Source organism: Clostridium sp. 19966 (genome assembly GCF_032335695.1).
In the GTDB taxonomy this organism is placed as follows: Bacteria; Bacillota; Clostridia; order Clostridiales; family Clostridiaceae; genus JACTOJ01.
On record NZ_JACTOJ010000032.1, the window covers coordinates 1 to 49,161 of the forward strand.

Sequence of the window (49,161 nt, forward strand, 5' to 3'; positions counted from 1 at the left end):
AGTAGCAGTTAATTTCAAAGGAGAAGTCAGCCCCGCTTTAATAGTAAATTTAATAGGAGTTGAATCTAAAACATAACCATCAGGAGCTTTAGTTTCAACAAAGCTATAATCGCCTAGAGCTAAGCCAGACACAGAAATTTTACCATTCTCGTCAGTAGTGTAGGTTGAGATTACTTTATTTTGACTATCCAGCAGGTTAAATTCAGCGCCTTTCAGTACAGCCCCAGAATCCCTGTCTGTTTTTGTTAGCTCCACAGCGCCGGTTTGTTTTATATCGGCAGCAGTTAACTTCACGGTAGAAGTTTGCTCAGCTTTAATAGTAAATTTAATAGGAGTAGTATCCAATACATAACCATCAGGAGCCTTAGTTTCAACAAAGCTATAATCACCTAAAGTTAAGCCATACACAGAAATCTTACCATTCTCGTCAGTAGTGTAGGTTCCGATTACTTTATTTTGACTATCCAGCAGATTAAATTCAGCGCCTTTGAGTACAGCCCCAGAATCTTTGTCTGTCTTTGTTAGCTCCACAGCACCAGTGGGTGAATCGCTATTTGGCAAATGACCATAGAATTTATAATCGTGTGCTTCTATATTGGCTCCATTATTGCAATTGAGATTCTTAACAATGATTGTTCCATTTATATGACAACTTCCTTTTACATCCCAGGAAGCATTAGGAGCTAATAGGGAACCGGCTATACTGTTTCCATTAAAAGCACTAGTCGCATCGGGAAAATTCCATAGAATTTTATTAAGAACTGAGTTCCCATCATTTTTGTCATTGCCATCTATAGATCTACCTTTATAATTGTTTCCAAAACCTTGCCCAAAGCCTATGTTATTACCAGTTACATTGATCAAAACAGTTGAGTCTTCTGGTGTATCAATATTGATTGTATTAAGCTTATCTAAAGACACTCCACTGCTTTGAATGTTTGCACCATCAACTTCGAATACATTAAGCTGGGGATCCGTGCCTTTTAGAGAAAGCATATTATATTGAAGTGAAACTTGTCCATTAGAAGAAAGCTTGCTTAGACTTTGAGATAAATCATTTAAATAGTTAGATGCAGCATTAAAATTAATTACATCTTCAACAATGGGATTTTTTACACCATTATTATTGGTCATAGTATAATTAACTACTTTACCTGAGGTGCCAATAGTGGTGTTTCCAGAAAAGTTAGTAGCTCCAATAATATCAATTTGTTGGCCTACTATTAAATCAGCTCTAGTAGTAGAACTAGTCGTTTTGGAGCCAACAGAAAAGTTCCTATATGTGGCAGCTCCTCCTACGGCGACTCTTCCCTCGCTATCGCTATTGCTTTCAGTATGGTTGCCTAGTACAAATATATTAAAGTCATTTGCGATGCCAAGATTATTAGTGTAATCGTTACTTCCTAGGAAATTATTATCTGCTTTAACCTCAGAACCATTAAACACATTAAAAATAGATGACACTAGGAAAAAAATAGTTAAAAGCCATACAAACTTTTTCCGAAGTATTTGTTTTTTCATTAAAACCCTCCTTACTAATGTTATTTATGAAATAAATACATAAATATACTATGAAGTAAAATGAAGGAAAATTCGTAAAATGAAAAACAAGTACCAATATTAAATTGTAAGCTTAGCTTATCTATTAGGTTCTCTTCTAAAGTAGTGTTGATTTTTGCATTAATTTAAAACATATCCATTTATTAAAATTAAGATATTAATGCCATATTTACAAAAAATTAAAGATAATAGAATAAATTACGATATTATTAATGTAATAATATAAACAGGGGTGAGGTGCTAGTGAGAATAACATCACTTATGCAGGCTAGATTTTATAGAGATAGAGCTAGACTTTCAATTTCTAGCAAAATAAATTCTAGTAAAGTAAATAAAGTAGGGAATAAATCGACAAATAATCTTACAATTAGCAATTTAAACAAAAAACTATATCAGATTAGCAGTAATAGTCTAATGTCCTCAAACAGGATAATTGATGGAAAAGTTAGTATACAAAATTATATTAACAAGGCTAAATCTGCAAACGAAAGATTAATTAAAAATCCAGGAGAGAAAATAACTTCAGAAAATTCATATGTAAGTGAATCCGATGTGGCTTATCAGGCATTGCAGGACAAATATAGCAAACTTCTTAAAGAGGCGGAATCACATACGAATCCTAAATCATATATTTATGATAAATATTGTAATAAACTATCCGCTTATTATGTTTCGGATTTAACTGACGAGGAAAGAAGAATTGCATATAGTAATGAAATCTCAATGATGAATTATGGGCATACAAATGATGTTAATATGAAAGATTCATTATTTAGAGGAATAACAATTAACAAGGAAAATGAGGCTGAGAATAAGAAAATATTTAATGTTCAGGTGATTAATTCACAAATAAACAATTTATTAAAAGAAAATAGTATTGATGTGCCTAAAAGTACTAAATTGACCTTTTCTATATCGTCGAAGGATTATAAATTAACTGTTGATGGAACTGAGGATGACAAGTTGAAAGAAAAGTTAGAAGATGTTCTTAATTCTAATAATAATTCAAAGGAATTATATAAGCACATTCTTTCTATTTCATCACAATCTGGTAAAAGTCTTTCAGATGAGGCAGTATCAATTAATTATTCGGATAATAAATTGGAAGACAGTTTTGAAAATAGTAAAGATAAAAACTCTAAAGCTGGTAAAAATACCTTTAATACATTACCATAGTTTATTAATATCCTTAATTTGTTTATTTTCAATGTAATCAAATGACGTTGACATTTATATTTGTTAAGTTATAAGATAATAGCATATATTTCTTATAATGGAGGGTGATAAAAATGAAATACTTTATTATAGAAGGTATAATAAAAAATCCAGCTGCAATGAATGAAAATATACTTAAGGAACATATAGCTTATTCTCAAAAGGCAATGGATGCAGGACAGATTCTGATTTCTGGACTTAAGTCTGATGAGACTGGAGGAGTATTCATTATTAAGGCAGAATCCTTTGATAAAGTTCAAGATTATTTATTCTCTGACCCACTTAAAATTCATGGCATACAAGAATATCATATAATAGAGTTTATGCCACATTACTTAAATCAAAAACCTGATGAATGGTTTAAAGGATAATTGGTAAAAGCATCTGTTTTACGCAGGTGCTTTTATTATATAAATATGACAATATGCCGTCATATTAAAATGATATAATAAACATATAAATAAAATGTGTGGAGGAATGGGTATGAGTGAATGTTTATGGCCTGGAAAAAATCAAATAATGAAGCGGTATCATGACAAGGAGTGGTGCGTGCCAAGTCATGATGATTTATATATTTTTGAGATGCTCATATTAGAAGGAGCTCAAGCGGGATTATCTTGGAGTACTATACTTGCTAAGCGAGAAGAATATAAAAAAGCTTTTCACAATTTTGATATTGATTATTGCTCAAAGCTTACAGATGAAGACTTAGACAATATTAGAGAAAAATACAATGTTATAAAAAATCTTTCCAAGATTAAAGCGGTGAGAAGCAACGCTATAGCGGTAATTGAGCTGCAAAAGGAATTTGGAAGTCTTTCGAACTTTTTGTGGAAGTATGTGGAGGATAGGCCTATAATAAATTCTTTTGAAACTGAGGGACAAATGCCTGCTCAGACGGAGCTATCGGAGAAAATTAGTAAAGATTTAAAGAAAAGGGGCTTTAAATTCGTTGGACCTGTAATAATCTATTCTTTCATGCAGGCAATCGGCTTGGTGGATGATCATATAATAACTTGTCCTTATCATTCCTTGAATAGATGAATATACTTATGTGATTAGGAAAAACTAGTATAGTTAAATAATATAAGACTAGGAGGCTAATCATGGAAAATGCTATGTTTTGTTATCAATGTGAACAAACAGCTGGAGGAAAGGGATGTACAAAGAGCGGAGTTTGCGGAAAAACACCAGAAATAGCAAATTTACAAGATTTATTAATATATCAGCTAAAGGGGATTTCCTGCTATGCCAAAGCTTTAATTGATCAGAGCAAAATTATTGATAAGGAAATAGTAAAGTTTGTGGAGAATGGGCTATTCACCACATTAACTAATGTAAATTTTGACGCGGAAGTTCATGTTAAACTGCTAAAGGAGTCTCAAAGGATTAAAGAAAATTTAAGAAGCCAGTCACCGCTTGGACAATATCCAGATGCTGCTACATATAATTTAAGTGGTACAAAAGAAGACATGTTAAAGGATTCAGTGAAGGCAGGTATAATGTATGACCAGAGCCTTGATGCAGATATTCGTTCTTTAAGATCTACGGTGCTATATGGATTAAAGGGTATAAGTGCCTATGGGCATCAAGCAAGGTTTATAGGATATAACAATGACCAGGTAGATCAGTTTTATTTTCTAGGCTTAGAATCTACAACAAATGATAATTTAAGCCTAGAAGACATGATACGTGTGGTTATGAGAACTGGAGATATGAGCGTACAAGTAATGCAATTATTAGATGAAGCTAATACTAGCAGATATAAAAATCCTTCTCCACATAAAGTGAATGTTAAAATTAAGAAAGGACCTTTTATTATAGTATCTGGACATGATTTAAGGGATTTGGAAATGCTTCTTCAGCAGACAGAAGGTAAAGGAATTAATATATATACTCATGGAGAAATGCTACCGGCTCACGGATATCCAGAACTAAAAAAATATAAGCATTTAGTAGGAAACTTTGGCTCTGCTTGGCAGAATCAACAAAGCGAATTTGATGGAATTCCAGGATGCATTCTAATGACTACAAATTGCTTGATGAGGCCAAGGGAAACTTATAAAGACAGGATATTTACCACAAGTGTGGTTGGATGGGATGGAGTAAAGTATATTAAAACTCTGGAAGATGGAACCAAGGATTTCAGTGAAATAATAAATAAAGCCTTGCAATTAGGTGGCTTTGATCAAGAAGAAGAAGCCAAAGAAATACTAGTGGGGTTTGGACATCATGCCACATTGTCCAATGCTGAAGCTATAGTAAATGCGGTTAAGGGTGGAAAGATAAGGCACTTCTTTTTGATAGGAGGCTGCGACGGCGCCAAGCCAGGAAGAAATTACTATACTGATTTTGCAAAAATGGTTCCAGAGGATTGTGTGATTCTTACCTTGGCCTGCGGTAAATACAGATTCAATAAATTAGACTTTGGAACTGTAGCAGGATTGCCAAGGTTATTGGATGTTGGCCAATGCAATGATGCTTATTCAGCTGTGAGAATAGCTACAGCTCTGGCAGATGCATTTGACACAGATGTAAATTCGCTGCCACTGACTATTGTACTTTCATGGTATGAGCAAAAGGCTGTGGCGGATTTATTAGCATTGTTGTCTCTTGGAATAAAAGGAATGTACTTAGGACCAAGTTTACCGGCTTTTATTTCTCCTAATGTATTGCAATATTTGGTGGATACTTTTGATATAAAAGCAATCAGCAGCCCAGAGGATGATTTAAAAAATTCACTTAAGCAGATGAATTAGTACTGCAAAAATTTTTAAAAGTATGATTTAATCGGCTCCATTTCCAATCGCCTATAGGTTGGAGATGGAGATGATTTATTACTTTAGGCTAGATGCTTATCTTTACGTGCAAGAATTATTAATTGCAAATGATTATTGACTACAGGCTATAAGTGTGTTTTAATCTTATTGAGTTTTTATTTAATTGGCTATGTTTTAAATAAGTTTAAAAATCAACACTGATTTAAAACAGAACCATCTAATTATGTTAGGAGAAAAGGAATGTTGGAATATATTATAGCTGTTGATAAGGATGACAGAGAAATAGGAGCTATCGAAAAGCTAGAGGCTCATAAGAGGTCCATGCTTCACAGGGCTTTTTCTATATTTGTATTTAATTCGAAAAAAGAGCTGCTGCTGCAGAAAAGGCACAGCGGAAAATATCATTCTGCTGGACTTTGGTCGAATACCTGCTGCAGCCATCCGAGATATGGGGAAGCTTTGCAGGAGGCTGCATATAGAAGGCTTAGAGAAGAGATGGGATTTACCTGCGAAATTAAGGATATATTTAGCTTTACCTACACTGCGAAGCTAGAAAATAATCTTGTTGAAAATGAATTTGATCATGTTTTTATTGGATATTACGATGGAGAGGTTTCACCAGATGAAAATGAAGTTGAGGGCTATAAGTGGTCAGCTATTGATAGCATTAAATCAGATATTTTAGAAAATCCGGATGCATATACATTTTGGTTTAAGCTTATATTTGATAGAGTCGCAGAGGCTGTGGAACAGGGATAGAAAATGATGAGAGTAGAATTGGTTATGAAATTTTAGCAAAGTTTAGTATAATAGGGTAAGGGATGAAATTTAAAAAATTTAGGTGATTATTTTGAAATTAAATATCTTTTTAAATCATTTTCTTTTAATATTTACATTAGCATCTATTTATGTAGCCTGTTATGCAAGCAAAAGAAATAAATCATATCTTTCTTTGGCATTGATTCCTGTATCTATTTATGCCTTTGGATATGCCTTTGAGATACTTAGTACAACAATTAAACAGGCAGAGGTTTGGATTAGAATAGAATATTTAGGAATACCTTTTTTGGGAGTGTTTTGGATGATTATGGCGCTTGATTTCACAGGCAATATAAAGAAAGTGAAGAAGAGCACTTTAATACTATTATGCATTATTCCTTTGATTACATTAATTTTAAATTATACTAATGATTTTCATCACTTGTTCTATAAGAAAATATACATGGATTATCATGGAGTTTTCCCAATAGTTGAAATAGTTAGAGGTCCTGGGTACTGGTTAAATATTATATATACATATGCCTTAATGATAGCAGGATTAATAATTTTTATAGCTTCCTATCCAAAGGCATCTTTGATTATAAAAAAGCAAACGGTGATGTTAATGGTAGCCTGGGTAATACCTTGGGTGGCAGATATTGTGCATCTATTAGGTTTGCTTTCATTTAATATAGATTTATGCCCCATTGCACTTTCTTTTTCAAGTATAATATATAGTTTTGCTATACTTAAATTTAAATTGCTAAAGCTTGAATTAATAGGTATTGAAAAAGTTTTTTTTAGCATGGTAGATGGGGTAATAATATTTGATACTGAAAATAATATAGTTAGTCTCAATGAAGCAGCAAAAAAAATTATGCCTGAGTTGAAGAATATAAATAAAGGATACGGAAAGGCTGATGATCTGCTTAAGGACTATGATGTGCTGCTAAAAGCTTTGAACAATTGCTCTAATAATGAGACTTCCATAAGTATAAAAAATGAGGACAGTCTTAAGTATTATAAGGTAAACGTAAATAATATATATGAAAACAGGATTAAAGCAAATAAAAAAACAATCGGAAAAATTCTAATTTTAAATGATTTAACTGAAATTAAGCTGCAGCAGGAGCAGTTGTCTTATAGTTTACAGTTTCTTGAAACATTGATGAATGCTATTCCTAATCCTATATATTCTAAGGATGAAGAGAGAAGATATATTCAGTGCAATAGCGCTTTCTTAGATTTTTTAGGTAAAAAGCAGGAAGAGATTATAGGCAAAACTGTATATGATGTGTTTGAAAAAAGCTTCGCTAATGATTATGACACAAAAGATAAAAATTTAATTAATGAAAAAACCACAAGAGTTCATGAATCAAAACTAATGAATAAAGACGGTACATATCATGATGTGATTTTTAACAATTCAGTTTTTTTAAATGAAGAAGATAAAGTTAAAGGGTTAGTTGGCGTAATTGTGGATGTTAGTGAACAAAAAAAGGATAAGGAAAAGATAGACAAGCTGTTAAAGCTAAAGGAATCCATGCTTAAAATAGGGTACTCTATTAACGAAATATTTAATATAAATGAACTACTACAATTAATTTTAGATGAGGTTATTAGTTGTATTGATGCGAGAAGCAGCGGTTCTATATTGCTTTTGGATAATGATAATAATTTAAAAATAGCTGTATATAAAGGATATCATGATGAAGAGGTTAAACATTTCTTCGTAAAACTACAAGAACATTTTGCAAGATTTAATAATGGAAAAGATATAAATAAAACAGTTATTTTTAGCAATATAAATGAGAATAAAAAAATAAAAATGTTAGCTACATCGGAAGGTTTAAAGATAAGATCTTCTATAAGTTCACCCATAATTATAAATGGTGAATTATACGGATTTTTAAATATCGATAGCGTTTATAACAACATTTTTAATGAAGACCACATAGAATTAATGGAATATATGAGAGATCAGGTTTCTATTGCTATTACTAAGCAAAAACTTCATGAAGAAACGTTATATTTGGCTAGGTATGATAAATTAACAAAAGTATATAATAGAAGTCATTTGGAACAGCTAGTGTATGATTATATAGATGATAATAGACATGATAAAAAAGAGTTTTTTACAGTAGTTTTTGATTTAAATGGGCTTAAAACTGTAAATGATAAATATGGACATTTAGCTGGAGATGAATTAATAAAAGCATTTTCAGAGGGATTACGTAATATAAGCAAAGATTCTGATATTATCGGAAGATTTGGAGGGGATGAATTTATAGGAATCTTTTTTGATTGGGACTTGCAAGGCTTGATTGATGAATTTGAACAACTGCTAGAATACTTTAAAATTAAGCCTATAATTTTTGAAACTAATCAAGTCGTTTGTAAATATAGTTATGGAATTGTTAAATTTCCTAGCGAAGGAACTGAATTTAAACAGCTTATAAAGATTGCAGATGAGCGTATGTACAAATATAAAAGTTTAGCTAAAAATAAAAAATATGATGAAACATCAAAGAACCCTCATAATATTTTATAAAGAATTAAGAGGGTTCTTTGTATTAATAATAAATATTATTTGAAAGAAGTTCAAAATAAATTTTTTAGTATCGCCACAAAGTACCAGCGGCAAAAAAGCCTGTACCCACGGACCAAATAATTATGTAATCTCCTCTTTTAATTTTATTTGTATCTATGGCATGATTTAAGGCAATAAAGGGGCTGCTTGTCCCAGTATATCCAAAGGTATCTCCAATATAGGTGAATTTATCTGAGTCTTCCTCCATAGCGGCTGCTAGGTCGATTATATTCTGCTTGCATATTTGAGAAATAAAATATCCTGAAATATCCTTATTGGAAATATGATTTCTTTCAAATAAAGCATCTATTTGAGATTTTACTATAGCAAAGCCATTTCCGCCGCTGCCTCCATACCAGTAAATTCTTTTTCCTTGTTCTGAAATATTTGGATTATATATATTAGACATGCCGCATTCAGGGAAAAGCATATCATGTGTTCGTTCTGAATTTGTATAAAATACAGCGTCTATGAAGCCTGATTCAGTGTCTTCTACTTTTTCAAGAATAACTGCACATGAAGCATCTCCAAAGCTGCTGCTTGTAATTTCATCAGTCTCTTGGGAGAATTTATTCATTTGTTCTGCTCCTACTACGAGAGCTTTTTTCATTTCTGGATTTGACAACATATATCTGCTCGCTTGCTCAACCGCTACTATCATGCCAACGCAATTTGCATTCATATCATAAACGATAGCTGTAGATTTTCCGCCTATAGCGTTGTGAACTTTAAGACTGTTAGTTGGGGCTAAATATTCTGGAGTTCCTGAAGAAAATATCAATAAATCAATTTCTTCTGCACTGATTTTGGATTTTTCAAGAGCTGATTTAGAGGCTTCAATTGCCATAGTTACTGTATTTTCCTTAGGATCATCAGATATATATCTGGTATTTCGTCCGAAGAAATTTAATAAATCGGTTATATCCTTATCCAATTTTTTAAAGTGTTCTATGAACACTTCATTACCAACTGATCTTTTTGGATGGTATACTCCTATACTTTTAATAACTATGCTTGCATTTTTCAATTTTATTTCCCCTTTCCATAATAAAAATAAAGCTCTGTTTTAAAACAGAGAAAAAAAGAAACTATTATAAAACATAATAGTTCTCTTTTTAATCAATTATGAGCAGATTTTTTCAGCTTCTGCTTTTGTGCTTACAAATTCACCTGCAAAACCAGGAATATTTTTAGCTACTCTCTTTAATTGCATAGAAGCTGTAACTTGTTTTGGATTTACAAATACAATGTGCTTGAAGCCCTTTTGCTGATATAGCTTGAACAATCCTTCAAGTGCAGGAACTGATTCTTGTCTGAATACTCCAAGTTCAGAGCAATCAAGAACTAAAGAGTATTCCTTTGGATCAATGCTGCCTAATATTTTATCAAAGCTACCTAACACTTCTCCTGCTCCTCCAGTCTCTGGAAAACCAAACACCTCAGCACCAAAAATTTTCTTTTCTTTGTCGATATTAGTCTTAAAAGCCATAAAAATATATCCCCTTTCATTTCTTATGTATTTTAATACCAATAATATGGTATTTTATTCATGAGTTTTAGTTGTTTCATGCTATAAATGTAATTTATTATCTGATTTATAATATATTTTACCCCTACACAATAATATTGTCAATAATTTGATTAATTATTACTTTTTTGCCGAAAGAGTTTGTTATTAACAAATTAGATGGTTACTTTGAAGAGCTCTATACTTGGGAGAAAAATAATTTTGGTTTTTGACTGCAGAAATTATGATATAATAATGAAAGATATTAAATGAAATTATTATATCATTAATTAAAATCCAAAAATATTTGACTATCTAGCTGCCAAAGATGGCATGCTACTGAAGAATTGGTTGGGAGGTGAAGGGTTACAACATGAAGATATTGATTATTGGAAATGAAGATCGATATAAAAAATATATGCCAGATTTAGATATTGTAAAAAATATTGATAGAGTGTTTTGTCCTCGTGGTGCAGAAGATGAAGAACTTTTTAATGCCGCACATGATGCAGATGCTATTGCTATAGATCCTATGGCAAAGCTTTCAGGAAATGTTATAAGAAATATGCCTAATTTGAAAATAATTCAGTCTGAAGGTGTAGGATTTAATGGCATTGATTGTGATGCTGCCAAAGAAAGAGGAATATATGTATGCAATTGCAAGGGCGCAAATGCAGGAGCTGTGGCAGAGCAGACAGTGCTGTTAATGCTGGCACTTCTTCGTAATATCATAGTTTGTGATGGCGCAGAACGCGAAGGCAATCAGATATATATGAAGGAAAAAATGATGGTTGAGGGCATTACAGAGCTAGGAGATTGTAAAATAGGACTTATAGGCTTTGGAGATATTGCAAAGGCTACAGCTAAAAGGCTTAATCCTTTTGAATGCGAGATATATTATTATACTAAGTTTAAAAAGTCTGCTGATACAGAAAAGGAATACCATGTATCTTATATGGATTTAGATGAAATGGTGCATAATTGTGATATTATTAGTATTCACTGTCCAGTAACCACTGAAACTGCGGGTATGATTAATGAGGATTTCCTAAGCAAAATGAAGCCAAATTCCTATATAGTTAATACAGCTCGCGGGGAAATTATAGATAATGAAGCACTTTATAATGCCATTATATCGGAAAAAATAAAGGGTGCAGCATTGGATACTGTAGCTCCAGAACCTACAACTCTAGATAACATACTTTTGAATTTACCTAAAGAATATGCAGACAGAATTATTTTTTCACCGCACATAGGTGGGATTACTACCAGTTATTTTTATCGTGCGCACAAGAAAAATTGGGCAAATATAGACGCCGCACTGAGAGGTGAACGTCCTAATCATATCGTAAATGGATTATAAATTAAGGGGGATAAAAAATGATTGCAAAGAAGTATAAGAAAATGTTAGAAGGAAAATCAGTTATAAGGCAGCTATCTGAATTTGCAACAGAACGAGGCCGCGAAATAGGATACGAAAATGTATTTGACTATAGCTTGGGAAATCCGTCTGTTCCGGTACCAGAAAAGTTTACTAAGGTTATGCTTGAAATGCTAGCTACCAAAAGTCCAGTGGAGCTTCATGGATATAGCCCAAGTTTAGGAATAACATCTGTTAGAGCTAAAATAGCTGAATCTTTGAACAAAAGATTTGATATGAATTATACGGAAAAGCATATATTTATGACTTCAGGTGCAGCAGGAGCTTTAGCACACGCTGTAAGATCTGTGACAGAGCCAGGAGATGAAGTGATTACTTTTGCACCATTTTTTCCTGAATACCATCCATACATTGATTTAACAGGCGCTGAACTTAAGGTAGTTCCTCCAAATACAGATGATTTTCAGATTAATTTTGATCTGTTTGAAGCAATGCTTACTCATAAGGTTGCAGGGATTTTGATTAATACTCCAAACAATCCATCTGGAGTAGTTTATTCTACAGAAACAATAAAGAAGCTTGCGGAGTTATTATATAAAAAGCAAGAAGAATATGGTCATGAAATTTTTATTATTTCTGATGAACCATATAGAGAAATCTTATTCCAAGGAGTAGATGCACCCTATGTATCAAAGTACTATGACAACACCTTATCCTGCTATTCTTATTCTAAATCTCTTTCACTACCTGGAGAACGTATAGGATATGTAGCGGTAAATCCTGCTTGTGTGGATTCTGACTACATAGTCAGCATGTGTGGACAGATTTCAAGAGGCATTGGACATAACTGCCCTCCATCTATCATACAGCTTGCTGTGGCAGAAGTGGTGGATATGACTTCGGATATGTCAGTTTATGAAAGAAATATGAATCTTATATATAATAAATTAATTGAGCTAGGATTTACCTGCACAAAGCCAGGAGGAACTTTTTATATTTTCCCAAAAGCTTTAGAGGAAGATGCTAAAATATTCTGCCAAAAGGCTTTAAAATATGATTTAATCCTAGTTCCGGGGGATAGCTTCGGATGTGCTGGATATTTCAGAATGGCTTATTGTATCGATACTGAAAAGGTTGAACGTTCCTTAGTTGCATTAGAAAAATTCGTAAAAGCTGAGTATAGTAAATAGAAAAATATAAAGTATGAAAAATGATAAAAGCTGCTGTTTATAGTACTTAAGCTAAACAGCGAGTTTATTTGGAGGTAGCTATGCGAGTTGTTAGTGTCTCTAGTCTAAAGGGAGACGAAATCCTTGGCAGACAGGTTTATGATGAATTAGGCAGGGTTTTGCTAGCGGCTGGAGTAAAATTGAAACCTTATTATATTCAAAGAATTAAAGAGCTTGGAATTAATTTAGTTTATGTTGATGATGACATATCAAGAAATGTTAATATAGAGGAAAGCATTTCAGAAAAAACAAGGCAGATGAGTAAAAAAGCAGTAAAGCAAATGATAGAAGGATACTGCCGCGAAGGAAAAACCTATGATGATAGTGTTATGAATTCAGTGAATTCAATACTTGAGGATGTATTGGCAAATAAAGATGTGCTGATAAATGTGGCAGAAATAAGTACCAGCGATAATAACATATATTCACATTCTGTAAATGTAAGTGTATTGGCTACAATAATAGGAACCCATATGGGATATAATATGCTGAAGCTTAAGGATTTGGCTACAGGCGCATTACTGCATGATATAGGGAAGATAAAAATTATGAATGACAAAAAGCTTTTAAAAGAGCTAAATAGTCAAGAGGAAATAAACAAGTATATTGAGTTAATGCATCCAAAGGTAGGTTATGATTTTTTAGGAGAGCAGCATGTATGGAATGCTTATGTTAAGGTAGCAGCCTTAATGCATCATGAGAGAAGTGACGGAAGCGGATATCCTTTAAAGCTAAAGGGCGATGAAATAAATGAAATGGCAAAGATAATTTCCATATGTGATGTATTTGATAATATGATATCAGGCAGAAATGAAGATAAACATAAAACTGTATCCGAAGTCATTGAATATTTGATGGCTGTTAGTAACACTTATTTTGATGTAGAAATGGTAAGGAAGTTTACAATGAATATAGCTGCTTTTCCAACAGGAAGTGCAGTTATATTAAGCACAAATGAAAAAGGATTAGTAATAAGACAAAATAATTCAATGCCTATGAGACCTGTAGTGAAAATTATATATGATAGAGCTGGGAATCTGCTTGCTGAACCATATGAAGTTGACTTACTTAAGGAATTGACTCTTTTTATTACAGAAAGCTGTGATTTTTAAGTTTTTGGAGGTAGTCTATGTGTGATGACAATTATAAAAACATTGCTTATTCTAATGAATGTCTTAAATTAAACAATAAAATTTTTCAAAAATTTATAGGTATAGATACCGTAAATTATAATATTGAATTAAGAAATGCATTAGAAGAAATAGGTGCGTTTTTTCAGCTGGATAGGGTATATATATATCATTTTTCAAAGGATCTTACATTTATGAGAATAGAATGTCAGTGGAATAAGAAAAATGTAAAAGCTAAGAGGGACAAGCAGGAAGAAGAAGCTGTGTACACTCTGCCCTGGCTTATTCGTGCTATTAAAAGTAATGATTTTGTTGCAATAAATAATTTGGAAGAGCTGCCTTCAGAGGCAATATTTGAAAAAGAAGTTTTTGCTATACAAAAAATAAAATCTGTTTTAATTATTCCGCTAAAAATAGGAAGTAAAATAATAGGGTTCATAGGTTATGAAAGTTTATCAAAAGCTATAATCTGGGAAGAGTATCAAATAAAAATATTATGTGATATTTCAAAGCTTTTTTCATATACAACTGAAAGAATTATTAAAGAAAAAGAATACGAAACGACAATTGGTGGGCAAGCTATTTTGCTTAACAATTCTCAATCTCAAATATGGGCACTAAGAAATGTAACTTCTTATGCCACTGTGAATGAGGCTCATGCTAAGTTTTTTGGAAAAGAAAAAAGTGATTTAGAATATCAAGATATATACGATATATATGATATAGATACTGCCAATAGGCTGTCTAAAAGTAATTGGGAATTATTTCAGCAAAATGGACCTGCAGAAAAGGAAATTGAAATAAAAAATTGGCAAGGCGAAAACAGACTTCTTCAAATAAAAAGCAAGCCACAGAGAGATGATGAAGGTAACATTAAATACCTTATTTGTACAGCTGAAGATATTACAGAACAAAGAAAAGCTGAAAAGGAACTATTCAAGGCAAAAGAACAGGCAGAAGCAGCTAATATAGCTAAAAGCCAGTTTTTAGCTAATATGTCTCATGAAATAAGAACACCCATGAATGGGATATTCGGATTTATTGAACTTCTACAGTCAACAAACTTGTCTACGGAACAAAAGGAGTTTATACGGGAAGCAAAAATTGCTTCAGAGATGCTGATGTATATAATCAATGATATATTAGATTTTTCAAAAATTGAGGCTAAAAGGCTTACTATGGAGAAAATCAGATTTAACCTAAGAAGCACTATTGAAGATACAGTTTCAATTCTTGCACCTAAAGCAGCAGAAAAAGGGATTGAAATTTGCGTTATGATAAATTCTAAAGTACCTGAAGAAGTGATAGGCGATCCTTCAAGACTTAGACAGATACTGAATAACCTAATAAGCAATGCAGTGAAATTCACAGAAAATGGGAAAATTACTATTTGCGTGGATCACTTGGAAAAAGAAAATGAAATAGCGGTACTTAATTTCGAAGTAAAGGATACAGGCATAGGAATACAAAAACAAGATATTTCTAAATTATTTAAGCCTTTTAATCAAGCGGATGCTTCCACAACGAGAAAATATGGCGGTACAGGTCTTGGACTAGCCATATCCAGCGAATTAGTTAAGATGATGGGGGGTGAAATTTATGTTGAAAGCATATATGGACAAGGCTCAACCTTTAAGTTCCATGTTAAGCTAAAAATAGCGCAAAAGGCTTATGAATCTAAAAACATAATTGAAAAACTTCAGGGTATAAATAAGGCTTCAGCAGAAGTATTTAAACCTGCCATAAAATCAAGAATTTTATTAGTTGATGACAATGAAATGAACCGTAAAATTGTTATAAATGTACTAAAATCACGCAATATGACCTGTGATATAGCAGTAAATGGTCTGGAAGCATTAAAGTCTGTTTCAGAGAAAGATTATGATGTGGTTTTTATGGATTGCCAGATGCCTATAATGGATGGATATGAAAGTACGGCTAGAATAAGACTTCTAGAAGGGGAAAGAAAACATACTAGGATTATTGCAATGACTGCTAACGCTATGGCAGGTGATTGCGAGAAATGTCTAGCTGCAGGCATGGATGATTATATTAGCAAACCTATTAATTTTGAGCTTATGTTCCAAAAGATAGAAGCTAACACTAAAAATCAGAAAAATGAATTAAATTATAACGGTATTATAGATAAAAATATAGATAGATTTGTTGAGATGTCTGGTCTTGGAAGGGAAGATGCTTTAGAATTGTTTGAAGATTACATAAGATGTCTTACTGAGCTGATTCAAGAAATTAATCAGACTGTAAATAGCAAAGATTTTCATAAATTAGCTGGACTAAGTCACGAATTAAAGGGGTCTTCAGGAACATTAAGGATAGATTCTATTTATGAATTGGCTTTAGAGCTTGAGAAAGCTGCTAAAAACCATGAAATAGACGAATGTATTAAATTTTTCAATGGGATAAAGAATATATTAAAATAAAACATAAAAGGAGCTTTAATATGAAAAAGATATTGATAATTGATAATTCATCCTTCATGAGGTTATTTGTGAAAAAAATTTTAGAAAGAGGAGATTCGTACACAGTACTAGAGGCATCCAATGAAGAGGAAGGCATAAAGTTGTTTGAAAATGAAAAACCAGATATAGTTATTTTAGATTTAAATATATCAGATTCTACTATGGAAGGAATCAATGTATTGACACACATAATGAAGGTTAGTCCAGAAACATCTGTTATAATTATTTCAGCAGTAAGACATGAGGAAATAAAGCAGCAATGTCTTGAATTAGGCGCTAAGAGTTATATTATGAAACCTTTTGATACTGAAACTTTACTTAAAGAATTAGTATAATAAAAAATATATGGACTATGAAGCTGATTTTTCAGGTTTGGTGTAGCAGTGTTAAATAGCTAATTAGAGGTGAAATACATGGAGGCATTAAAAAAGAGAATAATAGAAGATGGACATGCATTGAGCGAAAATGTATTAAAGGTAGATTCATTTTTGAATCATCAAGTAGACGTTAAGCTTATGCAGGATATAGGAAAGAATTTTAAGGAGAATTTTAAGGACAAAGGTATAACTAAAGTATTTACTATAGAAAGTTCAGGAATTGCTCCAGCGGCTATGACAGCGCTTCAGCTTGAAGTTCCGCTGGTTATATTAAAAAAGCAGGCTTCTAAAATATTAAATGAAGAGGTATATCAAACCACAGTTCATTCTTTTACCAAGGATTTGGATTATCAGTTAACCTTGTCTCAAAAATTTATTACCAAGGAAGATAAAATTCTATTTATAGATGATTTTCTTGCCAATGGCCAGGCTGCTTTAGGGGTTATAAACATAATAGAAGAGGCGGGAGCAAAGCTTAACGGGATAGGTATAGTAATAGAAAAGTCTTTTCAGCCAGGGAGAAAAAAGCTTGAGAATATTGGGTATGAGGTATATTCCTTAGCTAGAGTTAGTAAATTAGCAAAGGGCATAATAGAATTTTTATAATAGTTTTCCCCTTAGGCTTTTGGTTTAAGGGGATTTTGATAATTATGTAAATATTACATATAATTCAATAGATCCATAAACATTTTTTCATGTTCTCGTTCCTCTTCTATTATTGTTGAAATAATTTTGTAAATATTATTATTCATATCAGATATTTTTTCTAGCAGCCTGCCTTGAATATCAAGAAGGAGTCCAATATTGCTTCTTTCAAATTCTAAAGAAAATTTGATTAAATCTTCCATGGTTTCCATTCGGTATAAATGCATATGAGTTTTAAATTCCAGAAGAAGTTTAGAAACTTTATCATATAAATAAACATCTATAGGATCATTTGGTTTAATATCTAAATCAGCTATCAAAGCTTTATAATATTCAACATGCTTTTGTTCTTGCTTGGCGATTGCCTTAGCAGCCACCATTATTTTTAGAGATTTTTCGCCAGCATCTTCTGCCATATGCAAGTATAAATTAAAAGAATCTTCTTCAATATCCATGAGCTTCTGCAGTATGTCTATAATCGTGTATGCCATAAATAATTCATCTCCTAAATTTCTTTAAATTTGCTAGTAAGCGTACAGATACATTATATTATATATTTTTCACATATAACAATATAATATGGAAAAGTATAATGAGTTTATCTTAAGGGTATATTGACAAATAATGTTTCATTTGCTATTTTTGTTAATAAAGAATATCAATTAATAATGAGTATCAAAAAAGAAAGGTTGAGAGATTATGAAAACAAATTTATCATATAGTATTAATTTACCAGCAAGTTTAGAAGAAGGAAAGAGGTATCCTGTTATTTATGCTATGCATGGCATGGGGAGTAATGAAAAAGACATTCTTAGTACCCTTGGAGAAATTAAAGAGGAATTTATTATTATAGGAATTAGGGGAAATATAACTATGGGCGATGGGTATGCTTATTTTACTATTAAAGGTTTTGGAAATCCTAATATTGATTCCTTTGATGAAGCAATAGATAATATCGAAGGGGTTATTAGTGAGTCCATAGAAAAATATCCCATAGATTCCTCTAAACGATTTTTACTTGGATTTAGTCAAGGAGCTATTCTATCTATGAGTTTGGCACTTAAAATGGGAAATAAGCTTAAAGGTATAGTAGCTTTGAGTGGATATATTCCTAAGCATGTAAAGGAAGATTACGAAATAAAGGATGTTAGTGAGCTCTCTGTATTTATTGGCCACGGTAAATTTGATGAGGTGTTTCCTTTGAAGGTAGGGGAAGAAAATTACAAATATTTTAAAGAAAGAAATAAAGCTGGAACCTTCAATTCATATCCAGTGGGGCATCAGATTTCTTTAAAGGAAAAAGATGATTTTATTGATTGGCTAAGAAATAGGAAATAAATCTATATAAGATTCATTAATTATAGTTATGCATTAAAAAATAAAAGCCTTGACAAGTATAGTTTTATAGCCTAGCATAAGTATATAAGAAAAAACTAATATACTTTAGATGAAAGAAGGAAGAGAAAATATGTTTTCAATATTTAGCAATAATAATGTAAATACCATAAGTGTACATGATTTAGACAGCAAATTAGGAAAAATAAATTTAATAGATGTTAGAGAAGAGTACGAATATAGAAATGGCCATGTTCCTACGGCTAAAAACATTCCTATGGGAGATATATTATCAAAGCCTGAAAATTATTTAAATAAAGATAAGGAATATCATATAATATGTCAATCAGGCGGAAGGAGTTCTAGAACTTGCAAGGATTTATCTTCTAAAGGATATAATGTGATAAATGTTTCTGGAGGAACCGGAGCTTACATAAAACCTTTAGAGAGATAAGAACAAATTATAAAATATAGCATAATTTTATCATGAAGGAGAGAAATGTTTATGAATAGAGCGGTGGAATTCCATAAGGAAGGTTACAATTGTGCAGAATCTATAATAAAAGCAATAAATGATGAAAAGAAGCTGAATATTCCAGTAGCTGTGGCAACTCCTTTTGGAGGAGGCATGAATGTTGGAAATACTTGCGGGGCCATTACTGGAGCATTAATGGCTATAGGTGCATTAAAGGGAAGAGAATCAAGCTTGGAAGCAAATGAAACCAGAAAGATAACTAAAGAAGTAATGGATAAAATAAGAGATAAATATGAAACCTTTCAATGTATAGAATTAAAGAAAAAAGGCGTTTCCTGTGATGAAATTATAGAATATGCTTACGATGTGCTTCAGAAGAGTATTTAATAAAATCGCTGTGAAAAGGTGTTGATTGATTTAGTCAACACCTTTTAAATAAGCTGACATATCAATATTTATTTTGATAAAATAAATATTTTAGGTAAAAGGTAAGTATTTATTTTAGTTTTTCTCTAATACAATTTAAAAGAACATCCTTTTCTCTCTTGCATATAGCGCTAGCTTTTAGTTTTACACACATAATTGGTAGAAGCCAAGCATCGATTTCTTCATATTTCATTCCAGATAATTTAATATATTCATCAAGAAATATTTCAATTAAAAATTCACGGATATTATTAAAATAATGAGCAAAGCTTTCAGGCAATCCTTCAGGTAATACAGCATAGCGCATCATAACAATGTATTCTGCAATATCTGCAGCTGGATTTCCAGAAGAAGCATTCATCCAGTCAATAATTAAGGGCTTCCCTTCTCGCATAATGAAGTTACCGGGATTGGGATCTCCGTGACAAAGGAAGCTTTTCTTAGGCAAATTATCTACAATATTATTTATTTTTTCTTTTTCATGCTCTGTTAAGTATGGAGCAGAGAAAATGTGCCATTTAAGCGTTTCTGTTTGGTCTGGAAATTCAGGGATAACTTTTTTGTGAATATCGTAAAGTATTTTTGCAGTAAGCCTTATAAGATTGTCTTTTGTATCGATTAGAGACTTATCTTCATCAGAAAGTGGTAAATTTATAGATATCCCAGAATCATATTCCTTTAAAAGCAGCTCCATAAAAGTTTGTCCTTCAATTTTTTCGTATATTATTCCTAAACGGCCGCTAATGACTATTTGTTCATAGGGCATATAAGTTGGAAGTCCATTCTTCCAAGCAAGTTTTATGTTATTAAATTCTTTATTTACGCCATATTCATCCATGTCTGAATAAAATAATTTTAAGGCTTTATCCTTTTCCCATTCAAATACCTCAGAATTTCCGCCGACTCCAATACGTTTTCCAATTAAAGAATTCATAAATTTTAACCTCCATTTGAAATTTCACTGCATAGGAGAAGCTCATACATATCTTTTACCATTTTTCCCGCCTCTTCCATAGTAATTTTGATTGTATCAGTATTTATCATTGAAGCTATGCCCATTACATAGATGTTTAGTTTTAGATATATTTTTCGAAGGGTGTCTTCATCTATGTCCTTAAGTCTTTTGCTGTGGCGCAAAGAAGAAGTACTTAACTCTTCACCAATAAATCTATCTTTGCTTAAATCAAAGGTTTTGTATCCGGATAAGTATACGGATTTAAAAAGTTGTTTTTCGTTTTTAGTCACATTTAAATAACCAAGGCATAAATTAAGAGCGGGGCTATTTTTTTCATTTCTATATTCTTTCATGTTTGAAAGTACAAATTCCACAGCCATAGCGTATACATGATTTTTTATATGTTCCATGCTTTTGCAGATGCTGTAAATAGGTTGAGTAGAGCAATTAAGTCTTTTGGCCAAATTTCTAGCTGTTAAAGCGTCCATTCCAGATTCACGTACTATTTGGAAGGCTTCGTTATCAATCATTCCTTTGGTAATTGCTGGTTTTGGGGGCATGTTATCATCTCCTGAATGGATTTAAAACTAAAATAACATATGTTATCACAACTTGAATAAAATTACAATATATAATTAAAGAAGGTTAGTTTTCATGCTAACCTTCTTTTCTATATTGGCTGGGAGAGCATCCAATGGCCTTGATAAATTCTCTATTGAAATAGCTTATGTTGTTAAAACCTATGTTTCTTGCAATATCAGATATCTTCCAATCAGTTTCGTTAAGCAAACTGCAGCTTTTCAATATTCTGTAACGAATAATGTAAGCTATAGGGGGCATATTCATGACCTCTTTAAAGCAGTGGCAGAATTGCCCCTTACTCATAGGGATTATTCTTGCTAAATCCTCCAGAACTATTTCATCTTTATAATTTTCCTGAATATAATCTAAAACTGGCTGCATTCTATCTAGCTTGTAATTTTTTTCACTTCTGTATCTAGGAGCGGTAAATCCGGAGTTTTTATAACATAAATGCCATATTTCAAATAATTTGCTTTTTAAAATTAGTTCATTTTCAGATAAATTCTCATTTCTTAAGGGATCCATTTCTTTTATCAACTCAATTATTTTTCTTTGCCATTCATTTTGAGAAGTAAAATGTTTATTAAACTCTCTTTCTTCTTTTAGAATCGGGTAAACAAATTTTGAATAAGCAGCACCTTGCTTACTGTCGCCAAATAGATTCGGATGAAATAAAACTACAGAGGCTTCACAAGGCATGCCGTTATAAGATCTTGCTGCGTGGAGTTGATTTGAATGTATGAATAAGCCTTCACCAGCCATAACAATATAATCTTTATCTTCAATAGTATATACAATAGCCCCTTCAAGTACTGCGATAAATTCAAATTCATAATGCCAGTGCAGATAAAAAAAGTTTTCTTCATTTTCTTTATAGCTTAGATGATGAATAGCAATTGGAATTAAAGCTGTACCATGAATAGCATTTTCTTTTAGTAATATTTTTGATTTCAAGCTATATCTACCTTCCTTAATCTACCTTCCTTATATCAACAATATTGTGTTAGTAATTAGCAATTTACTTAAAGTATAAGATAAAAATAATTAATATAATACAATTATAAGCAATAAATATTAAGTAAACAATAAGTAAATTACAATGATAAATTCTAAAATAGGAGGAGAGTAAGATGAAATTTACTCAAATAGGAAATCGTTTAATTGGCAAAAATGGATCTGAAACTATTTGGATCGAGCCTTGGGGAGAAAACTCTCTTAGAGTTCGTATGACAAAAGAAGCTAATATGGATGTTAATGACTGGGCGTTAATTGATCAGCCAAAAGCTGCTGATGCTAAAATTGTAATTCAGGAAACAGAATTAATAGAGCCTTGGATTAAAGAGGAAAGAGAACAGCATGCTCTGAAAACTCAGGTTGCTTCGATCCAAAATGGAGAAATTACAGCTTCTTTTAACGGAGAAGGGTGGCTTACTTTTAAAAATAGTGAGGGTAAGATACTCACAGAAGAATATTGGCGCAACAGAGATCGTATAGATAGGTATTGCGTGCCTCTTCGTGTGGATGGAAGAGAATTAAAGCCTATTACAGGAGCTAGCGATTATATGCTTACTCTTCGTTTTGAAGCTTATGAAGATGAAAAAATATTTGGACTTGGTCAATACCAGGAAAAGGTTTTAAACAAAAAGGGAGCAATTTTAGAGCTAGCGCACCGTAACTGTCAAGCAAGTGTTCCTTTTATGCTTTCAAGCAGAGGATACGGCTTTCTATGGAACAATCCGGCTATAGGAACTGTAACCTTTGGTACAAATCGTACTGAGTGGATAGCTAATAGCACTAAGAAGCTTGATTATTTCATAACAGCTGGAAAAACTCCAGCTCAGATTGAACAGCAATATGCTAATGCTGTAGGAAAAGCGCCTATGATGCCTGAATATGGTTTAGGCTTTTGGCAATGTAAGCTTAGATATAAAACTCAGGCTGAGGTGCTTAAGGTAGCAAGAGAGTACAAACGCAGAGGAATTCCAATAGACGTAATAGTAATTGACTTCTTCCATTGGACAAAACAAGGGGACTTTAAGTTTGAACCTAGAGACTGGCCAAATCCAGATGCTATGATAGCTGAATTAAAGGAAATGGGCATAGAGCTTATGGTTTCCGTATGGCCAACAGTAGATAGCCGTTCTGAAAATTTTGGGCCAATGTCAAAGGAAGGCTATTTAATTTCTGCAGATAGAGGAATGAATATAAATATGAACTGGATGGGTGAGACAGTATTCTATGATACTACACATCCAGGTGCTAGGGATTATGTATGGCAAGCTTGCAAGAAAAATTATTATGACAAGGGAGTTCGTATATTCTGGCTAGATGAGGCTGAACCTGAGTTTGGACCTTATGATTTTGATAACTACAGATATTATCAAGGACCAGCTCTTCAATGTACTAATATATATCCGGCTATGTATGCCAAAGGTTTTTTCGATGGAATGACAGAAGCAGGTCAGGAAAATGTATGTAACTTAGTTCGTTCTGCTTGGGCTGGAAGCCAAAGATATGGAGCTCTCATTTGGTCAGGAGATGTTTCCTCCACCTTCAGAGCCCTTAGAGAACAGATTCAAATTGGGTTAAACATGGGTATTGCAGGAATACCCTGGTGGACAACTGATATAGGAGGATTTTTAGGGGGAGACGTACAGGATAAGAACTTCCATGAACTTCTTTTACGTTGGTTTGCTTTTGGAGTTTTCTCACCAGTACTTCGTCTTCATGGAGAGAGAGTGCCTCATATTCAGCCCAAGCAGGCAGTAATTGATGGTGTAACTCAAATGTTTACTGGCAGCGATAATGAAGTATGGAGCTTTGGTGAGGAAAACTATGAGATAATGAAAAAATATATTTTAATGCGTGAAAGACTTCGCCCATATGTAAGAGAATGCATGAAGGAAGCCCATGAAAAAGGAACTCCTGTTATGAGAACCATGTTCTACGAATTCTCAGAGGATGAAGCTTGCTGGAATGCGGATACACAATACATGTTTGGACCTGATATATTGGTAGCGCCTATATTCGAATTAGGACAGAGAAGCAGGAAAGTTTATCTGCCAAAGAATCAGTTATGGAAGAACGCAAAGACTAATGAGATAATAGAAGGTGGACAAGTAGTCACGGTAGAGGCTCCAATTGGTGAAATTCCTCTATTTGTAAGAGCCGAAAAGGAATATCCTATTTACGCTTAAGAACATATTGAATATTAAATAGTAAACCAATAATTAAAGGGAGTGAAGATATGACTGTCCAAGCAGATAATTTAAATAAACGCGAAAAGTATATGTATAAATCTATTTCAGTTCCTGGGGGAGGTTTCGTTACAGGATTCCTCTTTCATCCTTCAGTGCCTAATATTTTATACTGCAGAACTGATATAGGTGGTAATTATAGATATGATTTTGAAAAAAGATGCTGGATATCTCTTGTGGATCATGTAAAGGATTCTGAAAGGTGGGAAACTTATCCACTTTCAATAGCTTTAGACAAGCAAAATCCAAGCTACTTATATACCATGGTGGGTCTTTATCCTAAGCATAAGATAGCTTTTTCAGAGGATTACGGTAAGCATTTTGTATATTTTGATCCACCTGTAATTGATGAGAAGGGAAATACTGCTACCATACATGGAAATGCGGCAGGGAGATCTACTGGGGAAAGGTTGGTGGTAGATCCTAATAATTCTGAGGTGCTTTATTTAGGAACCATGGAAGATGGTTTGTGGAAGACAACGGATAGATGTAGAACCTGGAAAAGGTTAGAGGTAGCATATCCTGGAAAGGATAATGAAACCAACATAGCTTTTGTGGAAATGGATCCAGCTGACTCGAACAGAATAATTGTTGCAACAAATGGAAGACAAGGCTCCTTAATAGAAAATGTTCGCGGTCAGAGTGTCTATGTAAGCAATGATGGAGGAGAAAACTTTAAACCATTAAAGGGTGAACCCACACCAGTTATAGCAGGATCTAAGGATTATCCAGGCTATGTGGGGCAGCGTGCTGCTTTTTTAGAAAAATATCTTTATATATCCTATGCTGCTTATAACATAGGCTGGTCTAATTGGAACAGCTATGGCTGCGACACTGGAAAATGCTATGATGGAGCTTTGTTCCGTTTTGAGTTTGATGATAATGGAGAGGTGATAGAAGCTTTGGACATAACGCCTCAAAATATAATAGAACCCAATTTTCATGATGAAGAAGCTCCTGAAAGAAGAGTGGGATATGGAATAAGCGGTATATGCGCTGATAAAAATCATAAGGGTACATTAATTTGCTCTACCATTACTTCAGCACCGGATACAATTTATAGATCCACTGACTATGGTATCACTTGGAAACCTATCATGTCAGGGTTAGAAATAGGAAAAATTGATTTTAATGTTTCCTATCAAAGACCAGAATACAATGGAAATCTGTCTCTTATTCATTGGATGTCAGATTTAAAAATTAATCCTTTTGACAGCGATATGGCACTTTTCAACACAGGAGCAGGAATATTCATGACTAGAAACCTGACTGCGGCAGACAGAGGAGAAGATGTAGTATGGAGCTGCTGTGATGAGGGCGTGGAAGAAACTGTACATTTAAATGTTTATTCACCCCCAGCTGGAGAAGTTAAAGTTATAGATATCATAGGTGACTATGGTGGATTTGTATTCACGGATCTTGATAAACCTGCAGAAAACACCTTTGCAAATCATAATAAGGATAGATGGATAACTGCAATGAATGCAGATTTCCCTGACAGCAACCCTAACATGCTAGTGGTGGCTCCTAGAGGAAATTGGCTTGGAAAAACTAAGGGGGGAATAATTGTATCCTTTGACCAAGGCAAGAGCTGGGAGCAGTTAAGTGATCCAGTAGGACTCACTAAGGATATTGATGAGCTTGTAGAATATATAAAAACACCAAATGTTACAGCTGGCTGGGCGGCAGTATCCTCAGATGGCAATACAATACTTTGGGGGCTTGGACTACCAATATACTCCTCTAAGCTTGTTTATACAAGAGATTTAGGAAAGATATGGGCAAAAGTCTCAGTTTATGATAGAGAAGGAAAATTGATAGAAGCTGACAAAATGCCTTTTAAGGTTATGTCAGATAGAGTGAATGCAGATATTTTCTATGGCTTCAGTGATAATTCTGAGGGTAGAGGCTTCTATGTAAGTACAGATAAAGGTGCAGTTTTTAAGGAAGTTGAAGCACCAGAAGATTTTCCTAAGATTAATCTTGCCGGCATAGATAGCGAGCAGAGCTATGAGATAAGAGTTGAATCAGGAAAAGAAGGAACTATATGGCTTGCAATGCTTGAAGGAGGACTTTGGAAGTTAAATTATGATAAGGCTGAAAATAGATTTATAGGAGAAAGGGTTTCAAAGGCTGGAGATTATATAAATAGAATTGGTCTTGGGAAACCTAAAGAAGGTAATGAAATTAAAGCTTTATACACCAGCGGAACTATAAATGGAGAGTATGGTTTCTATAGATCTGATGATGGCGGAGAAAACTGGATTAGAATCAACGATAATGAACATAATTTTGGTGATATTAGATCTATATCAGGGGACCCAAGAGTGTTTGGACGCATTTATGTGGCCACAGGAACAAGAGGCCTAGTATATGGAGATATAGTGTAAGAAAACAAATTCAATATAAAAAAGCCCATCTTTCTGTGTATTGCAGTGAAAGATGGGTTTTTGCCGTGATTTTTATAGATATTATATAATATCCAACAAAAAGATTTACAAAAATAATAAAATGTGATATAATTAAAGATTAAAAAAATCATTTATAAATTCCTTTTTAACAATAATATTATTTTATAATAAAAAGCTGTAACTTGCAAGAAAATAAGAGTATATTTAAGAAAACTATTCTGCATTTAAATGCATCTAATTAATGGGTATCACAATAATGAATACATATCCATATGGAATTTAGAATTAATCTATAAGCATGTTATAATATTTCCACTGAAGAGAAATATTTCTTTGATTAAAAACAGAGACAAAAGAATTAGGAGTGATTATGGTGGAAAAAATTTATGAAACAGAGAGATTAGTATTAAAGGTATTGGATAAGAGCTATGCAGATTTGGTTTTAGAATATTATTCTAGGAACAAATTGTTTCTGGAAGAGTGGGAACCTAGGAGAAATGAAGGATTTTATACCAAAGCCTATCATGAAAAAGAATTGGAAAAAGAATACATAAGCATTGAAAAAGGGGATTCTTTTAGAGTGTGGATACTTAAAAAGGAAGATGAGAGAAAAATAATAGGATCTATAGGTTTCAGCAATATTGTGAGAGGAGCTTTTCTATCCTGTTATCTAGGATACAAGCTAGATAAGGATGAAATAAATAAAGGCTATATGACTGAGGCTATAAACAAAGGAATAGAAATTATGTTTAATGAGTATGGGCTCCACAGAATAGAAGCTAACATTATGCCTAAAAATAAGCGCTCTTTAAGAGTAGCAGAGAAAGTGGGGTTTTATAACGAGGGGCTAGCTTATAAATATCTAAATATAAATGGCAAATGGGAGGATCATATCCACATGGTTTTTCTCAATAAAAGGCTATGATTTAAAAGGATGTTGATAAAGGCGTTTTTCGTAAAAGAACTCTAAGGGCTGTTTTGTTATAATCGGCTACCAATTTTAATGCGCCATCCATGGCGCTAAAATTGCTTTGCCCGTCCTAGGCAAAATTACGCCAATTATAAGTCGCAATCCCTAAGAGTTCCTAGAACTCAAACGATAATATCAACATTTTAAAACATAGCCTTCCGAACTTAAGGAAGTTTTAAATCAGTGTAAAAATCAACACTGATTTAAAACAGAACCTAATGAAAAAAAATGCATAAAAAACTATAACAATATAGCTAAGTGACCATTATATAGGCAGAATAAAAAATATTGCTTAAAGTATGTAAATGTATAGGAGGTATTCTATGAGTAAAAAATCTATTCCGATGATATCAGCTGCAATTGCTTTTTTATTGCTGCTGACCTCTGCACTTTTACAAAAGAAATTATCTGAAAGTAAAGTTTATGCTGAAGATTTAATGAAAAAGATTAAAATTCAAAAAACTGATGATATAAAGCTGGATACGAGTTTTATAAAAATAACTTCCAACTTTTCTATCAATCTATTTAAAAAGTCTTATAATAAACAAGAAAATTCGCTTATATCCCCCGTATCAATTTATATGGCTCTTGGCATGACAGAAAATGGTGCAGCTGGTGATACGCTTAAGGAGTTCGAAAATTTGCTGGGGGCAGAAAATATGAGTTCCTCACAATTAAATTTATATTACCACAGCTTAATGGGAAAACTAACCAATGAAAAAGAAGGAAAAGTAAGTATTGGAAATTCCATATGGTACAGCAAGGCAAAAAATTTAACCGTAAAGAAGAAATTTCTTCAAAGTGCCGCAGATTATTATAATGCTGAAGCTTATAAATCGGACTTTGAATCCGATAATACAATAAAAGATATAAATAATTGGGTTAAGAAAAATACAGGAAATCAAATAAATAAAATTGTAGATAAAATTGATAAAAATACTGTTATGTATTTAATAAACACTATTTATTTTGATGAAAAATGGCAGCAGCCTTATAAAAAGGAAGATGTAAACACTGGCACTTTTAGATTAGAGGAGGGTACCGATAAATCCGTAAAATTTATGAATTCAGAAGAATATCAGTATCTTAATGATGATAAAGTGCAAGGCTTCATAAAAGAATATAAGGGCGGTAAGTTCAGCTTTGTTGCTTTGCTTCCTAATGAAGGTATAAGCCTAGAGAATTACTTATCTTCTCTTACAGGAGAAGATTTTATAAAGCTTATAAATAATGGAGTTCAAACTGCTATTAGTGTTAAAATGCCTATATTCGAAGCAGATTATAGTTTGGAATTAGCGGATTCCTTAAAAGAAATGGGACTTAAACTGTGCTTTGATAGTAATAATGCAGACTTTTCTAATATGGGTAGTTCCAGTGAAGGAAATATTTATGTGAGCAATATACTTCATAAAGCGTTTATATCTGTAAATACTGATGGAACAAAAGCAGCAGCAGCTACGAAAGTTGAGATGAAATCTGGAGCAGCGCCTCTAATGAAAAGTATAATACTTAACAGACCTTTTTTGTATGCTGTAATCGATAATGAAACAAAGCTGCCACTATTTGTAGGGACTATGATGAGGCCATGAAAGGTTATATAAATCTGTATATAAAAAACCATGTAGTTTTGTAACAAAATTGTACATTAATTTTTAATAAAATTAGTGTTACAATTTATCTATGGAAAGGATTACTATTATATTGGAGGTAGATTTAAATTGTTGAAGGTAGCATCGATTTTTAGCAGCAATATGGTATTGCAAAGAGAAAAAAATATAAGAATATGGGGAACTGGAACAGAAGACACTTTAATTACAATTTCTATAGGTGAATTCAGTGTATGCTCAAAAGTAAAGAATAATAAATGGACAGCTGTTCTTCCTAGCATGAAAGCAGGAGGTCCATATGCTTTAAGTATCACTGATGGAAACAGCTCGATTCTATTTGACAATGTAATGCTTGGAGAGGTATGGCTAGCAGGTGGACAATCTAATATGGAATTAGAACTGCAAAACAGCAAAAATGGTAAAGAAGTCGTAGCAAACATAAAAAATGAAAACGTAAGATTCTATAATACTCTTAGGCTAAGTTATATAGACGAAGAGTTCTTTGAAAAAGAATCTAAAAATCATTGGGAGGAATGTACACCTGAAAATGCAGGTACTTGGTCTGCAGTTGCATATTATTATGCAAAAAAGTTATCAGAAGAATTAAATGTGACTGTAGGCATAATTGGCTGCAATTGGGGAGGAACCTCAGCTTCAGCCTGGATAAGCAGGGAGAGTCTAGAGCTGGATAGGGACACTAATACTTATGTGCAGGAATATGATAATGCTAATAAGGGAAGAAGCTTTGAGGAGTATTTGAAGCAATTAGAAGATTATAATATATGGTATGAGCAATGGCAAAAAAAAGTTGATAAATGTTATGCTGAAAAGCCAGATATACTATGGTCTCAGGTTCTCAAAATTGCAGGAGAATGCCATTGGCCTGAGCCTCTTGGACCAAAATCGCCCTTCAGAGCGGCAGGAGTGTATGAGACCATGCTTAAAAGGATTATGCCATATACATTAAGAGGCTTCATATATTATCAAGGAGAAAGTGATGACCACAAGCCAAAGATGTATGGTAAGCTCCTTACTAAACTTATAGAGCAGTGGAGAAATGACTGGGAAGATGAAGAACTTCCATTTATTTTTGTACAGCTTCCTATGTTCATTGGTAGAGAGGATAAGGATAATAAGCATTGGGCTCTTATAAGGGAAGCACAGATGAGAGTGCATAAAACAATTAAGAACACTGGTTTAGCTGTTATACTTGACTGCGGTGAATTTGATAATATTCATCCAGTGGACAAAGAGCCTGTGGGAGTTAGATTGTCTATGCAAGCTCTATACCATGTGTATGGTAAAGCTTTAAAAGCTTATGGACCTATTTATAAATCCTTTGAATATAAAGCTAGTGGAATAGAAATTAACTTTGATTATGCAGAAGATGGAATGGTATTAAAGGGTGAGAAGGCAGAAGGCTTTGAAATAGCAGGAGAAGATAAAAATTATAAAGAAGCTGCTGCAGAGATTTGCGGCAACAAGATATTTGTATACTCAAAGGAAGTGTCAAATCCAAAGTATGTGAGATATTCTTGGACCAATTATGGGTCAGTAACGATATTGGGGAAAAATGGATTACCTTTGGCTCCTTTTAGAACTAGCAGAAATGATGAATAGAATGTGTTTCAGTTTGAGGAGATGAAATCATGGATATAATTGAAAGTAATTTGAAATTCAAGGATTTATCCTATGGCAATCAACCAGAAATTTTAGTGCTTCATCATGCGGCTATAAGCATGTGCAGCGTAGAAGATGTGCATAAACTTCATTTGGGAAACGGATGGGCTGGATGCGGATATCATTTTTTAGTAAGAAAAGATGGCAGTATTTATAGAGGAAGGCCTGAAGAATCCATAGGAGCCCATTGCGCTGGAGCAAATGATATGTCTATTGGAATATGCGCTGAGGGAAATTACATGCAGGAATTAATGCCAGAAAAACAGAAAATTTCTACAGTTAATTTATGTAAGTATGTGATGAAGAAATATAACATAGAAATGATAAAATGTCACAAAGAACTCAATGAAGGCACAGATTGTCCTGGAATTAACTATCCATTTGAAGAAATAAAAGAATTAACGTTAAAGTAATGAGAAGCTAGCTTTTGCTAGCTTCAAATTTATTTACTTTAAATAGAGAAGGAAATAATTTGGTCCACAGCACTACAACGATTATAGTACCTAGCCCACCTACAAGTGCTGCAGGCATAGTTCCAAGCAAGGAAGCTGTTGTACCTGATTCGAATTCACCCAGCTGATTTGAGGTGCCTATAAATATCATATTTACAGAGCTTACCCTTCCTCTCATGTAATCGGGAGTCTCAAGCTGAACCAGGGTAGAACGTATAACTACGCTTACTACGTCGGAAGCGCCCAGTGCAAAAAGAGCTATAAAGGATATAATTACTGACTTTGATATAGCAAATATGATGGTAGAAAGTCCAAAACATACTACCGCAGTGAACATTATATGTCCCACATTCTTTCTTAATGGTTTTTTAGCAAGGTAGGCTGACATGAGCAAAGCACCTACGGCAGGTGCAGATCTAAGAATGCCTAATCCTAAGGAGCCTATCTTTAAAATTTGACTAGCATATATTGGAAGAAGAGCTGTAGCTCCACCAAATAGTACGGCGAATAAATCTAAGGATATAGCTCCAAGTATGATAGGTTTGCTTTTTATAAAGGTTATTCCAGCAAAAAAAGATTTCAAGCTTGCAGCTTCAACTTTTCTTTCTTCTTTTCTCATAAATATTTGAGATATAAGTATACCAGAAAGCAGCAATAAAATTGCTGCTATACTATAAACTAAAGTAGCACCAAAGGAATATAATATGCCACCCATTGCTGGTCCTATAATAACTGCAAATTCTGATACAGAGGACATTAAAGCAGAAGCTCTAGGGAAGACTTCCTTGCTTACAATGTTAGGCAGTAATGCTTGCATTGGAGGTCCTTCAAAGGAATGAGCTGCTGCTATAAAGAAAATTATTAAAAGGAATCTTTCCTTAGTAAGCCAGCCGCTGTAGCTTCCTAAAGCCAGCAAAACAATAGCTACGCTTTCAATTACCTGGGCAATAGTTATTATTCTTCTACGGTCATATCTATCTGAAAGATGTCCCACAAATAGAGATAATAAAAGCATTGGAAGAAATTGAACTAATCCAACTAGTCCCAAATAAAATGCAGAATGTGTAAGGGAGTACATTTGCCACCCTATAGCAATTGTAAGCATTTGATATGCAAAATTAGTGGATACTCTTGCTATCATAAGCAATCGTAGAGAATTATTTTTTAGCAAATTAGAATTATTCATTGCTGTCATTAATTTCACAAGACCTTTCTGTAATATTATTAGATAAGAATGATGCCTAATTATACCAATAGTGCTTATTATATCATAGAATACTGTCAAATAAAATTGTATTTAAGAAGCAATGTTAAAAATCATGAAGGATAATATTGTAACAATGTTCAAAATGTTATATTATTAATAGTAAATAGTAATTAAAAGTAATTATTTAGCATACGACGAAAAATTTAGTCTAAACAGTGAAGTTTTTGGGAAAATAGGTCGATATATTTATAAACATCATTGTTAAATGAATTAATTAGTTGGATGGGGGGAGTAATCATGTTCGGAGATAAGTTGAAAAAATTCATGATAATTTTTAGGTCTCAAAGAAAAAGTAAGCTAGAGTATGAGGCAGTAAAAATATGTCTAACCTATCTTATTATTGGACTACTATGGATTTACATTACTGATTTGGAAGCAAGTAAAATTTCAATTGATAACGGCATGCTATTACTTATAAGTACCTACAAAGGATGGTTATACGTATTTATAACAACCTTGATAATCTATATGTTAATAAAACGGCTTATAAAAAAGGTGGATGCAGCAGAAACTAAACTAAATAAAAGTAATGAAGAATTAGCCGCGGCTAATGAAGAACTTCAAGCTTATGTTCAGCAGCTCACTGCTTCGGAAGAAGAGTTAAGAATTCAATATGAACAAATTGCTGAGAGTGAGAGAAAACTGGCAGCTAGCGAGGAGAAGAATAAAGCTATTGTAAATGCTATTCCAGATTTATTATTTGTTATCGATGATAAAGGGTACTTTTTGGATTGCACTTCTGGAGATGAAGGCTTATTATTAGTGCCTAAAATTAAATTTATTGGGAAAAGTATTTCGGAATTAATGCCAGAAGATGTAGCAAAGAATGCAATGGAGAAATTAGCTTTAGTTATTGAAAATGGAAAATTACAAACATTTCAATATAAATTAGATATTTCCGGAAAAGAACATTACTTTGAAGTAAGAATGGTAAAAAGCAATGATAAAGAGGTTCTGGCTATATCTAGGAATATGACAGTTGAGAGACGCAATGAATTGGCTTTAATAGCAAGTGAAAATAATTTAAAATACCTAAGTTATCATGATCAATTGACAGGATTGCATAATAGGAGATTTTTCGAAGAAAAATTACGAGAGCTTGATAAGGAAGAAAATCTGCCTCTAACTATTATAATGGCTGATGTTAATGGGCTGAAGCTTATAAATGATTCTTTTGGACATGTATTTGGAGATAAATTGCTAATAAAAGTAGCTGAGTTATTAAAAAAAGCATGTATAGAAGGAGATGTGCTTGCTAGATTGTCCGGTGATGAATTTATAATTTTGCTTCCCAAAACAGATTGTGATAGAGCTGAGAATATTGTTAAGTATATAGAAAGCCTAGAATTGACAGAAAAAATTAATTCTATTGATATATCCGTTTCCTTTGGATATGCTACAAAGAAAGAGCCTACTGAAAGAATTTCAGATATACTGAAAAAATCAGAGGACAATATGTACAAAATAAAATTATTTCAAAGACCAAGCATGCGAGGGAAAACTATAAATACTATAATAAGTACTCTTCATGAAAAAAATAAGAGAGAAGAGCAGCACTCACATAGAGTCTCAAATCTATGCGAAGCTATGGGAAGAGCTTTGCAATTTCCAGAGGATAGAGTAAGAGAATTAAAAACTGTAGGACTTTTACATGATATAGGCAAGATAGCTATAGAAGAAAATATACTAAATAAAAACGGAAAATTAACGGAAAATGAATGGAATGAAATAAAGCAGCATCCAGAGATAGGATATAGAATTCTTAGCACTGTAAGTGATATGCAGGAAATAGCTCAGTATGTGCTGGCACATCACGAAAGATGGGATGGAAAAGGATATCCTAGAGCTTTAAAAAGCGAAGAAATACCTCTTCAAGCGCGGATTATTTCAATAGCTGATGCTTATGATGCCATGGTTAGCGAAAGAAGCTACAGAGATGCATTACCTGAAGAAGTAGCTATAGAAGAATTAAAAAGAAATGCAGGAACTCAATTTGATGCAACGCTCTTGGATATCTTTATAGAAAAAGTGTTATATAAATCAATTTGCTAACAAAAAATAGTATTGACAATATGTTTGAAAAGATGTAACATGAGAAAAATTAATGCATTAATATAAATGCAGTGAAGAGGAAGAGTAGGAGAAGTAAATAGTTAAAGAGAGCCGATGATGGTGGAAATTCGGCATTTGAATTCTTTGAAAGAAGCCTTGGAGCATGGAATTGAAAAACATTGAGTAGATTCTACGGAGTTCTTCACGTTATTGGAGAAGTTAATTGAAGTTTTTGTGGCCAAAAAATTTCAGCTAATTATTAAGTGGAACTATTGTCAATTTAGGTGGTACCGCGGAAGATAGTCTTTCGTCCTATTAGGATGAAGGGCTTTTTTATTTATAACGAAAGGATGGATAATATGGATAATTATAAATTAATTGCAGATTTACTTCTGCCTGATATAAAAACTACTACTGAATATTATGAAAAAATATATCCTGAAAGACAATTAAAGGATGGAGCTATGATTACTAGATTTGCTCCAAGCCCTACAGGATTTTTACACTTAGGAAGCATATTTGGTTCTTTAATTGATGAAAGATTGGCTCATCAGACTGGCGGCATCTTTTATTTAAGAATAGAAGATACTGATAAAAAACGAGAAGTGAAAGGGAGTATAGAGGACGTCGTAAAAGGGCTTAAGACTTATAATATTTTTTTTGATGAAGGAAGCATTGATGAAAAAAATGAAAAGGGAGCTTATGGTCCATATACGCAAAGTGATAGAATTGATATCTACAAATGTTATGTTAAAGCTCTTATAGAAAAGGGATTAGCATATCCATGCTTTTGTTCTAATGAAGATTTGAATAATCTTAGAAAGTTTCAAGAGAGCATAAAGGTGAATACAGGGTACTACGGGAAATTTGCTAAGCATAGAAGTATAAAATTGAAAGAAATAGAGGAAAACTTAGCCTCTGGAAAGGAATATGTAATTAGATTAAAATCACAGGGGACTCCTGATAAAAGGATTACCTTTAGAGATAGGATAAAAGGAGAAATTAGTATGCCTGAAAATATTCAGGATATTGTAATATTAAAATCCGATGGACTTCCAACCTATCATTTTGCTCATGCAGTAGATGATCACCTAATGAGAACCACATTGGTGGTAAGGGGTGAGGAGTGGCTTTCTTCTACACCTATTCATATTCAACTTTTTGATATGCTTGGCTTCAAAAGAGTGGAGTATGCTCATACTTCTACATTAATGAAAATGGATGGAACATCTAAAAGGAAACTCAGTAAGCGAAAAGATCCAGAGCTTTCTTTTAATTACTATGATGAACAAGGATATCTGCCTAAAGCTGTTATAGAATATCTTCTGCATATAGCAAATTCAAATTTTGAAGATTGGAGAAGAGAAAATAAGAAAAAGGCCTATACAGAATTCTTTGTAGATATAGAAAAGATGAGTGCTTCGGGAGCTTTATTTGATTTAAATAAGCTTATGGACATAAGCAAAGAAATGGTGGCTGATATGACAGCTGTAGAAGTATATAATTCTTATATAAAGTGGGCAGAAGTCTATGATGAGGAAATGGCTAACCTATTTAAGTCCGATAAAGATTATGGAATTAAGGTATTTAATATAGAAAGAGAATCTGAAAAACCAAGAAAAGATATAAGTAAGTGGACAGATGTGAAAAAAGATTTATATTTTTTCTTTGATGAATTATATGATTCTTATAATAAAATGTTTCAATTCCCAGAATTCATGGATAAAAAAGCAATTAAAGAAATTTTAACAAAGTATAAAGAATTTTATGATGATAATGATGACCAAGAAAAGTGGTTTAATAATTTGAAGAAATTTGGTGAAAGCTTAGGATATGCCTCTAAAGTTAAAGATTTTAAGAAAAATAAGGATAAATATAAAGGTCATGTAGGTGATGTAGCTATGGTTATAAGGATTGCTTTAACAAAAAGTAGCATCACTCCAGACTTGTATGAAAGTATTAAGCTTATAGGAAAAAGCAGATTTGAAAAAAGATTAACGGAAGCAGCTGATTTTTTAGGTGGCATTTAGTATTTGATTTTTAAAAATGCAGATACTATTTAAAAGAGAGGAGGAGTAACTATGGGAAATGATAAAGTGAAGGATGCATTTATTAAGATACCTATCGAAAAGCATGATACAGCTGCTTGGGCAAATGAAGATAAATTAAAACCTGTTTCTCAGGTGAGTATTCCTAGCGAAGTGGACGTGATAAATGCTAAGGAATATGTGGATACTAATGAAAAATAATATTATATAATTTATAAAAGGTACTATTTTTAATGATAGTACCTTTTAATCTGCTTATTTTTTAGGTTTTGTTTTAATACTGCAGTTCTGATAGTTTTCTGTAGAGCATGTATCTGTCTTGAGCCAAATCTTCAGATAATTTAAAGGCTTCGTCCACGCTATCAGGGAAGACATTCATCAGTGATGCGTAACGTATCTCTCCTTTAATAAAGTCTATATAAGAGCTATTTGGCTCTTTGGAATCTAATACAAAAGGATTCTTTCCTTGATTTTTTAACAGAGGATTATATCTGTAAAGATGCCAGTATCCAGATTCAACTGCTTTCTTCTCTTCATTTATGCTGGTACCCATGCCTGTTTTGATTCCATGGCTTATGCAAGGAGCATAGGCTATAATAAGAGAAGGTCCGTTGTAAGCTTCAGCTTCAGATATAGCTCTGATGGTTTGATTCATATTTGCTCCCATTGCTATTTGTGCCACATAAACATTACCATAGGTCATAGCCATAAGCCCAAGATCTTTTTTCCTTGATCTCTTACCGGCAGCAGCAAATTTGGCAATTGCTCCAGCTGGTGTTGATTTTGATGACTGCCCGCCTGTGTTAGAATAGATTTCTGTATCCATAACAAATATGTTAACATCGTCGCCCTGAGCTAATACGTGATCCAGTCCTCCGAAGCCTATGTCGTAGGCCCAGCCATCTCCTCCGATGAACCAATGAGATTTTTTCACCAAGAAATCTTTTCTGTTTATAATTTCTTTTAATACTGAATTTTGGTTTATATTTTCCTTATTTATATTGGCTAATATTTTGCTTGAAGCTTCAATGGAGGCCTTGGCATCATTAATGCTATCTAGCCATTCTTTGAAAGCTTCTTTAAGCTCAGAATTGATGTTCGTTCCTAAAGCTTCATTCATTAAGTCAGTTAATTTTCTCCTCATTTGATTAACAGCTAGGAACATTCCATAACCATATTCAGCATTATCCTCAAACAAAGAATTACCCCAAGATGGACCTTTACCTGCATCATTTGTGGTGTAAGCAATGGAAGGTGCACTTCCTCCCCATATTGAAGAACAGCCTGTAGCGTTAGCAATCATCATTCTATCACCATATAGCTGGGTAAGAAGCTTTATATATGGCGTTTCTCCACAACCAGGGCAGGCACCATTAAACTCTAACAAAGGTTTTGCAAACTGGCTTCCTTTTAATGTATTGATATCCATAAGGTTAAGTTTATTTGTTATGGTTATAGCAAATTCAAAGTTTTCAGCTTGTTCATGAATCTGCTCCTCAGCAGGTTTCATAATCAATGCTTTACCTGGAGCAGGGCATACATCTGCACAGTTGCCGCATCCAGTACAGTCTAAAGGACTGATTTGAATTCTGTAATGAAGCTTTTCGAAGCCTCCTTTTCCCATTGGAATTTTGGTATAGAAGGTTCCGGGAGCTCTGTCGTTTTCTTCATCAGTAAGAAGACAAGCCCTTATTACTGCGTGCGGACACACTAAGGAGCACTGATTACATTGAATACATTTATCTATCTGCCATTCTGGTATTCTTACGGCTATTCCACGTTTTTCATAAGCAGTTACACCTAGCGGGAAAGTACCGTCCTCCATTCCGTTAAAAGCGCTTACTGGAAGATCATCTCCTTCTTGTCTTGCCATAGGTCTTTCTATATTTTTTATAAATTCAGGCAGATCTTTTTTTGTTACTTTTTCATCTGATGCGTTTTCCCATTCTTTAGGTACATTGATTTTGTGAGCTGCCTCGGCACCCTTTGTAATAGCCTGCTTATTAGATTCTACGATGCCCTGACCTTTTTTCCCGTAGGTTTTTTCTACGGAATTCTTTAAATATTCAAGTGCTTCATCAATAGGTATTATATTAGCAAGTTTAAAGAATGCAGCCTGCATTACCATGTTAATTCTAGTACCTAACCCTACTTCTTGAGCTATTGATATGGCATCTACTACATAAAAATTGATATTGTTTTTAGATAAATACCTCTTAACATATCCCGGAAGCTTCTCGTTCAATTCTTCCTCCTTCCAAGGGCAATTTAATACAAAGGTTCCATTTGGCTTTAAACCTTTTAATACATCTAAGTTATACAGGAAGGACTTATTATGACAAGCTACATAGTTAGCCTCATAAACCAGATAAGGTGATTTTATTGGTTTTTTGCCGAATCTTAAATGGGATACAGTACTTCCCCCGGATTTTTTGCTGTCGTAGGAGAAATAAGCTTGAGAATATAAATCTGTATTATCTCCTATTATTTTTATAGCAGTTTTGTTAGCTCCCACTGTTCCGTCAGAGCCTAATCCATAAAATTTGCAGCTTACGGTTCCTTCTGGAGTGGTTTCTATCGGTTCTTCCTCAGGAAGTGAAGTATTAGTTACGTCATCGATTATGCCAATGGTAAATCTATCTTTAGGAGAATTGCTTTTTAAATTATTAAATACCGCCAGAATTTGAGATGGGCGAGTATCCTTTGAAGCTAATCCATAACGACCGCCTACCACTAAAGGTTTAGTTGGAGAATTATAAAGTACTTTTACTACATCTAGGTATAAAGGTTCTCCAGTAGAACCTGGTTCTTTTGTCCTATCTAAAACAGCAACTTTTTTAACTGTTTTAGGTAAGGCTTTAAAGAAGTAATCGCTGCAGAAAGGCCTGTAAAGATGAACTTTAATTACTCCAACCTTTTCTCCTTTTCCTCTTAGATAATCTATAGTTTCTTCTATGGTATCACATATGGATCCCATGGCTATAATTATGTTTTCAGCAGCAGGATCGCCGTAATAATCGAAGGGATGATAGGATCTTCCTGTTATTTTTTCAATATCTCTCATGTAACCTTCTACTATGTCTGGCACTGCATCATAAAATTTATTAGCAGATTCTCTCTCCTGAAAATATATATCCGGATTTTGAGCAGTTCCTTTTACGGAAGGATGCTCTGGATTTAAGGCTCTTTCTCTGAAAGCTTGCAAAGCAGTATAATCTATAAGCTTAGCCACATCTTCGTAATCGATGACTTCAATCTTTTGATATTCATGGGAGGTTCTGAAACCATCGAAGAAATGAAGAAAGGGAACCCTGGATTTTATAGTAGCCAAATGAGCGATGTTTGCTAGATCCATTACTTCTTGCACACTAGAAGAGGCTAACAGGGCAAAACCAGTTTGCCTTGCAGCCATGACATCCTGATGATCACCCAAAATAGATAGAGCATGAGTGGCCAAAGCGCGGGCGCTTACGTGGAACACTCCTGGGAGCAGTTCACCTGCTATTTTATACATATTAGGAATCATAAGCAAAAGCCCTTGAGATGCAGTATATGTAGTAGTGAGAGCACCAGCTACCAGTGAACCGTGCACAGAGCCTGCTGCACCTGCTTCTGATTGCATCTCAACTACCTTTACGGTTTGACCGAATATATTTTTTTTACCATGAGCAGACCATTCGTCTACACCTTCAGCCATTGGAGTAGAAGGGGTGATTGGATATATAGCTGCTACATCTGTAAAGGCATAAGAAGCCTCTGCAGCGGCTTGATTTCCATCCATGGTTTTCATTTTTTTTGCCATATAAAGTTCCTCCTTGTTTAAAATTATGACATTAGTATTTGCCAGCAAAAGAAATTGAATGCACAGAAATTAAAAATTGTGCTTTAAAAGCTTTGCTGTTAATTCAAAACTGCGGTAGTATAATTGAAATTTATAGAATAAAAATAAAACTTTATATGATATAATGAAAACTAGATAAAATATTTAGTGTTTTTTGGGGGAAATGCATGAAAAAACTGATTAAGATTGCAAATGCAATAATAATTTTATCTTTGATTATAATATTATTTAATATATTTAACGGTATTGGAAAAAACCATGATTATGTTAAGAACGGAACAATAGATGTTACGAATATTGAAAACGCATCACCTATAGAATTAAGCGGTACATGGGAATTTTACTGGAATGAGCTTCTATCTTCTAATGGCGAGATATTGGACAAATCGAAAAAACAAATGGTACAAGTTCCAGCTTACAATTGGAGCCAATATAAAGATAAGCAAGGGAATAAATTGCCTTATGAAGGATATGGTACATATAGGCTTTTAATAAAAGCTAATATTAATCAGAGATTAGCAATTAAACTCCCCCAAATAAGTACTTCGTATAATCTATGGATTAATGGAAAATTATATTTTTCCAGCGGTAAAGTCGGTGGAAATAAGAAATTAGCTGAACCAAAGTGGACGACAAATGTAGTTAATTTCACAGCTGAAAAAAATATTAATGAATTAGAATTAGAGGTATGTAATTTCAGCTATTATCGCTCAGGTATAACTTTACCAATTATCATAGGAAGTGAAGGTCAGATACAGAAATTAAAATATTCGGGACTGTTTACTGAAGCGTTTATTTCCGCATTGCTATTTGGAATGTCGATATTTTTCTTTATGTTTTATATTATACACTCTAGAAGCAAACAATACGCTTATCTAGCACTGTATGCATTGGCTATTGCTATAAGACCTTTACTTTATGGTGAATGCTACTTTAACTATTTATTTCCTAATATAAGTTTTGATATAAACACTAAAATTTACCTTATAGATTTCGTTGCGATACAATTATTTTTCCTTTATTTTTATTATCAATATGAAGAACTATTAAATAGAAATGTAGTTCGAGCTTCAGGGATAGCTTTAGGTTTTATAATTTTTATAGGTATTTTGTTGCCTGTAAAATATATGATATATTCTGCATATTTATGTGAAATTATGATACCTATTACCTTTACTTTGTGCTTTTATTTGATATATAAGACTTATAAAAAAGGATATGACTATGCTTTAACTAATTTTTTAAGTGTATTTATGATGGCATTTTTAGCTCTAACAGATGTTTTAAATAATAATAAGGTAATTCATCTAAGCATATATTATACTCCAATTTGTATGGTAATAATAACGGGTATTCAAGCATTTTTTCAAGTAGGAATATTTAGAGAAAGTGCACTTTTGAATGAGAGATTAAGCTACGAAGTTGAAATAAAAAATTTAAAGCTTGAATATGAAACCTTAGAAAGAAAATTGGCAGAAGCGTTAAATCAAAGCTTAAAATCAATGATGAGTACTTTGGATATTAAGGAATTGCTTATGATTATGGTAAATAATCTTAATAATATTGTTAATTATGATATTTGTGTTATAATGCTCAGCGTATCTGAAACGGAGAGCTATATAGTTAGTAAAAGAGAAGATAAAAATGTAAAGTTTTTAAAATATGATACACCTTTTAGATGCAATAAAAAATTGACTCCAGAAATAACTTATAAATATCTCAATGGTAAAAATTTGATTTCAAAAACCTTAAAGAGAAAAGATAAGTTACTATGTACAATTGATGTGGTGGCAAGAGAAACAAAATACAATATTGAAGACATAATTCGTCTAGTAGATTTGTATTCAGAGCAATCTGCTCTAATTATAGAAAATGCCGTATCGTATTCGAAAATAAAGGAATTTGCTGTTTATGATGAGCTTACTAAGTTATATAATAGGCGGCATTTAATGAAGCTTGGGAAACAACAATATGATGAATCTGTAAAGGAAGGTAGTTTGAATTACGCAGTAGCTATGTTGGATATAGATAATTTTAAAATGACTAATGATACTTACGGACATCTATTTGGAGATGAGGTAATAAAAAATGTAGCAGCATTGTGTAAAAGGTACATGCCTTCTAATTCAATCATGGGGAGATATGGCGGCGAGGAATTCATAATATTTTTTAATGGGAGAAGCTTAGATAATATTCTAAAGTCCTTAGAAATTTTGAGGGATAAGGCCTCGCAATATAAATATAATTTTATGGAATACCATGGTGTTCAAGTAACTATAAGCATAGGTGTAGCTGTAAAAAGTGATTATAATCAGCAGCTAATAGATATTATTAATAATTCAGATAAGGCTTTGTACTCTGCTAAGCGAGCAGGAAAAAACTGCATAAATATATTTGGATAAAATTTACTGCAGGTGATAATTTATATAAAACTAAAAAACTTGGCAGAAATCAAATTTTTATTTAAAGTCTATATTTTACTGATTTATGAGGCTATGCATTAACGCATAGCTAATTTAATTAGCTGGAATTAAAACATCAATATATAGACAAAAAAAGCTAAGAATTAGAATCTTAGCTTTGGTATTTACAAAAGCATAAATTTATAATAAAATTAATAATTAACATTATAATAGCAATAATATCATAACTATAAAAATTATACTATTATAATATCATTAACTGTTAACCATGTCAAGTGAATTAATTAAAATTTATGGGAGAGTGATTAAATGGATGATTTTAAAAGCAATTACGAGGAAGAAGATATATATTTAGGAAAAACTCTGAATATAATTAAAAATAACGTTAATAAAGAAGAAGATGCCATTAATCCTAAATTGTCAAAGCTGTTGAAAAGTGCAAGAGATATGTGGGAGGAAGGAGCACATTCATCTTATGAATTTGAAAAAATTCCAGAGATGAATCAATATTTACAGGAACTAAAAAGCCATGAAAGGGATTACGGAAGTACTATAAAAAAGATTGATCGTTATAATAGAATGCTGAAATCTCCTTACTTTGGAAGATTTGATTTTATAGAAAGGGGTGAACTTGAAGCAGAAAAAATTTATGTTGGATTATATAATCTTATGGATGATACTGAAAATGATATTTATGTGTATGATTGGAGAGCGCCCCTATGCAGTATATTTTATAGAAATGAATTGGGTAAGGCAAATTATAGGTCACCCATAGGAGTGATAGAGGGAGAAGTTAGCTTAAAAAGACAATATAAAATAGAGGATTCTAAGCTGAAGTATTTTTTTGACAGCAGTATAACCATAAATGATGAAATGCTTCAGGAAGTTCTATCAAGAAATTCATCTCCTAAGATGAAGAGCATAGTAGAGACCATTCAAAAAGAACAGGATATAGCTATAAGAGATACTGAAAACGAACTGCTGATAGTTCAGGGAGCTGCAGGCAGTGGAAAAACTTCTATTGCGCTTCATAGAATAGCTTTTTTACTCTATGAAGGATTGAAATCCAAATTGAATATAAATAATATTGTGGTTATTTCTCCAAACTCATTATTTAGTGAATATATTTCAGATGTGCTGCCAGAGCTAGGAGAAGAAAATGTTAAACAGCTGACTATAGATAATTTTATAGAGAACGAAAAAAGACAGCAGCAAATGGAAAGTATTATAAGCCTTCAAGGAAAAAAAGAGTTTTTTATTAGACTTGAAAGTATAAAATTTAAAAGTTCAGAGGAGTTTGTAATAATACTAGATAGATTTATAGAATATTGGGAAAGAAAAATTAATCCTTTTAGAGATATATACTATAATGGAAAAATTGCTATAAAGGCAGATGAAATAAAAAATATGTTTCTCAATAATAAAATAAATATGCCTGCAGCAAAAAGGCTTAAAAGGATAGAAAATATTATTTTAGAAAAAATTCATTCAATGCGTAAAGCTAGATTAGATACCATCGAAAAGGTGGTGACTGCTGTTACAGAAGATCATATCCTTGAAATTAAATCTTTTAGCAGATTGTTAGCCGTTAAGGAAGCTAATAGGCTTATGAAATATATTAAAGGCTTTACTGAAATAGAAGAGTTAAATTTATATAAGGGTCTATTTAATGATAGAACTCTATTTTATAGATTGGCTAAAGGTTTAGAGCTTCCAGCTTCCATAGAAGAAATTATAAATTATACAAAGGAAAAACTAAATAGACATGTTATATTTCACGAGGATGAGCTTTCAATGCTGTGCATGAAATTAAAACTCAGAGGAAATGATGAATTTGGAGAAATTAGGCAGGTAGTGATAGATGAAGCACAGGATTATTATCCCATACATTATCATATTTTTAATCTACTATTTAAAAACGCTAGGTATACGGTGGTAGGAGATATAAATCAAACTTTAGAGAAGCCAGGGAATGAGGAAATATATGAATATATAAATCACATATTTAATAAGAAAAAGTCTGTAAAGCTAACTTTAAATAAAAGCTACAGATCCTCCTATGAAATTAGTTCTTTTAATCAGAAACTTATAGGAAAAACAGATGATAGTATTTCTTTTGATAGGCATGAAGCATACCCACAGGTTAAAGCAGCAGATAATTTACAGATGCTTAATGAAAATATTTGTATGGATATAAATAAGTTTTTTCAAAAAGGATATAAATCTATAGCTATAATAACAAAATCTCAGCAGGAAGCAGAAAATGTAAAGCAACAGCTTCAAGAGTCAATAAATGTGGTTACATTAAATGATAAAAGTTATAAAAATATAAGAGGTTCTGCAGTAGTTATACCAGCTTATTTAGCCAAAGGATTGGAATTTGATGCAGTAATTATATATGAGGTATCAAAGGAAAAATATAAAAGCGATTTTGATAAGCGGCTTTTATATATAGGATGTACAAGAGCCTTACATCAATTAGTATTATATTATGTAGGTGATAAGAGTAATTTTATTTAAAGCACATGTAATCAGAAATTTTCAATCATAAATTTTTTGAAATTTTCGCAGGCTGAAGACATATATTTTTCTTTATTCCAGCATAAAACTATCTTCATAGAAGCATTTACATCTTTTAATTTAAGTACTTTATAAGGTTCATTGATGTAGGCTTTAGTTACTGATAGAGGTACTAAGCATATTCCACGTTCCAGCATTAGAATTTCGTACATTAAAGCGTCATCGACTTCAAATATGACCTTAGGAGTGAAACCTGCACTAAGACATAAATCGTCTGTCAATTTTCTGTAACTATATCCGTTAGCGAGAGCTATAAAATCTTCGTTTTCTGCGTCGCTTAAGTTTATTTCATCATTTTTAGCCAATCTATGATTAAGAGGTACCACCAATACTATTTCGTCTTCTCTTAAAATAGTAAAGCTAATCTGAGGATGATATACGGGAGGTGTTCCAATACAGAAATCAATCTCTCCCTTAAGCAGATCGTTTTTCATTTCCTCCATGGTATTAAAATATTGATGTACTGTTATTTCTGGATGCGCATATAGAAAATCTCTAAGAATGCCTCTCAATATTCTAGTATTACTGGTAACTATAGATATACTTTTTAAATTTGAAGCTAAAGCATCCTTTATCTCATTCTTAGAGTCTTCTATTTCATTAAATATATTATTTACGTGTTTTAAGAAAATTTCTCCTATTTTATTAAGCTCTATATTTCGTCCTCTTCTGGTGAAAAGAGGGGTGCCTAATTCTTCCTCTAGTCTTGAAATCATAATGCTTAAAGAAGGCTGACTTATATTTAATATTTTTGCAGCATTAGTTATATGCTGAAGCTCAGCTACAGTTTGAAAATATTTAAGTTGAAGAAGTTCCATATGTTAACACTCCATTATTTAATTTTGTACAGAGCTTTGTTTTGATCGGTGAAAGCCTTTATCAACATTCTTTTAAACATAGCCTAGTATAAAGTAAATAATATAGCAAAAAAATATAAGTTACAAGTTTATTTTTACTTGTAACTTATATAAATAATTAAGCAGCCTTAGCATTTTGCATTTTTTGCGGAGTTTTCTTATTTCTTATTATATTTATTAATAAGGAAAAAGCTATAAATATTATCATGAAAATTAATAGCACAATAATATTTTTGTCATATACTGATGAATTTATACCACTTATGACCATTCTTAAGGAACTTACAGAATAAGTCATAGGAATAAATTTATTTATGATTCTATAAAATGCTGGAGCAGTTTCTATAGGAAAAGTTCCTGCGCAAGAAGCTAATTGAAACAGGAATACAATAAACATAATAGGAGTGCCTATAATTCCTAAAGCACTGGTTACCCCATAGATTATACTAAAGAAAACTATAGCCGTAAAAATGTTATTTAAATAAAAAGTAACTGTATTTGCTACATCCATTTTTATGAAAGCTATCATAACAAAACTTAAAAGCAGGGCTTGTACGGATGCGATAAGGCTTCCAAAAATAAATTTACCTAAGAAGCTATTTATATATTTGCTTTCATCCTTCAATTTCTTTAATATGGAGAAGAGTAAATTAATAAACATAGCGCCAAGCCAAAGTGATAATGACATAAAGTAAGGTGCTAATCCTTCCCCGTAGTATTTGACTTTATTTATAGATTTGTCAGTTAGTACAATTGGATCAGAAATAAAATCAGACATAGCATCAGATGTAAATTTTAAATTATTATTGATTTTGTTATAACCTTCCTGCAATCCACTGGTTAATTTACTGCTTCCTGTATTTATAGAGTTTATACCGTTGTTTAAACTTGAAACTCCATCATCTAATTTAGAAACTCCAGAATAAAGCTCAGAGGTTTTCTCTGTAACTGTATTTAAGCCGTTCAGCAAAGATGTGTTACCTGATTCTAGAGCGGATGCACCTTGAAGAAGCTTATTAGCCCCATCTAAAGCTGTAGTTTGACTGGAGCTAACTGTATCAGCTAATGTCTGAGTTCCTGCAGACACAGCATCAGCTCCTTGCTGAAGATTATTAAGCCCAGTTATTAATGGAGTAAGTTGATTGCTAGTACTTCTTAGCGGAGAACTAATATTTGTTTTTATATCACTGTTTTTTATTGCATTGGTGATTTGAGAAGCCTTTTCTATATTATTTATATCTTCTGTGCTGAAACTTCCTTTAGAAGTAAAATCAGCTACTGCTGACTGCAATAGGGTGTTAGCAGTTCCTAAATTCTGTGCTACAGAATCTATTCCGTCTGCTGCTTTATTTAAGCCTTCAGATAATTTAGTTTGAGTTGTCTCAGCTCCTTCTTTAGCCTGAGTTACTCCTACAGATACTTGTTTTGCTCCTCCAGTGAGAGCACTAAGCCCTTCATTGCCTTGAGAAAAAGCGGTTTTAAATTTATTTAGACCGTCTTTTAGGGAACTTGTACCATTCAGTATTTGCTGCTGGGCTGTGGATATTTTTTTTAGACCATCATGGAGGCTGCCTATTCCTGCTAAGGCAGTGTCCATACCATTTTTTATTGTGGTGCCACCATTAAATAAATCACTGCTGCCTTTTTCAATTTGAGCTGATCCATCTGCAGCGGTTTTTAAAGGATCTTTCATATTGTAAAGATTGTCTACTAATACTTTGGATAAATTTTTCTGAAGATTTTCTGATATGCTGGTTTTTATACTTTGGGCAACCTTTGAAGATACTTGGGAAAATACATAGTTTTTTCCTATGTTTGCTTCATAGATTATTTCAGGTTTAACTATTTTACCATCTTTTACATCTGATATCTTCTTTGAAAAGTCCTCAGGGATAATTATCATTGCATAATACTTGCTTCCTTCTACGCCGTTTTTGGCATCCTCATAATTTGTAAAAGTCCAATGCACTTGAGTATTATCCTTTAGTTTGTTTTTAAGATCTTCTCCTATGCTGTATTTTTCATCATCTTTATATACTTGCTTGTCCAAATTTACAAAGGCTACAGGAACATTGTCTACTCCTCCGTAGGTGTCCCAAAAAGCTTTAAGATATATTGAAGAATAAAGCATAGGAATAATTATTACTGCGATTAACGCTACGATTAAAATTTTAAAAGTTTTGCTTTTTTTCATTCGTTCACTCCCTCATAAATATTTTATAAATATATATTAGTATTAAAATTACATAGAGTCCAATATATATTTGTATATAAATTGATATAATATATT

General features: G+C 32.7%; 37 protein-coding genes and 1 other annotated feature. Of the genes, 26 read left to right on the forward strand and 11 right to left on the reverse strand.

Translation table 11 applies throughout. The features are described 5' to 3' along the window. Positions 1-1,521: choice-of-anchor A family protein (locus IAI10_RS21605; RefSeq protein WP_315675391.1), on the reverse strand; the 1,521-nt coding region annotated here is incomplete at its 3' end. Between the two features lie 282 nt (positions 1,522-1,803). On the opposite strand from IAI10_RS21605, the gene IAI10_RS21610 reads away from it, so the two are divergent. From IAI10_RS21610 to IAI10_RS21635, 6 genes are all read left to right on the forward strand, one after another. Next, positions 1,804-2,736 (forward strand): DUF4885 family protein, encoded by a 933-nt coding sequence (locus IAI10_RS21610; RefSeq protein WP_315675392.1) that lies wholly within the window; start codon positions 1,804-1,806, stop codon positions 2,734-2,736. 113 nt (positions 2,737-2,849) lie between these two features. Beyond that, positions 2,850-3,146 (forward strand): YciI family protein, encoded by a 297-nt coding sequence (locus tag IAI10_RS21615; RefSeq protein WP_315675393.1) that lies wholly within the window; start codon positions 2,850-2,852, stop codon positions 3,144-3,146. 112 nt (positions 3,147-3,258) lie between these two features. Further along, positions 3,259-3,819 (forward strand): DNA-3-methyladenine glycosylase I, encoded by a 561-nt coding sequence (locus IAI10_RS21620; RefSeq protein WP_315675394.1) that lies wholly within the window; start codon positions 3,259-3,261, stop codon positions 3,817-3,819. 62 nt (positions 3,820-3,881) lie between these two features. After that, positions 3,882-5,534: a hydroxylamine reductase gene (gene hcp, locus IAI10_RS21625; RefSeq protein ID WP_315675395.1), complete on the forward strand. Its 1,653-nt coding sequence runs from the start codon at positions 3,882-3,884 to the stop codon at positions 5,532-5,534. A gap of 261 nt (positions 5,535-5,795) precedes the next feature. After that, a complete protein-coding gene (idi, locus tag IAI10_RS21630) occupies positions 5,796-6,314 on the forward strand; it encodes an isopentenyl-diphosphate Delta-isomerase (RefSeq protein WP_315675396.1) in 519 nt (172 codons plus the stop codon). Positions 6,315-6,396: 82 nt separating this feature from the next. After that, positions 6,397-8,865, forward strand: coding sequence for a histidine kinase N-terminal 7TM domain-containing protein (locus tag IAI10_RS21635; RefSeq protein ID WP_315675397.1), 2,469 nt, complete (start codon positions 6,397-6,399; stop codon positions 8,863-8,865). Between the two features lie 64 nt (positions 8,866-8,929). On the opposite strand, the gene IAI10_RS21640 is transcribed toward IAI10_RS21635, so the two are convergent. Together IAI10_RS21640 and IAI10_RS21645 are read right to left on the reverse strand one after the other, a co-directional pair. Further along, positions 8,930-9,931, reverse strand: coding sequence for a ketoacyl-ACP synthase III (locus IAI10_RS21640; protein ID WP_315675398.1), 1,002 nt, complete (start codon positions 9,929-9,931; stop codon positions 8,930-8,932). A 96-nt stretch (positions 9,932-10,027) separates the two neighbouring features. Further along, positions 10,028-10,393: a hypothetical protein gene (locus IAI10_RS21645; protein ID WP_315675399.1), complete on the reverse strand. Its 366-nt coding sequence runs from the start codon at positions 10,391-10,393 to the stop codon at positions 10,028-10,030. 391 nt (positions 10,394-10,784) lie between these two features. Between IAI10_RS21645 and IAI10_RS21650 the strand changes: the two genes are divergently transcribed. The 6 genes from IAI10_RS21650 (at position 10,785) to IAI10_RS21675 (ending at position 17,614) form a co-directional block, all read left to right on the forward strand. Further along, positions 10,785-11,774 carry an NAD(P)-dependent oxidoreductase gene (locus IAI10_RS21650; RefSeq protein ID WP_315675400.1) on the forward strand — a complete coding sequence of 330 codons (990 nt, stop codon included), beginning with the start codon at positions 10,785-10,787 and terminating at the stop codon, positions 11,772-11,774. Between the two features lie 17 nt (positions 11,775-11,791). Beyond that, positions 11,792-12,982, forward strand: a complete 1,191-nt coding sequence (locus tag IAI10_RS21655; RefSeq protein WP_315675401.1) for a pyridoxal phosphate-dependent aminotransferase — start codon at positions 11,792-11,794, stop codon at positions 12,980-12,982. Positions 12,983-13,062: 80 nt separating this feature from the next. After that, positions 13,063-14,133 (forward strand): HD-GYP domain-containing protein, encoded by a 1,071-nt coding sequence (locus IAI10_RS21660; protein WP_315675402.1) that lies wholly within the window; start codon positions 13,063-13,065, stop codon positions 14,131-14,133. Positions 14,134-14,150: 17 nt separating this feature from the next. Continuing rightward, positions 14,151-16,592, forward strand: a complete 2,442-nt coding sequence (locus IAI10_RS21665) for an ATP-binding protein (protein ID WP_315675403.1) — start codon at positions 14,151-14,153, stop codon at positions 16,590-16,592. 20 nt (positions 16,593-16,612) lie between these two features. Continuing rightward, positions 16,613-16,966: a response regulator gene (locus IAI10_RS21670; RefSeq protein WP_315675404.1), complete on the forward strand. Its 354-nt coding sequence runs from the start codon at positions 16,613-16,615 to the stop codon at positions 16,964-16,966. A gap of 78 nt (positions 16,967-17,044) precedes the next feature. Continuing rightward, positions 17,045-17,614, forward strand: a complete 570-nt coding sequence (locus IAI10_RS21675) for a xanthine phosphoribosyltransferase (protein ID WP_315675405.1) — start codon at positions 17,045-17,047, stop codon at positions 17,612-17,614. A gap of 53 nt (positions 17,615-17,667) precedes the next feature. On the opposite strand, the gene IAI10_RS21680 is transcribed toward IAI10_RS21675, so the two are convergent. Beyond that, a complete protein-coding gene (locus tag IAI10_RS21680; RefSeq protein WP_315675406.1) occupies positions 17,668-18,144 on the reverse strand; it encodes a ferritin family protein in 477 nt (158 codons plus the stop codon). Positions 18,145-18,352: 208 nt separating this feature from the next. Between IAI10_RS21680 and IAI10_RS21685 the strand changes: the two genes are divergently transcribed. The 3 genes from IAI10_RS21685 to IAI10_RS21695 all read left to right on the forward strand — a co-directional run bounded on the left by IAI10_RS21685 (position 18,353) and on the right by IAI10_RS21695 (position 19,850). Beyond that, positions 18,353-18,991: an alpha/beta hydrolase-fold protein gene (locus IAI10_RS21685; RefSeq protein WP_315675407.1), complete on the forward strand. Its 639-nt coding sequence runs from the start codon at positions 18,353-18,355 to the stop codon at positions 18,989-18,991. Between the two features lie 130 nt (positions 18,992-19,121). Then, a complete protein-coding gene (locus tag IAI10_RS21690) occupies positions 19,122-19,442 on the forward strand; it encodes a rhodanese-like domain-containing protein (protein WP_315675408.1) in 321 nt (106 codons plus the stop codon). A 51-nt stretch (positions 19,443-19,493) separates the two neighbouring features. Then, positions 19,494-19,850, forward strand: coding sequence for a C-GCAxxG-C-C family (seleno)protein (locus IAI10_RS21695; protein WP_315675409.1), 357 nt, complete (start codon positions 19,494-19,496; stop codon positions 19,848-19,850). A gap of 109 nt (positions 19,851-19,959) precedes the next feature. Here the strand turns inward: IAI10_RS21695 and IAI10_RS21700 are convergent, their stop codons facing one another. The 3 genes from IAI10_RS21700 to IAI10_RS21710 all read right to left on the reverse strand — a co-directional run bounded on the left by IAI10_RS21700 (position 19,960) and on the right by IAI10_RS21710 (position 22,380). Beyond that, complete coding sequence (locus tag IAI10_RS21700; RefSeq protein WP_315675410.1) at positions 19,960-20,823, reverse strand: phosphotransferase; 864 nt, start codon at positions 20,821-20,823, stop codon at positions 19,960-19,962. Between the two features lie 5 nt (positions 20,824-20,828). Beyond that, on the reverse strand, positions 20,829-21,404 hold the full coding sequence (locus IAI10_RS21705) for a hypothetical protein (protein ID WP_315675411.1): 576 nt from the start codon (positions 21,402-21,404) through the stop codon (positions 20,829-20,831). Positions 21,405-21,501: 97 nt separating this feature from the next. Beyond that, positions 21,502-22,380 (reverse strand): AraC family transcriptional regulator, encoded by an 879-nt coding sequence (locus IAI10_RS21710; protein WP_315675412.1) that lies wholly within the window; start codon positions 22,378-22,380, stop codon positions 21,502-21,504. Between the two features lie 176 nt (positions 22,381-22,556). Here IAI10_RS21710 and IAI10_RS21715 point away from each other — a divergent pair, with 176 nt between their 5' ends. From IAI10_RS21715 to IAI10_RS21740, 6 genes are all read left to right on the forward strand, one after another. After that, positions 22,557-24,623 (forward strand): glycoside hydrolase family 31 protein, encoded by a 2,067-nt coding sequence (locus IAI10_RS21715; protein WP_315675413.1) that lies wholly within the window; start codon positions 22,557-22,559, stop codon positions 24,621-24,623. A gap of 50 nt (positions 24,624-24,673) precedes the next feature. Next, positions 24,674-27,073 carry a VPS10 domain-containing protein gene (locus IAI10_RS21720; RefSeq protein WP_315675414.1) on the forward strand — a complete coding sequence of 800 codons (2,400 nt, stop codon included), beginning with the start codon at positions 24,674-24,676 and terminating at the stop codon, positions 27,071-27,073. Positions 27,074-27,467: 394 nt separating this feature from the next. Continuing rightward, positions 27,468-28,019 (forward strand): GNAT family N-acetyltransferase, encoded by a 552-nt coding sequence (locus IAI10_RS21725; protein WP_315675426.1) that lies wholly within the window; start codon positions 27,468-27,470, stop codon positions 28,017-28,019. 368 nt (positions 28,020-28,387) lie between these two features. Beyond that, entirely contained in the window at positions 28,388-29,653 is a 1,266-nt protein-coding gene (locus IAI10_RS21730) for a serpin family protein (protein ID WP_315675415.1), read from the forward strand. A 129-nt stretch (positions 29,654-29,782) separates the two neighbouring features. Beyond that, positions 29,783-31,291, forward strand: a complete 1,509-nt coding sequence (locus IAI10_RS21735; protein WP_315675416.1) for a sialate O-acetylesterase — start codon at positions 29,783-29,785, stop codon at positions 31,289-31,291. A 29-nt stretch (positions 31,292-31,320) separates the two neighbouring features. Then, positions 31,321-31,764: a peptidoglycan recognition family protein gene (locus IAI10_RS21740; RefSeq protein ID WP_315675417.1), complete on the forward strand. Its 444-nt coding sequence runs from the start codon at positions 31,321-31,323 to the stop codon at positions 31,762-31,764. A 7-nt stretch (positions 31,765-31,771) separates the two neighbouring features. Here the strand turns inward: IAI10_RS21740 and IAI10_RS21745 are convergent, their stop codons facing one another. Then, the gene (locus IAI10_RS21745) at positions 31,772-32,998 is read right to left on the reverse strand and encodes an MFS transporter (RefSeq protein WP_315675427.1); all 1,227 of its coding nucleotides are present in this window, start codon (positions 32,996-32,998) and stop codon (positions 31,772-31,774) included. Positions 32,999-33,307: 309 nt separating this feature from the next. Between IAI10_RS21745 and IAI10_RS21750 the strand changes: the two genes are divergently transcribed. The 3 genes from IAI10_RS21750 (at position 33,308) to IAI10_RS21760 (ending at position 37,371) form a co-directional block, all read left to right on the forward strand. After that, complete coding sequence (locus tag IAI10_RS21750; protein ID WP_315675418.1) at positions 33,308-35,122, forward strand: HD domain-containing phosphohydrolase; 1,815 nt, start codon at positions 33,308-33,310, stop codon at positions 35,120-35,122. Between the two features lie 62 nt (positions 35,123-35,184). Then, positions 35,185-35,440, forward strand: a binding site (T-box leader). A gap of 41 nt (positions 35,441-35,481) precedes the next feature. Beyond that, positions 35,482-37,152: a glutamate--tRNA ligase gene (gltX, locus tag IAI10_RS21755; RefSeq protein WP_315675419.1), complete on the forward strand. Its 1,671-nt coding sequence runs from the start codon at positions 35,482-35,484 to the stop codon at positions 37,150-37,152. 51 nt (positions 37,153-37,203) lie between these two features. Further along, entirely contained in the window at positions 37,204-37,371 is a 168-nt protein-coding gene (locus IAI10_RS21760) for a DUF3787 domain-containing protein (RefSeq protein WP_315675420.1), read from the forward strand. Positions 37,372-37,444: 73 nt separating this feature from the next. Here the strand turns inward: IAI10_RS21760 and nifJ are convergent, their stop codons facing one another. Continuing rightward, entirely contained in the window at positions 37,445-40,972 is a 3,528-nt protein-coding gene (nifJ, locus tag IAI10_RS21765) for a pyruvate:ferredoxin (flavodoxin) oxidoreductase (RefSeq protein ID WP_315675421.1), read from the reverse strand. Between the two features lie 206 nt (positions 40,973-41,178). Between nifJ and IAI10_RS21770 the strand changes: the two genes are divergently transcribed. Together IAI10_RS21770 and IAI10_RS21775 are read left to right on the forward strand one after the other, a co-directional pair. Continuing rightward, the gene (locus IAI10_RS21770) at positions 41,179-43,413 is read left to right on the forward strand and encodes a diguanylate cyclase (RefSeq protein WP_315675422.1); all 2,235 of its coding nucleotides are present in this window, start codon (positions 41,179-41,181) and stop codon (positions 43,411-43,413) included. A 330-nt stretch (positions 43,414-43,743) separates the two neighbouring features. Next, a complete protein-coding gene (locus tag IAI10_RS21775) occupies positions 43,744-45,954 on the forward strand; it encodes a UvrD-helicase domain-containing protein (RefSeq protein WP_315675423.1) in 2,211 nt (736 codons plus the stop codon). 11 nt (positions 45,955-45,965) lie between these two features. On the opposite strand, the gene IAI10_RS21780 is transcribed toward IAI10_RS21775, so the two are convergent. Then, positions 45,966-46,832: a LysR family transcriptional regulator gene (locus tag IAI10_RS21780; protein WP_315675424.1), complete on the reverse strand. Its 867-nt coding sequence runs from the start codon at positions 46,830-46,832 to the stop codon at positions 45,966-45,968. A 157-nt stretch (positions 46,833-46,989) separates the two neighbouring features. Then, entirely contained in the window at positions 46,990-49,065 is a 2,076-nt protein-coding gene (locus tag IAI10_RS21785; RefSeq protein ID WP_315675425.1) for a YhgE/Pip domain-containing protein, read from the reverse strand. Positions 49,066-49,161 lie beyond the last annotated feature (96 nt).

Bases quoted from the DNA above. Each gene is read 5' to 3' on its own strand.
- IAI10_RS21615 (WP_315675393.1), top strand. From the start codon at position 2,850: ATGAAATACTTTATTATAGAAGGTATAATAAAAAATCCAGCTGCAATG.
- IAI10_RS21620 (WP_315675394.1), top strand. From the start codon at position 3,259: ATGAGTGAATGTTTATGGCCTGGAAAAAATCAAATAATGAAGCGGTAT.
- hcp (WP_315675395.1), top strand. From the start codon at position 3,882: ATGGAAAATGCTATGTTTTGTTATCAATGTGAACAAACAGCTGGAGGA.
- idi (WP_315675396.1), top strand. From the start codon at position 5,796: ATGTTGGAATATATTATAGCTGTTGATAAGGATGACAGAGAAATAGGA.
- IAI10_RS21645 (WP_315675399.1), bottom strand. From the start codon at position 10,393: ATGGCTTTTAAGACTAATATCGACAAAGAAAAGAAAATTTTTGGTGCT.
- IAI10_RS21650 (WP_315675400.1), top strand. From the start codon at position 10,785: ATGAAGATATTGATTATTGGAAATGAAGATCGATATAAAAAATATATG.
- IAI10_RS21655 (WP_315675401.1), top strand. From the start codon at position 11,792: ATGATTGCAAAGAAGTATAAGAAAATGTTAGAAGGAAAATCAGTTATA.
- IAI10_RS21660 (WP_315675402.1), top strand. From the start codon at position 13,063: ATGCGAGTTGTTAGTGTCTCTAGTCTAAAGGGAGACGAAATCCTTGGC.
- IAI10_RS21665 (WP_315675403.1), top strand. From the start codon at position 14,151: ATGTGTGATGACAATTATAAAAACATTGCTTATTCTAATGAATGTCTT.
- IAI10_RS21670 (WP_315675404.1), top strand. From the start codon at position 16,613: ATGAAAAAGATATTGATAATTGATAATTCATCCTTCATGAGGTTATTT.
- IAI10_RS21675 (WP_315675405.1), top strand. From the start codon at position 17,045: ATGGAGGCATTAAAAAAGAGAATAATAGAAGATGGACATGCATTGAGC.
- IAI10_RS21680 (WP_315675406.1), bottom strand. From the start codon at position 18,144: ATGGCATACACGATTATAGACATACTGCAGAAGCTCATGGATATTGAA.
- IAI10_RS21685 (WP_315675407.1), top strand. From the start codon at position 18,353: ATGAAAACAAATTTATCATATAGTATTAATTTACCAGCAAGTTTAGAA.
- IAI10_RS21690 (WP_315675408.1), top strand. From the start codon at position 19,122: ATGTTTTCAATATTTAGCAATAATAATGTAAATACCATAAGTGTACAT.
- IAI10_RS21695 (WP_315675409.1), top strand. From the start codon at position 19,494: ATGAATAGAGCGGTGGAATTCCATAAGGAAGGTTACAATTGTGCAGAA.
- IAI10_RS21700 (WP_315675410.1), bottom strand. From the start codon at position 20,823: ATGAATTCTTTAATTGGAAAACGTATTGGAGTCGGCGGAAATTCTGAG.
- IAI10_RS21705 (WP_315675411.1), bottom strand. From the start codon at position 21,404: ATGCCCCCAAAACCAGCAATTACCAAAGGAATGATTGATAACGAAGCC.
- IAI10_RS21715 (WP_315675413.1), top strand. From the start codon at position 22,557: ATGAAATTTACTCAAATAGGAAATCGTTTAATTGGCAAAAATGGATCT.
- IAI10_RS21720 (WP_315675414.1), top strand. From the start codon at position 24,674: ATGACTGTCCAAGCAGATAATTTAAATAAACGCGAAAAGTATATGTAT.
- IAI10_RS21730 (WP_315675415.1), top strand. From the start codon at position 28,388: ATGAGTAAAAAATCTATTCCGATGATATCAGCTGCAATTGCTTTTTTA.
- IAI10_RS21740 (WP_315675417.1), top strand. From the start codon at position 31,321: ATGGATATAATTGAAAGTAATTTGAAATTCAAGGATTTATCCTATGGC.
- IAI10_RS21745 (WP_315675427.1), bottom strand. From the start codon at position 32,998: ATGACAGCAATGAATAATTCTAATTTGCTAAAAAATAATTCTCTACGA.
- IAI10_RS21750 (WP_315675418.1), top strand. From the start codon at position 33,308: ATGTTCGGAGATAAGTTGAAAAAATTCATGATAATTTTTAGGTCTCAA.
- gltX (WP_315675419.1), top strand. From the start codon at position 35,482: ATGGATAATTATAAATTAATTGCAGATTTACTTCTGCCTGATATAAAA.
- IAI10_RS21760 (WP_315675420.1), top strand. From the start codon at position 37,204: ATGGGAAATGATAAAGTGAAGGATGCATTTATTAAGATACCTATCGAA.
- nifJ (WP_315675421.1), bottom strand. From the start codon at position 40,972: ATGGCAAAAAAAATGAAAACCATGGATGGAAATCAAGCCGCTGCAGAG.
- IAI10_RS21770 (WP_315675422.1), top strand. From the start codon at position 41,179: ATGAAAAAACTGATTAAGATTGCAAATGCAATAATAATTTTATCTTTG.
- IAI10_RS21775 (WP_315675423.1), top strand. From the start codon at position 43,744: ATGGATGATTTTAAAAGCAATTACGAGGAAGAAGATATATATTTAGGA.
- IAI10_RS21780 (WP_315675424.1), bottom strand. From the start codon at position 46,832: ATGGAACTTCTTCAACTTAAATATTTTCAAACTGTAGCTGAGCTTCAG.
- IAI10_RS21785 (WP_315675425.1), bottom strand. From the start codon at position 49,065: ATGAAAAAAAGCAAAACTTTTAAAATTTTAATCGTAGCGTTAATCGCA.